Annotated in this window: 58 protein-coding genes and 1 tRNA gene (2 of these 59 cut by a window edge); 29 read left to right on the top strand and 30 right to left on the bottom strand. The window is 60.8% G+C overall.

Translation table 11 applies throughout. The annotated features are described in order from the left end of the window. On the top strand, positions 1 to 2,493 hold the 3' portion of the coding sequence (polA, locus tag G6K99_RS00565; protein WP_174195420.1) for a DNA polymerase I. 498 nt of this gene lie to the left of the window's left edge; 2,493 of the gene's 2,991 nt are visible here — the last part of the coding sequence; its start codon lies beyond the left edge, outside the window; the stop codon is at positions 2,491 to 2,493. Positions 2,494 to 2,503: 10 nt separating this feature from the next. Here the strand turns inward: polA and G6K99_RS00570 are convergent, their stop codons facing one another. From G6K99_RS00570 to phnG, 15 genes are all read right to left on the bottom strand, one after another. Continuing rightward, complete coding sequence (locus G6K99_RS00570) at positions 2,504 to 2,806, bottom strand: hypothetical protein (RefSeq protein ID WP_192078048.1); 303 nt, start codon at positions 2,804 to 2,806, stop codon at positions 2,504 to 2,506. An 80-nt stretch (positions 2,807 to 2,886) separates the two neighbouring features. Continuing rightward, on the bottom strand, positions 2,887 to 3,480 hold the full coding sequence (gene phnN / locus G6K99_RS00575; protein ID WP_174195421.1) for a phosphonate metabolism protein/1,5-bisphosphokinase (PRPP-forming) PhnN: 594 nt from the start codon (positions 3,478 to 3,480) through the stop codon (positions 2,887 to 2,889). After that, positions 3,480 to 4,619, bottom strand: coding sequence for an alpha-D-ribose 1-methylphosphonate 5-triphosphate diphosphatase (locus tag G6K99_RS00580; RefSeq protein WP_174195422.1), 1,140 nt, complete (start codon positions 4,617 to 4,619; stop codon positions 3,480 to 3,482). Before G6K99_RS00580 ends, phnN begins: the two co-directional genes overlap by 1 nt. Beyond that, the gene (locus tag G6K99_RS00585; RefSeq protein ID WP_174195423.1) at positions 4,616 to 5,329 is read right to left on the bottom strand and encodes a DUF1045 domain-containing protein; all 714 of its coding nucleotides are present in this window, start codon (positions 5,327 to 5,329) and stop codon (positions 4,616 to 4,618) included. The genes G6K99_RS00580 and G6K99_RS00585 overlap by 4 nt, the downstream gene beginning before the upstream one ends. A gap of 114 nt (positions 5,330 to 5,443) precedes the next feature. Then, the gene (gene phnE / locus G6K99_RS00590; protein ID WP_174195424.1) at positions 5,444 to 6,796 is read right to left on the bottom strand and encodes a phosphonate ABC transporter, permease protein PhnE; all 1,353 of its coding nucleotides are present in this window, start codon (positions 6,794 to 6,796) and stop codon (positions 5,444 to 5,446) included. Further along, positions 6,796 to 7,716 carry a phosphonate ABC transporter, permease protein PhnE gene (phnE, locus tag G6K99_RS00595; protein ID WP_174196013.1) on the bottom strand — a complete coding sequence of 307 codons (921 nt, stop codon included), beginning with the start codon at positions 7,714 to 7,716 and terminating at the stop codon, positions 6,796 to 6,798. The genes phnE (G6K99_RS00590) and phnE (G6K99_RS00595) overlap by 1 nt, the downstream gene beginning before the upstream one ends. A 150-nt stretch (positions 7,717 to 7,866) precedes the next feature. Next, positions 7,867 to 8,772 carry a phosphonate ABC transporter substrate-binding protein gene (gene phnD / locus G6K99_RS00600; protein WP_174195425.1) on the bottom strand — a complete coding sequence of 302 codons (906 nt, stop codon included), beginning with the start codon at positions 8,770 to 8,772 and terminating at the stop codon, positions 7,867 to 7,869. An 82-nt stretch (positions 8,773 to 8,854) separates the two neighbouring features. After that, positions 8,855 to 9,709, bottom strand: a complete 855-nt coding sequence (gene phnC, locus G6K99_RS00605) for a phosphonate ABC transporter ATP-binding protein (RefSeq protein WP_174195426.1) — start codon at positions 9,707 to 9,709, stop codon at positions 8,855 to 8,857. A gap of 113 nt (positions 9,710 to 9,822) precedes the next feature. Beyond that, positions 9,823 to 10,440: a DapH/DapD/GlmU-related protein gene (locus tag G6K99_RS00610; RefSeq protein ID WP_174195427.1), complete on the bottom strand. Its 618-nt coding sequence runs from the start codon at positions 10,438 to 10,440 to the stop codon at positions 9,823 to 9,825. Then, positions 10,437 to 11,147: a phosphonate C-P lyase system protein PhnL gene (gene phnL / locus G6K99_RS00615; RefSeq protein ID WP_174195428.1), complete on the bottom strand. Its 711-nt coding sequence runs from the start codon at positions 11,145 to 11,147 to the stop codon at positions 10,437 to 10,439. Before phnL ends, G6K99_RS00610 begins: the two co-directional genes overlap by 4 nt. Before the next feature lie 9 nt (positions 11,148 to 11,156). Continuing rightward, positions 11,157 to 11,933 carry a phosphonate C-P lyase system protein PhnK gene (gene phnK, locus G6K99_RS00620; RefSeq protein WP_062578633.1) on the bottom strand — a complete coding sequence of 259 codons (777 nt, stop codon included), beginning with the start codon at positions 11,931 to 11,933 and terminating at the stop codon, positions 11,157 to 11,159. After that, positions 11,930 to 12,814, bottom strand: coding sequence for an alpha-D-ribose 1-methylphosphonate 5-phosphate C-P-lyase PhnJ (locus G6K99_RS00625; RefSeq protein WP_174195429.1), 885 nt, complete (start codon positions 12,812 to 12,814; stop codon positions 11,930 to 11,932). The genes phnK and G6K99_RS00625 overlap by 4 nt, the downstream gene beginning before the upstream one ends. Then, entirely contained in the window at positions 12,811 to 13,917 is a 1,107-nt protein-coding gene (locus G6K99_RS00630; protein WP_174195430.1) for a carbon-phosphorus lyase complex subunit PhnI, read from the bottom strand. Before G6K99_RS00630 ends, G6K99_RS00625 begins: the two co-directional genes overlap by 4 nt. Before the next feature lie 19 nt (positions 13,918 to 13,936). Continuing rightward, positions 13,937 to 14,536 (bottom strand): phosphonate C-P lyase system protein PhnH, encoded by a 600-nt coding sequence (gene phnH / locus G6K99_RS00635; protein WP_174195431.1) that lies wholly within the window; start codon positions 14,534 to 14,536, stop codon positions 13,937 to 13,939. Continuing rightward, positions 14,536 to 15,009 carry a phosphonate C-P lyase system protein PhnG gene (gene phnG / locus G6K99_RS00640; protein WP_062454156.1) on the bottom strand — a complete coding sequence of 158 codons (474 nt, stop codon included), beginning with the start codon at positions 15,007 to 15,009 and terminating at the stop codon, positions 14,536 to 14,538. Before phnG ends, phnH begins: the two co-directional genes overlap by 1 nt. Positions 15,010 to 15,108: 99 nt before the next feature. Here phnG and phnF point away from each other — a divergent pair, with 99 nt between their 5' ends. Beyond that, on the top strand, positions 15,109 to 15,834 hold the full coding sequence (phnF, locus tag G6K99_RS00645; RefSeq protein WP_062578644.1) for a phosphonate metabolism transcriptional regulator PhnF: 726 nt from the start codon (positions 15,109 to 15,111) through the stop codon (positions 15,832 to 15,834). Positions 15,835 to 15,898: 64 nt separating this feature from the next. On the opposite strand, the gene G6K99_RS00650 is transcribed toward phnF, so the two are convergent. The 6 genes from G6K99_RS00650 to mepA all read right to left on the bottom strand — a co-directional run bounded on the left by G6K99_RS00650 (position 15,899) and on the right by mepA (position 21,906). Then, positions 15,899 to 16,534: a 2,3-bisphosphoglycerate-dependent phosphoglycerate mutase gene (locus G6K99_RS00650; RefSeq protein WP_062454154.1), complete on the bottom strand. Its 636-nt coding sequence runs from the start codon at positions 16,532 to 16,534 to the stop codon at positions 15,899 to 15,901. Between the two features lie 22 nt (positions 16,535 to 16,556). Beyond that, on the bottom strand, positions 16,557 to 17,375 hold the full coding sequence (dapB, locus tag G6K99_RS00655; RefSeq protein ID WP_113166891.1) for a 4-hydroxy-tetrahydrodipicolinate reductase: 819 nt from the start codon (positions 17,373 to 17,375) through the stop codon (positions 16,557 to 16,559). Between the two features lie 23 nt (positions 17,376 to 17,398). After that, a complete protein-coding gene (locus tag G6K99_RS00660; protein WP_113166892.1) occupies positions 17,399 to 19,186 on the bottom strand; it encodes an ABC transporter ATP-binding protein in 1,788 nt (595 codons plus the stop codon). Between the two features lie 134 nt (positions 19,187 to 19,320). Then, positions 19,321 to 20,340, bottom strand: a complete 1,020-nt coding sequence (locus G6K99_RS00665; protein WP_174195432.1) for a glucokinase — start codon at positions 20,338 to 20,340, stop codon at positions 19,321 to 19,323. 16 nt (positions 20,341 to 20,356) lie between these two features. After that, a complete protein-coding gene (locus G6K99_RS00670; RefSeq protein ID WP_062454150.1) occupies positions 20,357 to 20,731 on the bottom strand; it encodes a methylglyoxal synthase in 375 nt (124 codons plus the stop codon). A gap of 101 nt (positions 20,732 to 20,832) precedes the next feature. Further along, positions 20,833 to 21,906, bottom strand: a complete 1,074-nt coding sequence (mepA, locus tag G6K99_RS00675) for a penicillin-insensitive murein endopeptidase (RefSeq protein ID WP_174195433.1) — start codon at positions 21,904 to 21,906, stop codon at positions 20,833 to 20,835. Between the two features lie 177 nt (positions 21,907 to 22,083). Here mepA and G6K99_RS00680 point away from each other — a divergent pair, with 177 nt between their 5' ends. The 7 genes from G6K99_RS00680 (at position 22,084) to pncB (ending at position 30,875) form a co-directional block, all read left to right on the top strand. After that, positions 22,084 to 23,928: an extracellular solute-binding protein gene (locus G6K99_RS00680; protein ID WP_174195434.1), complete on the top strand. Its 1,845-nt coding sequence runs from the start codon at positions 22,084 to 22,086 to the stop codon at positions 23,926 to 23,928. Positions 23,929 to 24,126: 198 nt separating this feature from the next. Further along, on the top strand, positions 24,127 to 25,209 hold the full coding sequence (locus G6K99_RS00685; protein ID WP_113166896.1) for a microcin C ABC transporter permease YejB: 1,083 nt from the start codon (positions 24,127 to 24,129) through the stop codon (positions 25,207 to 25,209). Then, a complete protein-coding gene (locus tag G6K99_RS00690; protein WP_174195435.1) occupies positions 25,209 to 26,351 on the top strand; it encodes an ABC transporter permease in 1,143 nt (380 codons plus the stop codon). Before G6K99_RS00685 ends, G6K99_RS00690 begins: the two co-directional genes overlap by 1 nt. Before the next feature lie 4 nt (positions 26,352 to 26,355). Then, positions 26,356 to 27,984: an ABC transporter ATP-binding protein gene (locus tag G6K99_RS00695; protein ID WP_174195436.1), complete on the top strand. Its 1,629-nt coding sequence runs from the start codon at positions 26,356 to 26,358 to the stop codon at positions 27,982 to 27,984. A gap of 22 nt (positions 27,985 to 28,006) precedes the next feature. After that, the gene (locus G6K99_RS00700; protein ID WP_174195437.1) at positions 28,007 to 28,957 is read left to right on the top strand and encodes a glyoxylate/hydroxypyruvate reductase A; all 951 of its coding nucleotides are present in this window, start codon (positions 28,007 to 28,009) and stop codon (positions 28,955 to 28,957) included. Positions 28,958 to 29,066: 109 nt separating this feature from the next. Then, complete coding sequence (locus tag G6K99_RS00705) at positions 29,067 to 29,411, top strand: hypothetical protein (protein ID WP_139283899.1); 345 nt, start codon at positions 29,067 to 29,069, stop codon at positions 29,409 to 29,411. Between the two features lie 159 nt (positions 29,412 to 29,570). Continuing rightward, complete coding sequence (gene pncB, locus G6K99_RS00710) at positions 29,571 to 30,875, top strand: nicotinate phosphoribosyltransferase (RefSeq protein ID WP_113109321.1); 1,305 nt, start codon at positions 29,571 to 29,573, stop codon at positions 30,873 to 30,875. 73 nt (positions 30,876 to 30,948) lie between these two features. Here pncB and G6K99_RS00715 read toward each other — a convergent pair whose 3' ends face one another. Next, complete coding sequence (locus G6K99_RS00715) at positions 30,949 to 31,350, bottom strand: DUF1236 domain-containing protein (RefSeq protein ID WP_062454142.1); 402 nt, start codon at positions 31,348 to 31,350, stop codon at positions 30,949 to 30,951. Positions 31,351 to 31,541: 191 nt separating this feature from the next. On the opposite strand from G6K99_RS00715, the gene G6K99_RS00720 reads away from it, so the two are divergent. Further along, complete coding sequence (locus tag G6K99_RS00720; protein WP_062454141.1) at positions 31,542 to 31,937, top strand: response regulator; 396 nt, start codon at positions 31,542 to 31,544, stop codon at positions 31,935 to 31,937. Between the two features lie 63 nt (positions 31,938 to 32,000). Further along, positions 32,001 to 33,008 (top strand): NAD-dependent epimerase/dehydratase family protein, encoded by a 1,008-nt coding sequence (locus tag G6K99_RS00725; protein WP_113109322.1) that lies wholly within the window; start codon positions 32,001 to 32,003, stop codon positions 33,006 to 33,008. Between the two features lie 48 nt (positions 33,009 to 33,056). Here G6K99_RS00725 and G6K99_RS00730 read toward each other — a convergent pair. Beyond that, a tRNA-Ser gene (locus G6K99_RS00730) sits at positions 33,057 to 33,146 on the bottom strand. A 187-nt stretch (positions 33,147 to 33,333) separates the two neighbouring features. Here G6K99_RS00730 and G6K99_RS00735 point away from each other — a divergent pair. From G6K99_RS00735 to deoA, 10 genes are all read left to right on the top strand, one after another. Continuing rightward, positions 33,334 to 33,663, top strand: coding sequence for a hypothetical protein (locus G6K99_RS00735; protein ID WP_062578669.1), 330 nt, complete (start codon positions 33,334 to 33,336; stop codon positions 33,661 to 33,663). A 41-nt stretch (positions 33,664 to 33,704) separates the two neighbouring features. After that, positions 33,705 to 34,355, top strand: coding sequence for a peptide-methionine (S)-S-oxide reductase MsrA (gene msrA / locus G6K99_RS00740; protein ID WP_174195438.1), 651 nt, complete (start codon positions 33,705 to 33,707; stop codon positions 34,353 to 34,355). A gap of 253 nt (positions 34,356 to 34,608) precedes the next feature. Next, on the top strand, positions 34,609 to 35,601 hold the full coding sequence (locus G6K99_RS00745; RefSeq protein ID WP_062580101.1) for a BMP family protein: 993 nt from the start codon (positions 34,609 to 34,611) through the stop codon (positions 35,599 to 35,601). A gap of 78 nt (positions 35,602 to 35,679) precedes the next feature. Beyond that, on the top strand, positions 35,680 to 37,200 hold the full coding sequence (locus G6K99_RS00750; RefSeq protein WP_062454137.1) for an ABC transporter ATP-binding protein: 1,521 nt from the start codon (positions 35,680 to 35,682) through the stop codon (positions 37,198 to 37,200). Between the two features lie 76 nt (positions 37,201 to 37,276). Further along, entirely contained in the window at positions 37,277 to 38,395 is a 1,119-nt protein-coding gene (locus G6K99_RS00755; RefSeq protein ID WP_062578673.1) for an ABC transporter permease, read from the top strand. A 4-nt stretch (positions 38,396 to 38,399) separates the two neighbouring features. After that, entirely contained in the window at positions 38,400 to 39,371 is a 972-nt protein-coding gene (locus G6K99_RS00760) for an ABC transporter permease (protein WP_062454135.1), read from the top strand. Positions 39,372 to 39,376: 5 nt separating this feature from the next. Further along, positions 39,377 to 39,781: a cytidine deaminase gene (locus tag G6K99_RS00765; protein WP_174195439.1), complete on the top strand. Its 405-nt coding sequence runs from the start codon at positions 39,377 to 39,379 to the stop codon at positions 39,779 to 39,781. Further along, on the top strand, positions 39,778 to 40,566 hold the full coding sequence (locus tag G6K99_RS00770) for a purine-nucleoside phosphorylase (protein ID WP_113109324.1): 789 nt from the start codon (positions 39,778 to 39,780) through the stop codon (positions 40,564 to 40,566). Before G6K99_RS00765 ends, G6K99_RS00770 begins: the two co-directional genes overlap by 4 nt. Before the next feature lie 112 nt (positions 40,567 to 40,678). Beyond that, positions 40,679 to 41,449: a deoxyribose-phosphate aldolase gene (gene deoC / locus G6K99_RS00775; RefSeq protein ID WP_174195440.1), complete on the top strand. Its 771-nt coding sequence runs from the start codon at positions 40,679 to 40,681 to the stop codon at positions 41,447 to 41,449. A 5-nt stretch (positions 41,450 to 41,454) separates the two neighbouring features. Next, the gene (deoA, locus tag G6K99_RS00780; RefSeq protein WP_174195441.1) at positions 41,455 to 42,768 is read left to right on the top strand and encodes a thymidine phosphorylase; all 1,314 of its coding nucleotides are present in this window, start codon (positions 41,455 to 41,457) and stop codon (positions 42,766 to 42,768) included. Positions 42,769 to 42,771: 3 nt separating this feature from the next. On the opposite strand, the gene G6K99_RS00785 is transcribed toward deoA, so the two are convergent. The 7 genes from G6K99_RS00785 to G6K99_RS00815 form a co-directional block, all read right to left on the bottom strand. Further along, positions 42,772 to 43,296 carry a TIGR02281 family clan AA aspartic protease gene (locus G6K99_RS00785; RefSeq protein WP_174196014.1) on the bottom strand — a complete coding sequence of 175 codons (525 nt, stop codon included), beginning with the start codon at positions 43,294 to 43,296 and terminating at the stop codon, positions 42,772 to 42,774. Positions 43,297 to 43,409: 113 nt separating this feature from the next. Further along, positions 43,410 to 44,039 (bottom strand): uracil phosphoribosyltransferase, encoded by a 630-nt coding sequence (gene upp, locus G6K99_RS00790; RefSeq protein ID WP_062454129.1) that lies wholly within the window; start codon positions 44,037 to 44,039, stop codon positions 43,410 to 43,412. 59 nt (positions 44,040 to 44,098) lie between these two features. After that, positions 44,099 to 45,085, bottom strand: coding sequence for an adenosine deaminase (locus G6K99_RS00795; protein WP_174195442.1), 987 nt, complete (start codon positions 45,083 to 45,085; stop codon positions 44,099 to 44,101). Then, positions 45,082 to 46,302, bottom strand: coding sequence for a phosphopentomutase (locus G6K99_RS00800; RefSeq protein ID WP_174195443.1), 1,221 nt, complete (start codon positions 46,300 to 46,302; stop codon positions 45,082 to 45,084). The genes G6K99_RS00795 and G6K99_RS00800 overlap by 4 nt, the downstream gene beginning before the upstream one ends. A gap of 114 nt (positions 46,303 to 46,416) precedes the next feature. Further along, on the bottom strand, positions 46,417 to 47,007 hold the full coding sequence (locus tag G6K99_RS00805) for a TadE/TadG family type IV pilus assembly protein (protein ID WP_062454127.1): 591 nt from the start codon (positions 47,005 to 47,007) through the stop codon (positions 46,417 to 46,419). Further along, complete coding sequence (locus tag G6K99_RS00810; RefSeq protein WP_113109329.1) at positions 47,007 to 47,660, bottom strand: TadE/TadG family type IV pilus assembly protein; 654 nt, start codon at positions 47,658 to 47,660, stop codon at positions 47,007 to 47,009. Before G6K99_RS00810 ends, G6K99_RS00805 begins: the two co-directional genes overlap by 1 nt. 157 nt (positions 47,661 to 47,817) lie before the next feature. Further along, positions 47,818 to 48,216 carry a pilus assembly protein N-terminal domain-containing protein gene (locus G6K99_RS00815; protein WP_092664131.1) on the bottom strand — a complete coding sequence of 133 codons (399 nt, stop codon included), beginning with the start codon at positions 48,214 to 48,216 and terminating at the stop codon, positions 47,818 to 47,820. 415 nt (positions 48,217 to 48,631) lie between these two features. Here G6K99_RS00815 and G6K99_RS00820 point away from each other — a divergent pair, with 415 nt between their 5' ends. The 8 genes from G6K99_RS00820 to G6K99_RS00855 form a co-directional block, all read left to right on the top strand. Next, complete coding sequence (locus G6K99_RS00820; RefSeq protein ID WP_062454124.1) at positions 48,632 to 48,802, top strand: Flp family type IVb pilin; 171 nt, start codon at positions 48,632 to 48,634, stop codon at positions 48,800 to 48,802. A 102-nt stretch (positions 48,803 to 48,904) separates the two neighbouring features. Then, the gene (locus G6K99_RS00825) at positions 48,905 to 49,423 is read left to right on the top strand and encodes a prepilin peptidase (RefSeq protein ID WP_174195444.1); all 519 of its coding nucleotides are present in this window, start codon (positions 48,905 to 48,907) and stop codon (positions 49,421 to 49,423) included. 119 nt (positions 49,424 to 49,542) lie between these two features. Beyond that, positions 49,543 to 50,349, top strand: a complete 807-nt coding sequence (cpaB, locus tag G6K99_RS00830; RefSeq protein WP_062454122.1) for a Flp pilus assembly protein CpaB — start codon at positions 49,543 to 49,545, stop codon at positions 50,347 to 50,349. A gap of 13 nt (positions 50,350 to 50,362) precedes the next feature. Continuing rightward, complete coding sequence (locus tag G6K99_RS00835) at positions 50,363 to 51,925, top strand: type II and III secretion system protein family protein (protein WP_062454121.1); 1,563 nt, start codon at positions 50,363 to 50,365, stop codon at positions 51,923 to 51,925. 13 nt (positions 51,926 to 51,938) lie between these two features. After that, a complete protein-coding gene (locus G6K99_RS00840; RefSeq protein WP_062454120.1) occupies positions 51,939 to 52,655 on the top strand; it encodes a CpaD family pilus assembly protein in 717 nt (238 codons plus the stop codon). Between the two features lie 25 nt (positions 52,656 to 52,680). Beyond that, positions 52,681 to 53,970 carry a CpaE family protein gene (locus tag G6K99_RS00845; RefSeq protein ID WP_062454119.1) on the top strand — a complete coding sequence of 430 codons (1,290 nt, stop codon included), beginning with the start codon at positions 52,681 to 52,683 and terminating at the stop codon, positions 53,968 to 53,970. Positions 53,971 to 53,997: 27 nt separating this feature from the next. Continuing rightward, the gene (locus G6K99_RS00850) at positions 53,998 to 55,494 is read left to right on the top strand and encodes a CpaF family protein (RefSeq protein WP_062578692.1); all 1,497 of its coding nucleotides are present in this window, start codon (positions 53,998 to 54,000) and stop codon (positions 55,492 to 55,494) included. Between the two features lie 35 nt (positions 55,495 to 55,529). Next, on the top strand, positions 55,530 to 55,588 hold the start of the coding sequence (locus G6K99_RS00855) for a type II secretion system F family protein (protein ID WP_113166919.1). 955 nt of this gene lie beyond the right edge of the window; only the first 59 of its 1,014 coding nucleotides appear in the window; its start codon is at positions 55,530 to 55,532; its stop codon lies off the right edge, out of view.

Consider the following 55,588-nt stretch of genomic DNA (forward strand, 5'->3'; position numbering starts at 1 on the left):
AGCGTGCCCGACGTCGTCGAAAAGTGGGGCGTAGCGCCTGAAAAGATGATCGATCTCCAGGCTTTGGTCGGCGATTCGGTCGACAACGTGCCGGGTATTCCGGGCATCGGGCCGAAGACGGCAGCGCAGCTTTTGGAAGAGTTCGGCGATCTCGAAACGCTTCTTTCCCGCGCCGGAGAGATCAAGCAGGTCAAGCGCCGCGAAAGCATCATCGCCTTTGCCGAGCAGGCGCGCCTGTCGAGGCGACTGGTGGAGCTGCGCACCGATGTTCCCCTGGAGCTCGAACTCGATGCGCTGGTTCTCGAACCCCAGAACGGACCAAAGCTGATCGGCTTCCTCAAGGCCATGAACTTCGGAACGTTGACGCGAAGGGTTGCCACAGCCTGCGACTGCAACGCCGATGAAATAGAAGCGGCGGAGGTCGAGGTCGAATGGGGCGATGCCGCCCGCGGTCCAGACCTCGATGCGGGCGAGGCGGCGAAGGCCGACACGGGAGAGATTGCAGCCGCGGCGCCCGCCGAGCGAGCGGTTTCGACCCCTACAAAGGTAACCGGCGAAGCGACGCCAGTCTCCTTTGCCGAAGCTCGTATCGCTGCATTCGGGCAGGCGAAGCTCGATATGGAAAACTACGTGACGATCCGCGATGTGGAAGTGCTGGATGACTGGATCCGGGCGGCGCGCGAGACCGGTTTCGTCGCCTTCGACACGGAGACGAACTCGCTCGACCCGATGCAGGCCGAACTGGTCGGCTTCTCGCTGGCGATCGCCGACAATACCGACAGCCCGTCCGGTCTCGAAGTCCGCGCCGCCTATGTCCCGCTTACCCACAAGACCGGTGTCGGCGATCTCCTAGGCGGCGGTCTGGCCGAAAACCAGATGGCCAGCCGCGAAGCGCTGGATCGCCTGAAGCCGCTGCTGGAAGATCCGACCGTCCTCAAGGTCGCGCAGAACCTCAAGTTCGATTACCTCGTCATGAAGCGGCACGGCATAACCGTCCAGGCCCATGACGATACGATGCTGATGTCCTACGTGCTGGAGGCCGGAAAGGCCAACCACGGCATGGACGCATTGTCCGAACGCTGGCTCAATCATAAGCCGATCGCTTTCAAGGATGTTGCCGGTTCCGGCAAGAGCGGGGTGACGTTCGATTACGTCGATATCGAGAAGGCGACTGCCTATGCGGCCGAGGACGCGGATGTCACGCTGCGTCTCTGGATGGTGTTGAAGCCGCAGCTCGCCGCAGCGGGCCTGACGCGCGTCTACGAACGGCTCGAACGACCGCTGGTCTCTGTTCTCGCCGATATGGAAGAACGCGGCATCACGATCGATCGGCAAATCCTGTCGCGCCTTTCCGGCGAGCTTGCGCAGAAGGCGGCGGCCTTCGAAGACGAGATCTATGCGCTCGCCGGCGAGAAATTCACCATCGGCTCTCCCAAGCAGCTCGGCGATATCCTGTTCGGCAAGATGGGCCTGCCCGGCGGCGCCAAGACCAAGACCGGCCAGTGGTCAACCTCGGCAAGCGTGCTGGAGGATCTGGCGGCAACCGGTCATGATCTGCCCCGCAAGATCGTCGACTGGCGCCAGCTGACAAAGCTGAAATCCACCTACACGGATGCGCTTCCAGGCTACGTCCATCCGCAGACCAAGCGCGTTCACACGTCCTATTCGCTGGCATCGACCACGACCGGGCGTCTTTCCTCGTCGGAACCCAATCTTCAGAACATCCCGGTCCGCAATGCCGAAGGCCGCAAGATCCGCACCGCATTCATCGCGACCCCCGGCCACAAGCTTCTCTCCGCGGATTACAGCCAGATCGAGCTGCGCGTCCTCGCCCACGTCGCCGACATTCCGCAGCTGCGTCAGGCCTTCGCGGATGGCATCGACATTCACTCGATGACCGCATCGGAAATGTTCGGCGTTCCCGTCGAGGGCATGTCGAGTGAGGTCCGTCGCCGCGCAAAGGCGATCAACTTCGGCATCATCTACGGAATTTCCGCTTTTGGTCTTGCCAACCAGCTGTCTATCGATCGCTCGGAAGCAGGCGATTACATCAAGCGGTATTTCGAGCGCTTTCCCGGTATCAAGGACTACATGGAGCAGACGAAGGCCTTTGCCCGTGAGCATGGCTATGTGGAAACGATCTTCGGCCGTCGCTCCCATTATCCCGATATCAAGTCGTCCAACCCGTCGATGCGCGCCTTCAATGAACGCGCTGCCATCAACGCCCCGATCCAGGGGTCGGCCGCTGATGTCATCCGCCGTGCGATGATCGGGATGGAGCCTGCCCTGAAGAAGGCCGGTCTCGACGAAAAGGTCCGCATGCTGCTGCAGGTGCATGACGAACTGATCTTCGAAGTCGAGGATGCGGCGATCGAAGAAGCGATCCCGCTGATCGTATCGACTATGGAAGAGGCGACAATGCCGGCTGTCTCGATGCGGGTGCCGCTGAAGGTGGACGCGCGCGCCGCCGCGAACTGGGACGAGGCGCACTGATCTGGCTTGATCAGCCGTTGGGGTAAAGGGACAGAAGAGCTGTCGATAGCAGCTCGTCGGCGTATCGGTGCGCCGACTGGCTGCCTTCATCCGTCATGCCCAGTTCACGACAGCGGTGGTGGACGGTGTCGAGGATCAGGCTGGCAATGCCCTTGGCATGATCAACATTCGCGTTTTCGGAGGTATCCAACGCCATGGCGAGCGAGGTGATGGACACGATCTCGAGCACGGTCATCCGGGCTTCCAGATTGAGCCTTGCAGTTCCCGCAGCCTCCCCGTCGTCTAAGTCATCAAGCCTTCGCGTTTGGTCCATGCTGCGCCTCTTATGTTAGAAAGTCCACATAGAGGCAAAATCGAGACTGTAAAGTGCCCGTCGTGAAGATAGTCGCAAAATCACACGCGCCGGAAAAGACGTCGTTCCAGCGTGTCGATCAGTGTCTGGGCGGCTTCGCTCAGGGACCCGCTGTTGTCGATCGTTACGACCGAATAGTCGCCATCGACAGTGAGGGAGCCGCGCTCGAGACGCCGCAGGATGTCCTCGCGGCACTCCCGTCCCCGCGCTTCGAGCCGCGCGGCGAGCACGTCGCGCGAGGCAATGACGTTGATGACCAGCATGGCCGGATACGCTGAGTGGAAGTGTGCAAGCGCCGAACGGGAGCCATTGGCGATGACCAGACGGCCATCTTCGACAGCATCGAGCGTATCCTTGGGAATGCCATAGGATAGCCCATGCGCATTCCAGGACACGGCAAAGCGTCCGGCTTTTTCCATCGCAGCGAACTCGTCCTCCGAGACGCCGTCGTGGTCCTCGCCGCCGGAAGCCGGGTCCCGGGTGATTGTGCGGCGGGCAAACACCACGTCGTCACGATCCGCAAAATGCCGCGCAGCCTCCGCCATCAGCGTGTCCTTGCCTGCACCGCTCGGTCCAACCACGACGACGATCACGCCGCTTTTGCCACTGTCGCTATCTGTCGGGCAGCCGTCCATCAGGCGACCCGCCGACCTTCGCGCCAAACGGCGCGCGCCACCGGCACACCCTCCGGACGATGGACCCGGACCAGATCGGCGCGCAGGCCGGTGGCGATCCGGCCGCGATCGTCGAGCCCGACGGTGCGGGCAGGCGTCGCACTCACCATGGCAATGGCCTTCGGAAGCGAAATGCTGTCGACGTCATCGGCCAGAATGAACGGCGCATAGAGCAGGCTGAGCGGCACGTAATCGGAGGAAAGCACGTCCAGCACGTCTTTCTCAGCCAGATCGCGGGCGGCAATATTGCCGGAATGCGACTTGCCGCGCACGATATTGGGGGCGCCCATCAAAACGCTCATACCGGCCTGATGCGAGGCCTTGGCGGCATCGAGACTGGTCGGGAATTCGGCGAGCTTCACACCGTTGCCGATCGCCTCGTCCACATGCGCAAGCGTCGCATCGTCATGGCTGGCAACCGTAATGCCGTTATCGGCGCAGACCTTCGCGATAGCGATGCGATGCGGCGTCGAATTGCGCTCGGACTCCTCGACGCGCTTGTCGATGAAGATCTTGAAGGCTTCGTCGGAAAGCCCGCGCTTCTTCTGGTAGTAGAAGATGTACTGGTCCATCGTCTGGAACTGGCGCTGGCCAGGGGCGTGATCCATCAGCGAAACGAGCCTGACAAAAGGGTCGTTGGCAAAATCGGCGAAGTGATCCAGCACATTGTCGGCCGAAACTTCGCAGCGAAGGTGGATAAGATGCTCGGACCGCAGGCGGCCCTGGCGCTCTGCCGCCTGGATGGCGTCTGCCATCGCCCGCATCTCGCCCTGCTCAAAGCCGCCGTCTTCGTCGGATCCCATCCGCAGGCAATCGAACACGGTGGTGATGCCGGAAGAAGCGATCTGAGCGTCATGCGCCTGGATCGCTGCCGTCGCATTCCAGCGCACGCCCGGACGGGGCGAATAGTGCTGTTCCAGATGGTCGGTATGCAGTTCGACAAGCCCGGGGATCAGATAATCGCCCTCGAAGTCCTCGCCGGTCTGTGCCGAACCCTCGGAAATGTCTGCAATCTTGCCGTCCCGGATCTGGATGGAGCCGGTCACGATGCTGTCCTCCAACACGATGCGGGCATTTGTGAATACGGTCTCGACGGTCATGGGGTCGTCTTTCTGATATCGGAGGCCGGCGCCAGGGGCAGCCAGCGGTGAACTGTAAAATCTGCGCCCCGCTCAGGCTCTATGAAGAGCGCAATTCCGTTGATGGAGAGCGGTGCATTGGTAAAATCTGTAAATCTGGTTTCAAGCGCCTTGCGCATGGACGGCGCCTGTTCGGGCGGAACCTGTCCGGTCAGCGTCATGTGAAAGCGGAACTCGTCCATGACGTATGGGTAGCCCCAGGCCAACAGGTTATCGCGGTGTTCGGGTGACAGGGTCTCCGGCTTGCGCCGGGCAATATCGGCATCGGAAAGCGGCGCCCGGAATGGCTCGAACTCTTCGACCACGCGGGCGGCAAAGGCCTGGAGTTCCGGATAGACCTGGTCCGGCACCAGCGCAAAGAAACGGCCGAGCTGGCCGATGATGGCATTCGGAATGTCGAAAGCCGGTGTCACCGCCGCAAACGCCTCGAACGCCTCGATCAGTTCGGCCTCGCTGCGTCCTTCGGCAAGCTCGAACGGTGCCTTCAGCGTCGCATGAAAGGCGTAGCGCCGCGGATCGGCCGTCAGCGCGTGCACATCCTCTTCGGAAATGCCCTCGACGACCGCTGTCTCGAAGCGCTCATCGTTGAAGGCATCGCGGCCGAGCCAACGGGAGGCGGTCTTCGTCAGCGGATGATCCGCTGCGGGCGAAAAGTAGAGAGCATATCGCAAGGCATGGTTCCGGAATCAGAAAGGAAGCGACGTCCCGAGACTAACCATCTGTGGCGCCTCGAGACAGCCTTCGGCTAAAAGATTTCCATGACAGAATGATGATGCGGCAACCTTTTAATGTGTCGGGCCACCGATCAAACGTGAGCGGATCGCGTTGGACACATTGTCGAACAGGAACACCACCATCAGGATCAAGAGAACCATGTAGGCAACCTTGTCCCAGTCGGCATTGGTGCCCATCGCTTCGAGCAGCTTGAGGCCGATGCCGCCCGCACCGACGGCGCCGATAACAGTCGCCGAACGGGTGTTCGATTCCCAGAAATACAGCGACTGCGAGATGAACACCGGCAGCACCTGCGGCACGACGCCGAAGCGGTTGACGATGACGGAGGGCGCGCCGACCGATTTAACACCCTCGCGCTGCTTGTCGTCGACATTCTCGACGGCCTCCGAATAGACCTTGCCGAGCGCACCCGCATCCGTGAAGAAGATCGCCGCGATACCGGGGATCGGTCCGGGGCCGAAGGAGCGGGTGAAGAACAACGCCCAGATCAGCATGTCGACGGAGCGCAGGAAGTCGAACAACCGCTTCATACCCCAGTTGGCGGCCCGGTTGCGGGTAATGTTGCGCGCCGCGATGAAGGCGAGCGGGAAGGCGAACAGCGTTCCAAGCAGCGTTCCGACAAAGGCCATGACCAGCGTCTGCAGCAGCTTCGACAGAATGTCCGCATGCTGCCAGACATTGTTGCCGAGGAAGTCGTCGCGCATGTAGCCGATGTTCGAGCGGGCCGGATCCAGCCGCTCTCCGATCGTTGCAAAGTGTGCAAGCTCGCCCCAGCTCTTGCCCCAGAATGCTGACTTGGTGTCGAACAGGAAGTTCGCCCATCCAAGGAAGCGACGCTGCACATAGACCTGCGCCGGACGGATTTCCGTCTGGCCCTCAAAGCCGTAATCGACCAGCACCTTGGCTCCATCTTGGCGGAGTGCCGCAGGCGCATCGGCTGGCGCCGTCGCTGCATTGCTGTCGATCATGACCGGATAGACCGTGCCGTTCAGATAGACATCAACCCGGCCTGGCGTCACATCGAGACGATCTGCATCACTGCCATAGGTCACCCGGTAGCCGCCGCCTTCGGTTGGCTTCAGCCAGGAAATGTCAGAACCTTCGGCATACTGTCCACGGCTCGACCACTGCGGCTTGACGGTGCCGTCGTCCTGGAACCGCAGGCGCGGCTGGGCACGCCATGAATACCAGTCCTGGAGATAGAGCGAGGCTCGGTCCCACTGGCCGTTCCTGAAGGCGGGACCCACATTGAAGGCGAAAAAGCAGGCAACCAGATAGGCGAGGATCAGTCCGGAGCCGATCACCAGACCGTAGCGCTGCAGGAACGACCGTTGAAACACCTGCGGATAGGTTTCGCGCAGGCGCTCTCTGTCAGATGCGTTGATGGCAGGTACCGATGGCATCAGGCTGCTCCCCTGCCAAGTTCGAAGGACTGCTGACCGATCAGCCGGCGGCGAAGCCAGGAGGAAAACTGGTCGATCGCAATGACGCTGACGAGCAGCAGGATGATGATCGCATAGGTCTTGGCCGCATGATCGCGACCGATCGCAAGCCGGAACACCTCGCCGATACCGCCGCCACCGACCGCACCGATAATGGTCGAGGCGCGCACGTTTACCTCGGCGCGTAGCAGCGTGTAGGATACGAAATTCGGAAGCACCTGAGGAACGATCGCGAAACGCACCCGCTCGACCCAGGATGCACCGGCGGCCCGCAAACCTTCATCCGGTTTCATGTCCGAATTCTCGACCACCTCGAAGAACAGCTTTCCGAGCGCGCCGATCGTGTGGACGGTGATCGCGATGATCGCCGCGATCGGCCCGATCGACAGGATCGCCGTCAGAAGTCCGGCAATGACGATTTCCGGAAAGGCACGCAGGATTTCCATGATGCGGCGAACGACGAAACGCACAGGCCCGGCGCCGACAAGATTGGTGGAGGCGAAGAAGCAAAGCACAAAGGCGATGGCGGAACCGATGATCGTCGAAACCAGCGCGATGTTGATGGTAATGATCAGCTGGTAGAAGAAATTCGGGATGTAGAACGTGTCGGTAATATAGTGGCGATCGGCCGTGTAGTCGTATTTCAGCGAGCCGTCGGCGTAAGGGGAGGGAAGGTCGAACATCGCCCGGATGATTTCCATCGGGCTATCAGGCACGAAGCTGCGAATGAAATCGAACATATAGGGCAGGCGTTCGAAGAACTTGCCCGCATTGGCGTCATTGGCGAATTTTAGCGAGGCGAACAGCACGACCAGAAACACGCCAATCGTAACAGCGGTATAGACGCGGCGGGTTCGCAGCTGCTGCCGGTAATGCTGCATCATCAGGGATGCCGCCGGCCCCAGTCTGCTAGCGGGGTCCCCGCCGAGATTTCCGGTCGTCTGTTTGCTGATCGTCGCCATGCCGTGTCTCTCGTTGCAGAACGGCGGCACCTTCTGCAGATGCCGCCGCCAGGTCTTTTTCAGGGATGATCAGCCGCCGATAACGGACTTACGGGCGTCGACGATCGTCTGGTAGAAGGCCGGATTGACTTCGATGTAGTCCTTGTTCTTGCCCTGGGTGAAGGACTGGAAGCAGGCGAGGTTCTTCTTCGGCAGTTCCATGAAGAAGGCCTTGACCTTGGCCTTCATGTCGGCCGGAACCTTGTTGGAGACCATCAGCGGACCGTTCGGGATCAGTGGCGACTTCCAGACCTGGACGATATCGTCCATGTCGAGGTTACCCTTGGCGACCATCTGGTGCAGGTTGCCGCCGCTATAACCTTCTTCCCACTTGCCAACGCCCGAACCGAACGTCGTGCCGGCATCGAACTTCTTGTCGAGGACGGCGAGAACCAGATTCTCGTGGCCGCCGCCGAAGCCGGTTTCGGAGAAATACTGCTTGACCGGCATGCCGATTTCCTTCGGCAGCGCGACGTTCGGGACGAGATAGCCCGAGGTCGAATCCGGATCGGCGAAGCCGATCTTCTTGCCCTTGAGGTCAGCCAGCGTCTTGATGCCGCTGTCCTTGCGGGCAATCATGATCGAGTAGTAACCGCTGGAGCCGTCCGAACCCGTGTAGGTCAGGATCGGGTCGACAGCCTTGTCGTCCTTGAGCGCGATGGCTGCATAGGAAGCCGCACCCATCGAAGCAATGTCGATCGTGCCGCCGAGCAGGCCCTGGATAACGCCGTTATAGTTCGGCGACGGGAACAGCTTCACTTCGGATACGCCGGTCGCAGCCTTCAGGCCATCGGCAACGCACTGGGTGTTGCGGATCTGGTCGGCTTCGTTTTCCGAGCCGTCGAGACCGATGCGCAGAACCTTGACGTCCTGGGCAAGGGCGGAACCGGCGAGCAGGCTGAGCGTCGCGGCAGCAAGCATAGTTTTTCTGAACATGGTGATCTCCTGTTTCCGGATCATCCGGAGTTGGGTCGTGAAGCAACGCGCCCTTAACGTGGGCAGACGATCTGGATGCGGCTCAGGCCCTGGCGCTTGCCAGGCTGCCTATTCCGGCCGATTGCTTGCCCGCAGCCGCAGGGGCCACGGGATTGTTGATGCTGGTCGAGGTCATCGTCTCGTCGATGCCGGCACCGTCGCGGTCCGATCCGTAGATCTCGCTGACGGCCTGCGCGTTCAGCTGCGACGGCGTGCCGTCGAAGACGACGCGGCCGCCTGCCATCCCGATGATCCGCTCGCAATAGGCGCGCGCCGTATCGAGCGTGTGCAGGTTGGTGATGACGGTAATGCCCTCGCGCTCGTTGATGTCGCGCAGCGCGTCCATCACGATCTTGGCGTTGAGCGGGTCGAGAGAGGCGATCGGCTCATCGGCCAGAAGCATTTTCGGCGCCTGCATGAGGGCGCGGGCGATGGCGACGCGCTGCTGCTGACCGCCAGAAAGCGTGCCGGCGCGCTGCATGGCGGTCTGCTCGATACCGAGACGCTCGAGCGCGGCGATCGCAGCCATGCGCTCGTCGTCGGAGAAGATGTTGAGAAGGCTCATGATCGTGGATCGGTGGTTCAACCGGCCGAGCATCACGTTGGTCATGACGTCGAGGCGTGGCACGAGATTGAACTGCTGGAAGATCATCGCGCAATCGCGCTGCCAGTTGCGCAACCCGGCGCCCTTGAGAGCGGAAACCTCGAGATCGCCAAACCGAATGGAACCGGAGCTCGGCTCCTGCAAGCGGTTGATCATGCGCAGGAGGGTCGATTTGCCGGCGCCGGAGCGACCGATGACGCCGACCATCTGACCTTGAGGTATTTCCACGCTGACGGCGTTGACCGCGATATGATCGCCGAAACGTCGGGTGACATTCCTCAATTCAAACTTCATGTTTTTCAATCCGTCCCATTCCCTGGTGAGGATCGGATTAGACTTGGTTGATGAACCCTGAATGTCGGTTTTATGTAGGTTTTGTTACATGTTTGCCCGGCTTGAACGCCCTGCTATGCCGCATATTTCGCAAGGAAGGCCTCGGCAGAGAGGGCACGGAAATCGTCGAGTGCCGTGCGCAGCGTCTGGTGATCCCAGTCCCACCACGCGAGCCGGTCCATGCCGTCACCGACCTCCCTCGTGAACCGCTCCCGGATCAGCTTGGCCGGCACGCCGCCGACGATCGTGTAGGGGGCGACATCCTTCGACACCACGGCTCCGGCGCCGATAACCGCGCCGTTGCCCACGGTGACGCCCGGCAGCACGGTGGCACCATGGCCGATCCACACGTCATGGCCGATCGTCACCCGGTTGTCGCGGCGCCACTCGAAGAAGTCGGTGTCGTCTTCCGCGTCATCCCAATAGTTGGCGGCACGATAGGTGAAATGATGCAGCGTGGCGCGCCATGTGGGGTGGTTCGTGGCATTGATACGGACGGAAGCGGCGATGTTGACGAATTTGCCGATCGTCGCGCACCAGATGGAGCCATCCTGCATGATATACGAGTAGTCGCCGATCTCGGCTTCGTCGATGCGGCAGCGCTCGGAGATCTCAGTGTAGCGGCCGATCGTCGAGTTGCTGACGCTCGCCGTTTCATGAATGACGGGGTTGATACCGACCTTGGCACTCATGCGGCAACTGCCTTTCGGGGAGAAAACGCGCTGACATCGAGAATGCGGTCGGCAACGGCCTCGCGCACTTCCTCGTCGTGGAAGATGCCGAGCATCGCAACGCCCTCGGCTTTCTTGGCAGCGATCATCTCGATCACCACCCGCCGGTTGGTGGCGTCGAGCGATGCGGTCGGCTCGTCGAGAAGCAGGATACGGTGGCTGGTGATGAACCCGCGGGCAATGTTGACGCGCTGCTGCTCGCCGCCGGAAAAGGTGGCAGGCGGAAGCGACCAGAGTTCGTGCGGAAGGTTGAGCCTGGCGAGGAGTTCGACCGCTCTGTCCTTGGCTTCCGCCGCATCGATACCGCGGGCAACGAGCGGCTCTGCGACCACGTCGACGGCAGCCACACGCGGCACGGTGCGTAGGAACTGGCTGACGTAACCCATCGTATGCCGGCGAACCTCGATGATCGTGCGCGGATCCGCTGCCGCGATATCGACGATCTTCTCCTGGTGGTTCACCAGGATCTGGCCTGCATCGACGGCATAGTTGCCGTAGAGCATTTTCAGGATGGAGCTCTTGCCGATCCCCGAGGGTCCGCCGAGCACGACGCATTCGCCGCCGGCCACGGAGAAGTTTACGTCGTTGACGACCGGCAGCTTGATGCCGTCGCGCAGGTGCATGATGAAGCTTTTGGAGACTTCCGAGACGACGAGTGGAGTGGCCATCGGTCTGTCCTATACCTGGAGAATCGAGGAGACGAGCAACTGCGTGTAGGGCTCGCGGGGGTCGTCGAGGACACGGTCGGTGAGCCCCTGTTCGATCACATGACCGTCCTTCATCACCATCATCCGGTGCGAGAGAAGGCGGGCGACCGCGAGATCGTGAGTGACGACAATGGCCGAGAGACCGAGATCGTTGACAAGCCCGCGCACGAGGTCGAGCAGTCTTGCCTGCACCGAGACGTCGAGGCCGCCGGTCGGTTCATCCATGAACACGAGACGTGGGCCAGTCACGAGATTGCGGGCGATCTGCAGACGTTGTCGCATGCCGCCGGAAAAGGCGCGCGGTTGGTCGTCGATGCGGTCGGCGGAAATTTCCACGCGTCCCAGCCAGTCGGTCGCCGTTTCGCGGATCTTGCCGTAATGCCGATCACCGACCGCCATCAGCCGTTCGCCGACGTTCGCGCCCGCCGATACCGTCATGCGCAAACCGTCGGCCGGGTTCTGGTGAACGAAACCCCAGTCGGTGCGCATCAGGAAGCGCCGTTCGGCCTCGCTCATGTGATAGAGATCGCGAAAGTTGCCGTCGCGCATCCGGTATTCGACGCTGCCGGCGCTCGGCATCAACCGGGTCGACAGGCAATTGAGCAGCGTCGTCTTGCCGGAGCCTGATTCGCCGACGATGGCGAGCACTTCGCCCGGCCACAGATCGAAACTGACATCCTGGCAACCGATCCGGCTGCCATAGAATTTCGAAACGCCGCTGACTTTGAGAAGAGGATTGTCGCTCATTCCGCAGCCTCCTTGTTGGGGGCGAGCATCTCGCCGACATGGCCATGTTCGCGGCGGTCTTCGCAATGGTCCGTGTCCGAGCAGACGAACATCCGTCCGCCCTGGTCGTCGAGCACCACTTCGTCGAGATAAACGCCGTGTGCGCCGCAGAGTGCGCAATCCTGCTCGAATGTCTGGATCTCGAACGGGTGGTCCTCGAAATCCAGGCTGACCACTTCGGTATGCGGCGGAACCGCGTAGATCCGCTTTTCACGTCCGGCGCCGAACAGCTGCAGCGCATCGGACATGTGCATTTTCGGATTGTCGAATTTTGGGGTCGGCGAGGGGTCCATCACATAGCGACCGTCGACCTTGACCGGATAGGCATAGGTCTTGGAGATCCGGCCGTTATGCGCAATGTCCTCGTAAAGCTTCACATGCATCAGCCCGTATTCTTCGAGCGCGTGCATTTTCCGGGTCTCGGTCTCGCGCGGCTCGAGGAAACGCAGCGGTTCCGGGATCGGCACCTGATAGACCAGCACCTGGCCCTCGGTCAGCTTCTGCTCGGGAATGCGATGGCGCGTCTGGATGATCGTCGCGTCCTTCGTGTGGGTGGTTACCGCGACATTGGCGACCTTCTGGAAGAAGGCACGGATGGAGACCGCATTGGTCGTGTCATCGGCACCCTGGTCGATGACCTTCAGCACATCGTCCGGACCGATGATCGCGGCCGTCACCTGCACGCCGCCGGTACCCCAGCCATAGGGCATCGGCATTTCGCGCGAAGCAAACGGTACCTGATAGCCGGGTATAGCGATCGCTTTCAGGATCGCCCGGCGGATCATCCGTTTCGTGTGTTCGTCCAGATAGGCGAAATTGTAGGTGGCGAGATCGGCACTCATTCGGCAGCATCCTTCATCTCGGTATCGCCGTGGCGAGCGGCCTCAATCTCGGCGCGCATCTTGCGCACCATGGCAAGCTCCGCCTGGAAGTCGACGTAATGGGGCAATTTCAGGTGTTCGACGAAGCCGGTCGCCTGCACATTGTCGGAGTGCGAAATGACGAATTCTTCGTCCTGCGCCGGCGCCGTGATGTCTTCCCCGAGTTCTTCGGCGCGAAGCGCGCGATCCACCAGCGACATCGACATCGCCTTGCGCTCGCTCTGTCCGAACACGAGACCGTAGCCGCGGGTAAACTGCGGCGGTGCTATGGAGGAGCCCTTGAACTGGTTGATCATCTGGCACTCGGTCAGCTGGATGCGACCGAGCGAGACCGGGAAGCCGAGTTCCGGCATGTCCATTTCCACCTCCACCTCGCCGATCCGGATTTCGCCGACGAACGGGTGGTTGCGGCCATAGCCGCGCTGGGTCGAGTAGCCGAGCGCCAGCAGAAAGCCCTCGTCGCCGCGGGCGAGCGCCTGCAGCCTGAGGTCACGACCCATCGGAAATTCCAGCGGCTCGCGTGTCAGGTCTCCTGCCGCATGGTCATCGGGCAGGCCGCCGTCCGGCTCGATCAGTCCTTCGTGTGCGAGAATGTCGGAAACGCGCATGATCTCCTCGCCGGACGCCTCTTTGCGTGCAGGATCGGCGATCACTTCATCCGTCAGCAGCGAGGGATCGAGAAGCCGATGGGTGTAATCGAAGGTGGGACCAAGCAGCTGGCCGCCCGGCAGATCCTTGTAAGTTGCCGAGACGCGCCGCTCGACCTTCATGGCCGCGGTATCCACCGGAACGGAAGAGCCGAAGCGGGGCAGCGTAGTGCGGTAGGCGCGAAGCAGAAAGATCGCCTCGATCAGATCGCCACGCGACTGGCGCACGGCAAGCGCTGCCAGCGACCGATCATAGAGCGAGGCTTCCGCCATCACCCGATCGACGGCAAGGCCAAGCTGTTCGGCGATCTGCTCGATCGTGAGTGCGGGAAGCGCCCGGTCGCCGCGACGGCGGTCGGCAAGCAATGCGTGAGCGTTGGTAATGGCGGCCTCGCCACCCTTGACTGCAACATACATGGGTTTGATCTCCTTCGGCTTAGCCGGCAATCCGGGTGGTGCGCGGCAGGCACAGGAACTGCGCTCCGGCGGTGAGGATGACGTCGACTCCGCGGGGAAAGAGCGCCCTGTTGTCGTCCCAGAGCCTCTGAAACATATCCGGCAGTCCCGAGACTGCGACCGTCCTGGTGCCGAGGATCCCTGGTCCGGTCAGGCTCAGTTTTTCACCCTCGCCAAGAGCGGCGACTTCGAGGATCAGCGTCGTGGACCTGTCAGGGTATTCCTGGGTACCGGCGGCAAACAGGCCGAAGGAAGAGGGCGCTGTCCCGGCTTCGATAAAGGCAAAGCTGCTCTGCGCCTTCTCGCAGGTTATCGGTGCACCCGTATGGAAACCGATCCATTCCGGCATCGCAGACTTTGCAAGACCGTTGCTCAGCCAGACCGGGGTATCGTGATCGCAGAGCGTGAGCGCAATCGCGCCGGCAGCATTGCCGAGCGGTTCCGGCTGCCCGGCCTGAAGTTCGGTGCTGCTGATCGTTCCGGGCCGCGCCATTCCGTCCATCAGCGTTTTGAAAATGGTCTGGGACTGGAAGACCGGATCGGTGAACCCACCGGCGAGTGCTTGTGCATGAACGGCCATCAATCGTCTCCCCGAACCATTGTGAAGAAGTCGACGCGGGTTGCCGCGGTCTCTTCGGCGTTCTGTCTGTCCTCAGCGGCGATGCGGCTTTCCGTGGGTGAAAGAAGCGCCGTTTCGACGAAATTGCGCGTCTCTGCTTCCTGCCACAGGGCATCGAATATCGCAGACAGCCACGCCTTTTCCTTGTCGGTGCCGAGCGCCTGGGCATGGCCCGCCGTGCCGGAGGCAAGAAGGATCGTTGCGCGGGTGACTGTTGCTTCACCCAGATTGAAGGGCGAACCGCCGCCACCGATCCGGCCGCGAACCATCACCAGACCGGTTTCCGGTCCACGCACCGGCTTGACGGTTGGCTTTTCGGATAGCCCGTTCCACGCGGCCTTCAGTTCGTCGCACGAAGTCTGCGCCAGAAGTTCGATGCAGCGGCGCCGCTGTTCCGGTTCCGCCAGCGCCTTGTGATTTCCCGCAAGATCCATCGGTCATCTCCTAAATGTCTATTTATATAGACAACCATACAAATTACATGTACCAATAAAGGCGGCGTATAACAAGCGTGTGACAGGGGTACTGATCGGGTGATTGTTCAGAGGCAGAGCGGCGTCGCGTTGTGGCGGCAGATAGCCGACCGTATCCGCACGGCGATCGCAAACGGCGATTACGATGCGACCGGCAAGGTGCCGCCGGAGATCTCGCTGGCGGCGGAGTTCGGCGTGAACCGCCATACGGTGAGAAGCGCGCTGGCAGCGCTGGCGCAGGAGGGCATTGTGCGGGCCGTTCAGGGACGGGGAACGCTGATCGAGCGCAAGGAGCGGCTGAACTTCCCGATTTCCAGGCGAACCCGGTTCAGCGAGGGCATCGGTGATCAGGCGAAAGAAAAGGAAGGTCTGCTGCTGGCGGCGTCCGAGGAATCGGCGACACCGGACCTGGCGTCGCGCCTGCAGCTTGCGGTCGGCGCTGCCGTGATCCGGCTTGAAACCCTGCGCAAAGCGGATCGCCGTCCGGTATCACGGGCAACCGCCTGGTTCCCGGCCGATCGCTTTTCAGGGATCGCAGAGGCCTATCGCGAGAGCGGCTCCATAACCGCAGCCTTCGCGGCAATCGGCCTGACCGACTATCTCCGCGTCTCGACCGAGGTTACGGCGGTCCACGCCGAAAGCGGCGACCTTGCGGATCTGGAATTGTCGCCGGGGGCGATCATGCTGGTAACGCGTGCACTGAACGCAGATCCCGATGGCGTTCCCGTGCAATATGCGATCAGCCGCTTTCCGGCCGACATGGTGCAGTTCACAATCGAGAACTGACAAACGAAAACGCCGGCCCGCATTGTCCATGCGAGCCGGCGCGATCTTGAAGACTTGGCGCTTCTTAGTGGGCGGCCGACATGTCGCCCAGAACCTTCTTGGAAGCGACGGTCGAATCCGCGTTCAGCACGTAGACCATCGGCACACCGGTCGCGAGGTTGAGCTTGAGGATCTCTTCCTTGCTCAGACGATCAAGAACCATCACGAGCGAGCGCAGCGAATTGCCGTGGGCGGCAACGAGAACCTTTTCGCCGCGAAGCACGCGCGGCAGGATCTCGGTCATGTAATAGGGCCATACCCGGGCACCGGTGTCGCGCAGGCTCTCGCCGCCTGGCGGCGGGATGTCGTAGGAACGGCGCCAGATATGCACCTGTTCCTCGCCCCACTTGGCGCGCGCATCGTCCTTGTTGAGGCCGGAGAGATCGCCGTAGTCGCGCTCGTTCAGGGCCTGGTCGCGGATGGTTTCAAGGTCGGTCTGGCCGAGCTTGTCGAGCACGATCTTCAGCGTATCCTGGGCTCGCTTGAGGTCGGAGGTGAAGGCGATATCGAACTTGATGCCGGTATCGGCAAGCGCCTGGCCGCCGGTCTCGGCTTCCTGAATGCCGAGCGGAGTAAGCTCGGGATCCTTCCAGCCGGTGAAAAGGTTCTTCAGGTTCCAGTCGCTCTGGCCGTGGCGAACGAGGACGAGTGTACCGCTCATGAATTGAATTCCTCCGATAGTGTCAAGAAAGCCCGAGAACGTCGAGCATGGAATAGAAACCCGGCTTTTCGTCGCGCGCCCAGACGGCCGCAGTCACCGCGCCGCGCGCGAAGATCGAACGGTCGCGGGCACTGTGCGACAGCGTCACCAGCTCACCTTCGCCGGCAAGAATGACCGAATGATCGCCGACAACGGAGCCGCCGCGAAGCGTCGCAAAGCCGATCGTGCCGGCGGGGCGGGGGCCGGTATGGCCGTCGCGCACCCGAACCGATTGCGTGGCAAGATCGATGCCACGCCCGGCAGCCGCTGCCTCGCCAAGCAGCAGCGCGGTGCCGGATGGCGCATCCACCTTGTGCTTGTGGTGCATCTCGACGATTTCGATATCCCAGCCAATAGCAGGAAGCGCTTTCGCCGCATCGCGCGTCAGCACGCCGAGCAGATTGACGCCAAGGCTCATGTTGCCGGACTTCACGACCCGTGCATGCCGGGCGGCAGCCTCGAATTTTTCCTCGTGCTCCGGTCCGCAGCCGGTCGTGCCGATCACATGCACGATGCGCGCCTGTGCGGCGAGCCCGGCAAACGTCACGCTTGCTGCGGGTGCCGTGAAATCCAGAACGCCATCGGCGTCGAGAAACGCCTTCAGGGGATCGGTGGTGACGATGACGCCAAGCGGCCCGGTTCCGGCAAGATCACCGGCATCCTTGCCGACGAAAGCTGAGCCTTCCCGTTCGATTGCGGCATGAAGCGTGACGCCGTCGGTCTCGTGGATGATCCGGATCAGGGCCTGGCCCATACGGCCTGCCGCGCCAACCACTACAAGCTTCATGTCGTTTGCTGCCATGGGCGACGGGTTTCCTAGAGAGTTTACGAAAAATCTTTGACGGGCAGTTGCAGGTTGTTGAGGCGAGCGTAGAGCCCGTCCTTGCGCTGCGCAAGAACCTCATGCGTGCCTTCTTCCATCACCCGGCCTTCGTGCATCACGATGATCTTGTCAGCCTTGACGACGGTGGAAAGACGATGCGCGATGACGATGACGGTGCGTCCGCGCATGGCGGTATCAAGCGCCTTCTGAACGGCGGCCTCGGACTCGTTGTCGAGCGCAGACGTCGCTTCGTCGAGCAGCAGGATCGGCGCATTCCGCACCAGTGCGCGGGCAATCGAAAGCCGCTGCCGCTGGCCGCCGGAGAGGCTCATGCCGTTTTCGCCGACAGGCGTTTCATACCCGAGCGGCTGCGCCAGGATGAACTCGTGGGCATAGGCAAGTCTTGCCGCCTCTTCCACTTCGGCATCCGTCGCTTCCGGCCGGCCGTAGCGGATGTTGTCGCGGATGGTGCCTTCAAACAGGTAGGGCTGCTGCGAGACATAGGCGAGCTGATGGCGCAGCGACGACTTGGTGACCTCGGCAATGTTTTGCCCGTCGATCAGGATTGCGCCTTCCGCCGGGTCGTAGAAACGGGGAATGAGGCTGATGATCGTCGATTTTCCGGCGCCGGATGGACCGACAAGCGCCGTCGTCTGGCCACCTTCGGCCACAAGATCGACACCGCGCAGGATCGGGCTGCCACTGCCGTAGGAGAACACGACGTTCTTCAGTTCGACGCGCGCCTTGTCGACGACGAGGTCCTTGGCACCGGCCATTTCCCGCTGTGCCGGCTGCATATCGAGAAGGGCATAAATCATCTGCGCGTTGACGACGGCACGGTCGAGCTGCACCTGCAGCTTGGCCAGCCGTCGTGCCGGGTCATAGGCCATCAGCAGCGCGGTGACGAAGGCAAAGAAAGCGCCTGGAGGTACGTTGTCATAGATCGAGCGGAACGCCGCATAGGCCAGCACGCTGGAGATCGCAAAGCCGGCAAAGGTTTCCGTCAGCGGCGACGTGCGCTCCGACAGACGGGCGATACGGTTGGCGCGGCCTTCTGCCGCTTTGATGATGCGGCTCACCTTGCTGTCGAGTTCGCCTTCCATCGTGAAAGCTTTGACCACGGCGATGCCCTGGATGGTTTCCTGCATGGCGCCAAGCACGCGGCTGTTCTGTTCAACAGCCTCTCTTGTGGCGGCGCGAAGGCGTTTGGAAACGTAGCGTAGCGCATAGAGAAGCGGCGGTGCGACGGCAAAGACGATGAGCGACAGGACCCAGTCCTTCGTCACCATCACCCCGATCAGCGCGACCAGCGTCAGGAGATCGCGCGCCGTGGAGGTGACCGTCAGGTTGAGGACGTCACGAACGCCGTTGATGTTCTGGCTGATCTGGGCTGCAAGATGGGCGGATCGGGCTTCGGCAAAGAAGCCGACCGACAGCGACATCAGGTGCGAGTAGATCCGGCGCTGATAGCGGGCGACGATATTGTTGCCGATCTTCGACAGCGTCACGGCCTGGCCGTAGGTGGCAAAGCCGCGCAGCACGAAGGCGGCGAGGATCGATCCGCAGATCAGCCAGACGATATCCGCCCGCTTGTTGGCGAACGCCTCGTTGACGACCTTTTCCATGATCCACGCCGTGAAGGCTGTCGAAAGGGCGACCATCACCAGGCAGGATATTGCAAACGCGTAGGATCGCACGTGATCCCGGCCATTCTCGGCGATCACCCGCTTGAGCACGCTCACGATGGTGACGGAATCCACGTGGCGCTTCTTGTCTTTTGCGGCGTTCAATAGGGCGTTCCCGTTTCGGCGTCATGCCGGAGTATATTTCCGAAGGCGCTATTAAACGCTTGGGCAGGCTTTTGCCAGCCAATCGCGGGTGATTCCATCGCGCTGTTGCATTCGGGCACGTCGGCCCGGCGCAACTACCGCTGCCAGCAACGGCCTTCCAGCGCAATTCCGTAGGTCGCAGGCGAGCGCGCAAAGCTGGCGAGACCGGCAAGGGCCGCCTGCGGATGCGTGACGACAAAGGTCGGAATGGTCTTCATCAGCTCGTTGTGCGGCGCCTTGTCTTCGAACTCTTCACGAAACGCGGGCTTCGTCAATGCATCAAGGATCCGCGGCGAGATGCCGCCACCGAGGAAGACGCCGCCGCGTGCCATGAAGATGAGCGCGAGGTCACCGGCAAGGCGACCAAGATAGCGGACGAAAAGCTCGATCGTTTCGGCAGCCTGCGGGTTTTCGCCGGAAAGTCCCTGTTCGGTTACTTCGGGCGGAGCGTCCAGGCTCGGGGCGATGCCATCGGCAGTGCAGACGGCGTTGTAGATGTTGAGAAGACCGCGTCCGGAAATGATTTCCTCAGCGGACACCCGGCCGTCGATGCGACGCAGATGCGGGAAGATCTCGAAATCCCGCTTCGAACGCGGACCGATATCCACATGCCCACCTTCGCCGGGAACCGGGAACCAGGTGTTACGGGCATGGACAAGCCCTGCAACGCCGAGACCTGTCCCGGGACCCAAGACAACGCGCGAAGCCTCGGTCGCTTCAGTGATCGGACCGATCGGCTGGCGGTCGGCTGCAGTGAGCGAAGCGACGGCCAGTGCCTGGGCCTCGAAATCGTTGAGCACGAGAACCGTATCGAAGCCAAGTTCGCCGATCATCTTTTTCGGACGCACGATCCAGTCGCAATTGGTGAGGTCGATCTCGTCCCCGTCGATCGGGCCGGCGACCGCAAGGATCGCGCTGCGTGGCTTGTGCACGGAGTTCTTCAGAACGACATCGGCGATCGCATCGTCGATCGTTTCATAGTCTGCCGTCTGCACATGCGGGAACTGATCCGGCGCACTCGTTGCATCGACGAGAATGGAGAAGCGGGCATTGGTGCCGCCGATATCGCCGATCAGGATCGGGAAGGCGAATGTGTGCGGTTGCACTTCAGCCATGGCGAATTCTCTCCTCCTACTGGAAATCAACAAGCTTTTCGGCCGTGGCGCGGTTGAGCGCCATCGGGATATCGTAGACGGTCGCAAGCCGCGTCAGCGCCTTGACGTCGACGTCATGGGGAAGCGCGCTCAAAGGATCGATGAAGAAGATCAGCATGCCCACCTCGCCGGTTGCGATCATCGCGCCGATCTGCTGGTCACCGCCAAGCGGACCGCTTTTCAAACGGGTGACATCGAGATTGGGAGCGGCTTCAAGAACGCGGCCGCCGGTCGTGCCGGTCGCGACGATGCGAAACTTGGACAGCGCCGCCTGATGCCGGCGCGCGAATTCCGCCATCTCGTCCTTCTTCAGATCGTGGGCAATAAGCGCGATGCAGGGAAGCGTCGACATGGAATTCCTCTGCAAAGCCGTAGATCGGATTGCTGGCGATTGATGCTGGCCTTCTAGCCTGCCTCCGGCGGGAAGAAAAGATGGTCCCGACGGAATCCCGGTCAGCGCGAAGGACGCGGGCTTGGCAGCGGGACGTTGGAGCCCGGGCCGGGCATCTCGCCGCCCGTCATCGTATCCAGCCCGGTTGCCTCGGCAGGAAGCGGTACCGATGGCGAGTAGGCCATCCCACTGCCCTGGCCACCGCCTTGGAAAGTCGCGTCCTGCTCGGAGCGGGAGGGGGCGCTAAGAACCGCAGCGCAGGCCTTGGGAAGGTTGGACAGCATCACCTGGCGCGGCTTTACCGGCTTCTTGTTCGGATCCGCAGGCTTCGGCGGCGCCCATGGCTCCTTGGTAAACCACCAGGCGAGCGACTTGCTGTTGCAGTCGTCGGTGGAAGGCGTCGATGCCTGGCGTTCACAGCCTGCGGCACCCGGCGGACAGTTCATGCGGATATGGAAGTGTTCGTCATGGCCGTAAACCGGCCGCACCTTGCCAAGCAGGCTCCGGTCGCCGGTCCAGGTCTCGCACAGCTTCTTCTTGATTGCCGGATTGACGAAAACGCGCTGCACCTGCGGATAGCTGGCAGCCTGCATTACAAGACGGGCATGGGTCGGGCTCCAGCGGCGGCTGTCGACGGTCAGGAACTTGCTCTTGTCCAGCATCGAAGTGAACGGAATGTCTTCGCGCTGCGCCGGCGAAAGTGGCCGCTGCGGCTTCGGCGTGAACCAGATGTCGGCATCGAGCCCGATCTGGTGCGAGGCATGGCCGCTTGGCATCGGGCCGCCGCGCGGCATCGAGATGTCGCCCACCAGAATGCCCGTACCCCAGCCGAGACCGGCCGCATCGCGTGAGAACTGTTCCAGCAGGGAGATCATCGCCGGATTGCCCCAGCGGCGATTGCGCGAAAGGCGCATCGCCTGCCAGGTCGGCCCGTCCGTCGGCAAGGCCACGGCGCCGGACTGGCAGCCCTTGGCATAAAAGCCGAGCGGTTCGGCATCGCCTCGGTTGGGCAGTTTAACGGAACCGAACAGCTGTTTGGCGGTCCTTTCCTCCTGGGCGAACGTCGGTTCGGAAATCGCGCCGCAAAACAAAGCGGCAGCAGCCAGGCCCAGAATGGTCTTAGAAATCGGTCTCATGCACATCCGCCGCAAATCAAATCAGTCCTTCTTCTACCGTGAAATGCGATTTTGTTGAAATGGAGATCGCAACCGGTGCCGGATTTCGCGGATAAATCGCTTGTGACAGCGGCTGCCTGTCTTTTGCTGTTATTTGCCCTATGCTTCACTGCAACACGAATGACAAAGGGATGTTGCATGGGCTTGGCTTGGTGGAAGATGGGTTTTGTAACCGTGGCAGCCGTCGCGGTCATTGGCACATCCGTTGCGGCACAGGATGCAGGCACCAGGTGGCGGCATGGTGTCGCGCTGATGGGCGAACCGAAACTGCCTGCGGACTTTCCCAATTTCCCATACGTCAATCCGCAAGCACCCAAGGCCGGCACGCTCAATCTGTCGAGCGACGGCACCTACGACAGTTTCAACCCCGTTCTTGGCCTGCGCGGCCAGCCTGCGACCGGCCTGCCGATGGTGTTCGATACGCTGATGAAGCCAAGCGAAGACGAGGTTTCCACCTCTTACGGGTTGCTGGCCAAAAGCGTCAGCTATCCGGAGGACGTGGCATCGGCAACCTTCCGGCTTCGGGCCGAGGCAAAATGGTCGGACGGACAGCCGGTCACCCCCGAAGACGTCGTCTTTACGTTCGAGAGGATCAAGGAACTCAATCCGGTCCAGGCGGGCTATTACAACCACGTGACTGCTGCGGAAAAGACCGGGGACCGCGAGGTCACCTTCCGCTTCGACGAAAAGAACAACCGCGAACTGCCGTCGATTGTCGGTCAGCTGATGATCGTGCCGAAACATTGGTGGGAAGGTGCGAATGCCCAGGGGGTAAAGCGCGACATTGCCAAGACGACGTTGGAGCCGGTCGTCGGGTCCGGGCCCTACAAGCTCGCCAGCTACCAGGCGGGCTCAACCATCCGCTACGAATTGCGTGACGATTATTGGGGCAAGGCGCTGCCGGTCAATGTTGGTACCAACAATTTCCGTACGGTGAACTACACCTATTTCGCGGACCGCGACGTCGAATTCGAGGCCTTCCGTGGCGGCACCGTCGATTTCTGGCAGGAGAATCAGGCGACGCGCTGGGCGACGCGCTACGACTTCCCGGCCTTCAAGGAAGGCCGCGTCAAACGCGAGGAGCTGCCCAACCCGTTCCGCGCGACCGGCATCATGCAGGCATTGGTGCCCAACATGCGTCGCGACATGTTCAAGGACGAGCGTGTTCGCGAAGCGCTGAACCTTGCCTTCGACTTCGAGGAAATCAACCGCACCGTGATGTACGGTCAGTATGTCCGTCTAAACAGCTTCTTCTTCGGAACGGAACTCGCCTCCTCCGGCCTCCCGCAGGGCCGCGAGCTGGAAATCCTCAACGAGATGAAGGGCAAGGTCCCCGCAGACGTCTTCACCGCTCCATATGAGAACCCCGTAGCCGGCGATGCCCAGAAGGCGCGCGACAATCTGCGCAAGGCCGTCGGACTGCTCAAGGACGCAGGATGGGAACTGAAGGGCAACAGGTTGGTCAATGCCAAGACCGGGGCGCCGTTCTCGTTCGAGATCCTGCTCAGCAGCCCGCAGCTGGAACGCATCGTTCTGCCCTATACCCAGACCCTCAAGCGCATTGGCATCGATGCCCGAGTCCGCACGGTCGATCCTGCGCAATATACCAACCGGGCGCGCAGCTTCGATTACGACATGACCTGGAGCATCTGGGCGCAGACACTTAATCCCGGCAACGAGCAACTGTTCTACTGGGGCTCGAAATCCGCCGCGATGGAAGGAAGCCGCAACTATGCGGGTATCGCCGATCCGGCCATCGACAGCCTGATCAACAAGATCATCTTCGCCAAGGACAGGCCTGAACTGATCGCGACCACCCACGCTCTCGACCGCGTGCTTCTGGCGCACCACTATGTCGTGCCACTTTATTACATGATGGCGATGCGCATTGCTTACTGGGACAAGTTCGACAGGCCGCAGAACCTGCCGGAATACGGCATCGGCTTTCCGGATATCTGGTGGTCGAAAACCGCATCCAAGTGATGCGCGTCGGAAGGCTTGCGCCGTGCGACGCCACCTGTTCCAAATGACCCGATTGATTCGCACCTACGATGAGGATTGCCGTTTGACCCCTGCGCCGGATTTCGGTGATGCGAGAGCAGTCCCAGCAGACGTGCGAAGCGGACGTGCGTCCGGAGTTTTGTCCGGCATCGCGCCGCAGCCGAAAAGCAGGGTGCTCTGATGGGCGCCTATATTCTTCGTCGCCTGCTGCTGATGATCCCGACGCTGGTCGGTATCATGGCAATCTCCTTCCTTGTCGTGCAGTTCGCGCCCGGCGGGCCTGTCGAGCAGATCATTGCGCAGGTTCAGGGACAGGATAGCGGCGACCGCCTGTCCGGTGGTGGCGATATGATGGGCCAGGGCGGCGGTGGCGATGAATCGCGCTATCGCGGCGCCCAGGGGCTCGATCCGGAATTCATCAAGAAGCTCGAGCAGCAGTTCGGTTTCGACAAACCGCCACTGACCCGCTTTCTCGACATGATGTGGAACTACGCGCGCTTTGATTTCGGCGAAAGCTTCTTTCGCAACACGTCCGTGATCGACCTGATCATCGACAAGCTTCCGGTATCGATCTCGCTCGGGTTCTGGATCCTGATCGTGTCCTATCTGATCTCGATCCCGCTCGGCATTCGCAAGGCGGTCAAGGACGGCTCGACCTTTGATGTCTGGACGTCGGGCATCGTCATCGTCGGTTATGCGGTTCCGGGCTTCCTGTTCGGCATCCTGTTGATCGTGATGTTCGCGGGCGGTTCCTTCCTCGACTGGTTTCCCTTGCGCGGTCTCGTCTCTGATAATTTCGATCAGCTCACCTGGTGGCAGAAGATCATCGACTATTTCTGGCATCTGACCCTGCCGCTGATCGCGCTGTCGCTATCGGCCTTTGCCACGACGACGCTTCTGACCAAGAATTCCTTTATCGACGAGATTAAGAAACAGTATGTCACGACCGCGCGCGCAAAGGGTCTCAACGAGCGGCAGGTTCTCTATGGCCACGTCTTCCGCAACGCCATGCTGATCGTCATCGCCGGTTTCCCGAGCGCCTTTATCTCGGCCTTCTTTACCGGCTCACTGCTGATTGAGAACATCTTCTCGCTGGATGGGCTCGGCCGCCTCGGCTACCTCTCCATCATCAACCGCGATTATCCGATCGTGTTCGGCACGCTCTACATCTTCTCGCTGATGGGCCTTGTCGTCAGCCTGATCTCCGACCTCGTCTATACCTGGATCGATCCACGCATCGATTTCGAGCGGAGGGACGTGTGATGCAGACACCTGCCGTGACACCGTCCGAGGCAATCCCCGTCAAGCGCCCGCTGATGTCGCCGACCAATCGGCGACGGCTGGCCAATTTCCGTGCCAACAAGCGCGGCTTCTGGTCCTTCTGGATCTTCATGGTGTTGTTCGTTCTGGCGCTGTCCGCCGAGTTCATCGCCAACGACCGACCGATCATCGCGTCCTACAAGGGCGAGATACTCTATCCTGTGATGATCGATTATCCGGAAGAGAAATTCGGCGGCTTTCTCGCCACCACGGATTACCGCTCCGACTTCATCCAGCAGGAAATCGAGGCCAACGGCTGGATGATCTGGCCGCCGATCCGCTATTCCTATCAGACGGTGAATTCGCAGATCCCGCACTCGGCCCCCACGAAACCCTTCTGGTTGATGTCGGCAGATGAACGCTGCAAGGCGTATCCGCAGGGCACACAGGATCCCAATTGCAGCCTTGCCAACCTCAACTGGCTCGGCACGGATGACCAGGCGCGCGACGTGATGGCGCGGATGATCTACGGTTTCCGGCTCTCCGTCCTGTTCGGCCTGGCGCTCACCATCTGTTCGGCCGTCATCGGCGTGACGTCAGGTGCCATCCAGGGCTATTTCGGCGGCTGGGTCGATCTTCTGATGCAGCGCTTCATCGAAATCTGGTCGTCGATGCCGGTCCTCTATATCCTGCTGATCATCGCCGCCATTCTGCCGCCGGGCTTCTTCGTGCTGCTCGGCATCATGCTTTTATTCTCCTGGGTGGGCTTTGTCGGCGTCGTGCGGGCAGAATTCCTGCGCGCCCGCAATTTCGAATATGTCCGGGCTGCCCGCGCCTTGGGGGTCGGCAATGCCACGATCATGTATAGGCACCTTCTACCGAATGCGATGGTCGCGACCCTGACCTTCCTGCCCTTCATCCTGTCAGGCTCCATCGCAACACTGACCTCGCTCGACTTTCTGGGCTTGGGCATGCCTGCCGGATCGCCGTCGCTGGGTGAAATGATTGCCCAGGGCAAGAACAACCTCCAGGCGCCATGGCTCGGCCTCACGGCCTTCTTCACGATGTCGATCATGATGTCGCTGCTGATCTTCATTGGCGAGGCGGTGCGCGATGCCTTCGATCCGAGAAAGACGTTTGGGTGAAACCATGACCGAACCGCTTCTCTCCGTGCGTGATCTCTCCGTCGCCTTCCATCAGGGCGGCGCAACGACGCTTGCCGTCGACAAGGTGTCGTTCGACATCAAGCCGGGCGAGGTTCTGGCGCTTGTTGGCGAATCCGGTTCCGGCAAGTCGGTAACCGCCAATTCCATCCTCAAGCTTCTGTCCTATCCGGCGGCAAGCCATCCCTCCGGCGAGATCCTGTTTGATGGCCGCGATCTCCTGAAGGCATCGGAACCCGACCTGCGCCGCGTGCGCGGCAACGACATCACGATGATCTTTCAAGAGCCGATGACCTCGCTCAATCCGCTCCACACGATCGAGAAGCAGATCGGCGAGATCCTCGATCTGCATCAGGGCGTCTCCGGCCAGACGGCGCGGGGTCGCACGCTGGAACTGTTGAACCAGGTCGGCATCCGCGAGCCGGAAAAGCGCCTTCAGGCCTATCCGCATGAGCTTTCGGGCGGCCAGCGCCAGCGTGTCATGATCGCCATGGCGCTTGCCAACCGGCCGAAACTCTTGATCGCCGACGAACCGACCACGGCGCTCGACGTCACGGTACAGGCACAGATCCTCGATCTGTTGCGCGCGCTGAAGGGCGAGCATGGCATGTCGATGCTGTTCATCACCCACGATCTCGGCATCGTGCGGAAATTCGCCGATCGCGTCTGCGTCATGACCAAGGGCAAGATCGTCGAGGCAGGCAGCGTCGAGGACGTCTTTACCAAGCCGCAGCATCCTTATACCCAGCACCTCCTGGCGTCCGAACCGCGCGGCGAACCGCCGGTCGTCGATCCCAAGAGCCCTGTCGTGATGGAAGGCAAGGACATCCGTGTCTGGTTCCCGGTCAAGGCCGGTTTCATGCGCAAGGTGGTCGATCACGTCAAGGCGGTCGATGGTGTCGACCTGACGCTGCGCGCCGGCGAAACGCTGGGCGTCGTCGGCGAATCCGGGTCCGGCAAGACGACGCTGGGCCTGGCACTCGCAAGGCTGATTTCGTCTGAAGGCCGCATCGTCTTCATCGGCAACGATATCGGAAAATACAGCTTCAAACAGATGCGACCGTTCCGCGACCGGTTGCAGGTCGTGTTTCAGGATCCGTTCGGTTCACTCAGCCCGCGCATGCCGGTCGGCGACATCATCGCCGAGGGTCTCAAGGTCCACGAGAGCCAGCTTTCGGCCGACGAGCGGGATGCTCGCGTCGTCTGGGCGCTCGGTGAAGTCGGGCTCGATCCGGCCACGCGCTGGCGTTACCCGCATGAATTCTCCGGCGGCCAGCGGCAGCGTATCGCGATTGCCCGCGCCATGGTGCTGAAGCCGCGCTTCGTCATGCTGGACGAACCGACGTCCGCGCTCGACATGACCGTGCAGGCGCAGGTCGTCGATCTCCTGCGCGACCTGCAGAAGAAGCATAACCTCGCCTACCTCTTCATCAGCCATGACCTGAAGGTGGTAAAGGCGCTCGCCAACCACGTCATCGTCATGCGGCTCGGCAAGGTGGTCGAAGAGGGCCCGGCCGATCAGATCTTCCGGGCACCCCGCGAGGATTATACCCGCGCCCTGATGGCCGCCGCCTTCAACCTGGAAGCCGTCGAAGCCGGCGCCATCAATCAGTAATCTCAAAATCCGGGAACAGGACATGTCCGAAAAAGGCGCGGTCGTCATCGATCTCAAATTCGAGCAGCGTGAAATGCACGCGGCCCTTGAGGGAGCGTTTCCCGGGCGAACCATCCTGCATGCCGCAGACAAGTCGGCGGATCTGTCCCAGGCGCGCTATGCGGTCATGTGGAAGCCGGATGTCGATCTCTTCCAGCGCGCGCCGAACCTCGACGTGCTCTTTTCCGGCGGCGCCGGCGTCGATTCAATCCTGGCCACACCCGGACTGCCGGATCGCCCGATCGTCCGCTTCGTCGACCAGAGCCTGACGACACGCATGAGCGAATGGGTCGTGCTGCAGGCGCTGAGTCATCTGCGACAGATGCCGACCTACCTTGCCCAGCAGCGTCGCAGCGAGTGGCGCGAGCTCGCCCAGCCGGAGGCGAAGGACCTGACGGTCGGCGTCATGGGTCTCGGCAAGCTCGGTCTCGATTCCGTCGCCAAGCTGAAGATAATGGGCTTCAACGTCGTCGGCTGGTCACGCAGCCTCAAAGTGATCGAAGGCGTCGAGACGTTCGATGCCGATGGGCTGAATGCATTTCTCGGCCGCACCGATATCCTTGTCGGCCTCCTGCCGCTGACGCCGGAGACCCGCGGCCTGTTCGATTCCTCGCTGTTTGCAAAACTTCGCCAGGGCGGCGCTCTTGGCAAACCGGTCTTCATCAACGCCGGCCGCGGCGGCAGCCAGGTCGAGGCCGATCTCGTGTCGGCGCTCGAGACTGGCATGCTGGGTGGAGCGTCACTGGATGTCTTCGAACAGGAGCCATTGTCGAAGGAGAGCCCTTTCTGGTCCATGGACAACGTCATCGTGACGCCGCATGCAGCCTCCGCATCGGATATCCGCGCACTGTTTCGCAATGCCGAGGTGCAGATGCAGCGGTTCGAAGCCGGTGAGGCACTGCAGCACGTCGTGGACCGCACAGCCGGCTATTAGGCCATGTTCCCGATCCCGAAGGGCCGAAACGGAACCATTCGCACCAACCCGCGGTTTAGCTGGCATGGACCGGCGTGACGACGATGATGCCGGCAATGGAGGAGTGATCATGAACACCCGTTTCGATGCCGACAAACCCACACCGAACGTCTCGCGCGGCACAAGTTCCAACCCGAACGGCGCACCGGTTCAGGAAACTGCGACCGAAGCGCGGCAGGGTTCCTACGGCAAGCCGATGCTGATCGTGCTGGTTTGCGGTCTCGTTCTTGCGGTCGTCGCCTGGAGCGGCGCCGAGTGGTGGGGCGAGTCGACAGATGCTCCGACGGAGCAAACCGCCACGCCGCCGGCTGGTAGCACGACACCTGGCAACTCCACCGGCGCAGCACCCAGCAACGCACCGGTCACCCAGCCGCAGGCCCCGACAACCAATGATCGTCCCTCCGGAAATCCATGATTGGCCCGTCTCGTTCGGCCGCGATCTCGCGGCCGAATTGCGTTCTGGACTTGCCAAGTCATTTGCCGATAAGACTTTGCCCGGGATTGGCGCAGGGTTTCGAAATCTCGCGAGACGCCGATGTGGTGGAGCCGGCCGTCTGGCCGGGCAGGGGCAGGCATGACGAAGACTGATATTGCGACCAGGGTTTATAACCACACCTGGAAGCTGGACCCGATCATACGCAGTCTGATCGACACCGATTTCTACAAGCTGCTGATGTTGCAGATGATCTGGAAACTTTATCCGGACGTCAACGCGACTTTTTCGGTCATCAACCGGACGACGAGCGTCAGACTCGCCGAGGAAATCGACGAGGCTGCCTTGCGCGAGCAGCTCGACCATGCCCGCACTGTCGGTCTTTCCAAGAAGGAAATGATCTGGCTCACCGGTAACACCTTCTACGGCAAGAAGCAGATTTTCGAGCCGGAATTCCTGACCTGGCTGTCGACCTTTAAACTCCCGGAATACGAACTTTCCAAGCATAACGGCCAGTACGAGCTGACCTTCCACGGCAAGTGGATGGAGACGACGATGTGGGAAATCCCGGCATTGGCGATCATCAACGAGATGCGATCCCGCTCGGCCATGCGGACGCTCGGCTATTTTACGCTCGATGTGCTCTATGCGCGCGCCAAGGCGAAGATGTGGGAAAAGGTCGAGCGTCTGCGCACGCTTCCCGGTCTTCGTATCTCCGATTTTGGCACGCGGCGCCGCCACAGCTTCATGTGGCAGCGCTGGTGTGTCGAAGCCCTGAAGGAAGGGATCGGCGGCGCCTTTACCGGGACGAGCAACGTGCTCCTGGCAATGGATTCCGATCTCGAAGCCGTCGGCACCAACGCGCACGAACTTCCCATGGTGGCCGCAGCCTTGGCGGAGACAGATGAGGACCTGCGCCAGGCACCCTATCAGGTGCTAAAAGACTGGAACCGGCTTTATCACGGCAACCTCTTGATCGTGCTTCCCGATGCGTTCGGCACGGCCGCCTTCCTGCGCGACGCTCCGGACTGGGTTGCCGACTGGACCGGCTTCCGGCCGGACAGCGCACCGCCCATTGAAGGCGGCGAAAAGATCATCGCCTGGTGGAACAAGATGGGGCGTGATCCGCGAGAGAAGCTTCTGATCTTTTCGGACGGTCTGGATGTCGAAGCAATCGTCGATACCTACCGCCATTTCGAGGGACGGGCACGCATGAGCTTCGGCTGGGGGACAAACCTGACCAATGATTTTGCCGATTGTGCGCCACAGGAAATCGCCGGTCTCAAGCCGATCTCGGTCGTCTGCAAGGTGACCGAAGCGAATGGCCGCCCCGCCGTCAAGCTTTCCGACAATCCCCGCAAGGCAACCGGCGAACCGTCGGAAGTCGAGCGGTATCTCAAATTCTTCGGTCAGGAAGACCGCGTCGACCAAAAGGTCGTCGTCTAGTCATTTCCGCAATCAAAAAGGCCCGGCGAGGAAGCTCGCCGGGCCTTGTCTGTTTGGTGATGTCAGATCGAACTTACTGCTCGATCACCTGAACCACGGTGTTGGTTTCCGGATCAACGATGACGCGCTGGTTGTTGACGACCGTGTACGCGTATTTCGGATTGCTCGGCACAGGTGTCACGACGACGGTCTGCGGGATCCGCTTGCCGACGGCGATCGGCTGCTCGACCCTGTAGGCGGTGGTAGGCAGCGGCTGTTCCTGGACGTAGGTCACGACTTCGCGCGGTGGCGGGTCGATTGCTGTCCCGGCAACGGCGCCGATAACGCCACCAACTGCAGCGCCAACCGGGCCGCCAACGATCGCGCCGGTGACCGCGCCGCCTGCGGCGCCTGTAACAGTACCCTGCTGTGCAAAGGCTTGGCCGGTAAAGGCTGTCGCGAGGATGATGCAGGAAGCAAATGTCAGCTTCTTCATGGTGGTTCTCCTTTTTCTATACGCTCGGGCCTAACAACGGTAGAACTTGCAAACTCGTTCCGGAGCGGTTGTCACCTTTCGTAACCGGATGTAACGTTGTGCGGCGCTCTTGGCATCGGCGGATGTGGAGCAGGGCTTGCCTCTGCCGCGCTTCCGCCTATGTTTTCCTTCAACGCGCAGAGGAATTTGATGTGGAATACCGATTTCTGATTGTCGAAGACAGCTTGCTTGTCGCCATGGACATCGAGGATGCCGTCCATCGCAGCGGGCACGATGTCGTGGGCATTGCACCCGACATGACCGTTGCCTTGAACTACACCCGCGAGACCGACATCGCTTTCGTGGATGTCAGGCTGGCGGATGGGGAGACGGGTCCTGAAATCGCCAAGACGCTTGCCGAATTCGGCATCATCGTCATTATGATCACGGGCAATCCGGGTCTTGTCGCATCCGGAGTTTCAGGCGTTGTGGGCGTTATGGCGAAGCCCCTGACCGATCAGGCCTCCATGGATCTCATCCAGTTTGCGGTGGATCGCAAGAATGGCCGTCAGGGAACGCCGCCGGCAAGGCTGCGGCTGTTCCACTAATTGGTCTGTCCATAGCCGCATCAAGCGGTTATGACGTTACGCAAAGCAATTGCGGGACGATCGATGCGGTATTTCATCACTGGCACGGCGGGATTTATTGGCTTTCATCTGGCGCGGCGTCTGCTCCAGGATGGTCACGAGGTTCTCGGCTTCGATGGAATGACGCCCTATTACAGCCTCAAGCTCAAGGAAGCGCGCGTCGCCGGCCTCGTGCAGTTTCCCTCCTTCCGCCCCGTCGAGGCGATGCTGGAAGACCGGGAAACGCTGCAGGCGGCAACCCGCGAATTCAAACCTGACGTGATCGTCCATCTCGCCGCCCAGGCGGGCGTCCGCTATAGTCTCGAAAACCCCAAGGCCTATCTCGATAGCAATCTGATCGGCTCGTGGAACGTGCTCGAAGCGGCCCGCGAAGCCAATGTCGGCCACCTTCTGCTGGCTTCGACCTCCTCGGTCTACGGTGCTAATCCGGATATTCCGTTCCGCGAAACCGACAAGGCCGACGAGCCACTCACCTTCTATGCGGCCAGCAAGAAGGCAATGGAGGCGATGGCCCATAGCTACGCCCATCTCTACAAGATCCCGACCACGGCCTTCCGCTTCTTCACCGTCTACGGCCCCTGGGGCCGGCCGGACATGGCGCTGTTCAAATTCGTCAAGGCAATGATCGAGGATCAGGAGATCGAGATCTACGGCGAAGGCAAGATGAGCCGCGATTTCACCTATATCGACGACCTCGTCGATTCGATCGTGGATCTCGCGTCGATCATCCCATCTGAGGAAAACCGCGTCGCCGGTATCGACACGCTGTCGCATCAGGGTCCGTTCCGCATCGTCAATATCGGCGGTGGTCAGCCTGCCGGTCTGATGGATTTCGTCGAAACGATCGAGAAGATCATGGGCAAACCGGCGAAACGGAAAATGCTGCCGATGCAGCAGGGCGACGTCCCCCGCACCTTCGCAAGCCCCGACCTGCTGCTCGCACTGACCGGCCGCAAACCCGAGATCGGCCTTAACGAAGGCGTTCGCGCTTTCGTCGAATGGTATCTGGAACACCGCAGCCAGATCGACTAGCGCTCGGGATGTTCAACGGGGAAGTCTGAAGATTGGGTTGGGAAGTGATGGCGGACAGAGCGGGATTCGAACCCGCGATACGCTCTCACGTATACACACTTTCCAGGCGTGCGCCTTCAACCACTCGGCCACCTGTCCTTAAAACCGACGCAAGCCTTGGGCGAAGCAGCGGTCGGCGCGATATATACCAATGAATTTCCAAGGATCAACCGGAATCTGGACGATTTGCGCCAGTTGCACAAATCTTATGTCATGCGTTGTCACGGATCAGGCTTGCCACTATTTTGCTTCCTGCAGCGATTGAGTGCCATCAGGGGAGCCTGCGATGAGGACAGTAAGGTTTCTGATGCGGGCTTTGAGCCTCGCGGCGCTCATCGCAGCCGTCGTCGCCGGCACGATGGACTCGGTCAATTCGGTTTCCTCCTCCTCGGTCGTCATGACGAGCCTCGGCAATGCCTGGCTGAATTTCGATCCCGAAGGCCTGACGATGGCGGAGATTTCCGCCAATTCCTATGTCGGCTCGGATATCTGGCGTCCCTACGTGGCCCCGGTTCTGGCGCAGCCGGCCTTTGCGATCTTTCTCGGGCTGGCACTGTTTTTCTGGATGGTCGGATACAGGAAACCCGCGCCGTTCGGGCGTTTTTCTGCTAGATAGGGCAAGAGGCAGGCGAGGCGCGCCTCACTCGGGAGGTTGAAATGTTCTTGATCGATATGTTCAGCAAGAAAACTGTCATGCCATCGGTTGAAAAGGCCCTGCCCGGCAGAGAGACACCGGTCGCAACGTCGGACCATCATTTCGTCAACGGCCGCGCGCTGAAGGAACCCTATCCGGAAGGTCTGGATGTGGCGTATTTCGGCATGGGTTGCTTCTGGGGCGCCGAGCGGCTGTTCTGGCAAGTCCCGGGCGTTCATGTCACCTCAGTCGGCTTTGCTGGCGGCTTGACCCCGAACCCGACCTATCACGAGACAACAACAGGGCTGACCGGGCACGCGGAAATCGTGAAAGTCGTGTTCGATCCGGAGATTGTCTCCTACCGTCAGCTTCTGAAGCTGTTTTTCGAGGAGCACGATCCGACGCAAGGGATGCGGCAGGGCAATGATATCGGCACGACCTATCGGTCCGCGCTCTATACCACGTCGGAAGAGCAGGTGGCTGCGGCCGGCAAGGCGCTTGCCGCGTTTCAGGCTGCATTGACTGCTGCGGGGCGTGACGTCTCGATCACGACCGAGATCGCGCCGATTGGCAATTACTACTACGCCGAGGAGTGCCATCAGCAGTATCTGGCGAAGAACCCCGGCGGCTATTGCGGCTTGCGCGGAACAGGTGTGAGCTGTCCCGTCGCCTAGCCGGGCTGGCTGCCTAAAATCATCCCAGGCCGCTATGGATTTGAGCGACGTCGGCGCGAATTTGGTGAAGCCTTGAGCAGGGTTGCGACCTGCCTGTGGTTTTTTACCAAACGAAAAAAATCTCGTGAAATTTTCCAACACCCATGCAAGAGTATTCGACAGCCAAGCCTTCGAAGAGGGGGGCAGGTGACCGTGAGCGATACCTCTGTGAGGCGCTGCGGGAGGACCTAACTTAAAAAAACAGGGCTGAATGATGAAAAAAACACTTTTGAGCCTCGTCGCCGTGGCCGCGCTGTCGTCGACAGCGATCGCCGCTGAAGTCAAGCCGGCGCTCGTCTATGGCACCGGCGGCAAGTTCGACAAATCGTTCAACGAAGCAGCCTATGCCGGCGCCGAGCAGTTCAAAAAGGAAACCGGCACCGACTATCGCGACTTCGAGCCGAAGGACGATACGCAGGGCGAGCAGGCTATCCGCAACTTCGCAAGCCGCGGATATAACCCGGTCGTCGCCGTTTCCTTTGCCTGGACTTCGGCGATGGAGAAGGTTGCCGCGGAATTCCCGGACACCAAGTTCGTCATCGTCGATTCCGTCGTTGACCTGAAGAACGTGCGTTCCGTTCTCTACAAGGAAGAGGAAGGCTCGTATCTCGTCGGCGTTCTCGCAGGCCTCGCCTCGAAGACCGGCAAGGTCGGCTTCATCGGCGGCATGGATATTCCGCTGATCCGCAAGTTCGGTTGCGGCTATGCCCAGGGCGTCAAGGCAGCAAAGCCTGATGCGCAGGTGTTCCAGAACATGACCGGCACGACCGGCGCGGCCTGGAACGACCCGGTTCGCGGTGGCGAGCTCACCAAGAACCAGATCGATCAGGGTGCCGACGTCGTTTACGCGGCAGCAGGTGCGACCGGTCTTGGCGTGCTTCAGACGGCGGCCGACAACAAGAAGTTCTCGATCGGCGTCGACAGCAACCAGAACCACCTTCATCCGGGTTCGGTCCTGACCTCGATGGTCAAGCGCGTCGATCTGGCTGTCTACAATGCCTACAAGGATCTGAAGGACGACAAGTTCACGGCCGGCATCCAGTCGCTCGGCGTCAAGGAAGACGGCGTTTCGGCTGCGATCGACGACAGCAACAAGTCGCTGATCACCCCTGAAATGCAGGCAGCCGTCGATAAGGCTAAGGCTGACATCATTGCCGGCACCGTCAAGGTTCACGACTACATGTCGGACAACGCCTGCCCGATGTAAGCAGGTAACCATCAAAGGGCGTATGGCGATCGATGTCGTCATGCGCCCTTTTTGTATATCCAGTGGAAGGGCGGATCATTGAGCTTCGAACCTGCGAAAGAGCCGGCGATCGAACTTGTCGGGATCGACAAGAAGTTTGGCGCGGTGCACGCGAACAAGAATATCAACCTCACGGTTGCCAAAGGCTCGATCCATGGCATTATCGGCGAAAACGGCGCCGGTAAGTCGACGCTGATGTCGATCCTCTACGGATTCTATCAGGCCGATGAGGGCGAGATTCGCATCTCCGGCAAGCCCGTGACGATCCGCGACAGCCAGGCTGCGATCTCCTCGGGCATCGGCATGGTGCACCAGCACTTCATGCTGGTCGAGAATTTCACGGTTCTGGAAAACGTCATGCTGGGTGCCGAAGGCGGCCAGTTGCTGCGCCGGGGCGTGGCCAGCGCCCGCAAGGAGCTGAAGCGTCTGGAGGCCGATTACGGCCTCGACGTCGATCCCGATGCGGTCATCGAGGAATTGCCGGTCGGTCGCCAGCAGCGTGTCGAGATCCTGAAGGCCCTCTATCGCGGCGCCGAAATCCTCATTCTCGACGAGCCGACCGGCGTGTTGACACCGCCCGAGGCGGACCACCTGTTCAAGGTCCTGCGCGTGCTGCGCGACCAGGGCAAGACGATCATTCTCATCACCCACAAGCTGCGCGAGATCATGGCGATCACCGATACGGTCTCCGTCATGCGCCGCGGTGAAATCGTGGCCACCCGCAAGACTGCCGACACGACCGTCGAGGAACTTGCCGAACTGATGGTCGGTCGCCGTGTTTTGCTGCGTGTCGAAAAGGGCGAGGCCGATCCGGGCAAGGTTCTGCTGTCGGTCAAGAACCTCACCGTCAAGGATAGCCGCGGCGTGACGATGGTCGACGACGTGTCGTTCGAAGTCCGCGCCGGCGAGATCGTCGGCATTGCCGGTGTCGCTGGAAACGGCCAGTCGGAACTGCTGGAGGCCATCGCCGGCATCCGCAAGCCGTCCTCCGGCGAGATCATCGTCAACGGCCAGTCGATTGCCGGTTCAGATCCCGCCATGTTGCGCGCGCTCGGCCTCGCGCACATTCCGGAAGACCGCCATCATATGGGCCTCGTCCTCAAATTCGAGGAATATGAGAACTCCATCTTGGGCTATCATCGCGATCGCCGCTATGGCGGTGCGATGCTGGATCTCGACGCGATCCGCAAGCAGGCCGAGGAACAGATCGTCAAATACGACATCCGCCCCCCGAATGCGCGGTTGAAGACCGCCAATTTCTCCGGTGGCAACCAGCAGAAGATCGTCGTCGCCCGCGAGATCGAGCGCGATCCGGATGTGCTGATCATTGGCCAGCCCACCCGCGGCGTCGATATCGGCGCGATCGAGTTCATCCACAAGCGCATCATCGATACGCGCGATGCCGGCAAGGCCGTGCTTCTGGTCTCCGTCGAACTCGACGAGATCCGCTCCCTGTCGGACCGCATCCTTGTCATGTTTGCCGGCAAGGTCGTCGGCGAAAAGTCGGGCGAGGCAGGTGAGCAGACGCTGGGCCTGATGATGGCCGGGATCGCAGCATGATCCGGCCGGGAATGATATTTTTGGAGTTTACGATGCCTGGGCTTCTCCCTGCAAACGACTGGAAGGGAGAGGGCGCATGAGCACCGCATCCGTTCCCCTGCCTGGCTGGATCAATTACGGCGTCATCCCGCTGATCAACCTCGCGCTCGCCTTCTTCTTTTCCGGCATCGTGGTGTGGGCGATCGGCGAAAACCCGTTCGAAGCGCTGCAGCTGCTTCTGGTCGGTGCGCTTGGCCGCGGCGAAGGCATCGGCTTCACCCTGTTTTACACCACGAGCTTCATCTTCACCGGCCTGTCGGTCGCAGTCGCCATCCATTCGGGCCTGTTCAACATCGGCTCGGAAGGCCAGGCCTATCTCGGTGGTCTCGGTGCTGCGCTGGTGGCGCTCTCGCTCGATGCCTATGTTCCCTGGTACGTGACGATGCCGTTTGCGGTGATCGGGGCAGCACTCTTCGGTGCCGCCTGCGCCGCCATCCCTGCCTGGCTTCAGGCAAAGCGCGGCAGCCACATCGTCATCACCACCATCATGTTCAATTTCATCGTGTCGTCGCTGATGAACTACGTGCTGGTGCACATGCTGATCGTGCCCGGCAAGATGGCGCCGGAAAGCCGCACCTTTCTGCCGGGCGGCCAGTTGCCGAAGCTCGATTGGCTGATCGCGATGTTCGGCGGCAAGCTCGGTGCGGCTCCGCTTAACTTCTCGTTCCTCATCGCACTCATCATGTGCTTCCTGGTCTGGGTCCTGATCTGGCGCACCAAGCTCGGCTATGAAATGCGCACGCTCGGCATCAGCCCATCCGCCGCAAGCTATGCCGGTATCGGGTATTCGAAGATCGTCATGATCACGATGCTGATCTCCGGAGGCCTTGCCGGCATGATGGCGCTCAATCCGGTCATGGGCGCATCCGCCCGTCTGCAGATCGAATTCGTCGGTGGCGCCGGCTTCGTCGGAATTGCGGTGTCGCTGATGGGACGCAACCACCCGGCCGGCATCGTCCTTTCGGCGCTGCTGTTCGGCATCCTCTATCAGGGCGGTGCCGAGCTTTCGTTCGACATGCCGGCGATCACGCGCGACATGATCGTCGTCATCCAGGGCATGGTCATCCTGTTTGCCGGAGCGCTCGAATATATGCTTCGACCGGCAATCGTGCGTGCCTACCAGCAGTTTGCCCGATCACCGGCAGGGGGGAGATAGGCGCATGGATTATTTCGAAGTTTTCATAAGCATTCTCGGTTCTGCGATCCGCCTGTCGATCCCGCTGCTGTTTACCGCACTCGCTGGCCTGTTTTCCGAGCGCGCCGGTATTTTCGACATCGGGCTTGAAGGCAAGATGCTGGTATCGGCATTCGCCTCGGCCTGCGTCGCCTATTACACCGGCAATGCCTGGGCAGGACTTGGTGCTGGCATCGTCACCGCCATCCTGTTCTCCATGCTGCACGGCTTTGCCTCGATCACCAACCGCGGCAACCAGATCGTCTCCGGCGTCGCGCTGAACTTCATCGCGGCGGGCCTCACCATCGTGCTTGGCCAGGCCTGGTTCAGCCAGGGCGGACGCACGGGACAGGTTCCCGCATCCGGCCGCTTCTCCAGCATCACGCTTCCCGGCGCAGACATGATGCGTGAGGTGCCGATCATCGGTCCGCTCTATGCGAACGTGATCTCGGGCCACAATATCCTCACCTACATCGCCTTCCTGATGGTGCCGCTGTCCTGGTGGATCCTGTACCGCACGCGCTTCGGCCTTCGTCTTCGCGCGGTCGGCGAAAATCCCGGTGCGGTCGATACGGCCGGCATCTCGGTCAGCTGGCTGCGCTACAGAGCGTTGATCGTCACGGGCTTCCTCGCAGGCTTTGCCGGCACTTATCTGGCGATCGCGCAGTCGGCAGCCTTCATCAACAACATGTCGGCCGGCAAGGGTTACATCGCGCTTGCGGCGCTCATCTTCGCCAAGTGGAAACCGGTGCCGGTCATGTTCGCCTGCCTGCTGTTCGGCTTCCTCGATGCCTTCGCGAATTTCATGCAGGGCAAGTCGCTTCCGCTGATCGGCGAAGTGCCGGTGCAGATTTTCCAGGCGCTGCCCTATATCCTTACCTGCGTGCTACTCGCCGGCTTTATCGGCATTGCCCGCCCGCCCAAGGCCGGCGGTGTCCCCTATACCAAGGAGCGCTAATCGCGATGTCCGAATTTTCGCCACACGACCTGTTCGAAGCTGCCCGCGATGCCATGTCGAAAGCGCATGCGCCCTATTCGAAATTCCCGGTCGGTGCCGCCATCCTTGCCGATGACGGCAAGGTCTATCTCGGCGCCAATATCGAGAACCTGTCCTTCCCTCAAGGCTGGTGCGCCGAACCGACAGCAATCGGCGCCATGATCATGGGCGGCGGCAAGAAGGTGAAGTCGCTTGCGGTGATTGCCGAAAAGCTTCCGCTCTGCACGCCCTGCGGCGGCTGCCGCCAGAAGATCTCCGAATTCGCCTCGGCCGATACGCTCATCTATCTCTGCGACGAGGCCGGCGTGCAGAAGACCGTGACCATGGCAGAACTTCTGCCCTACGCCTTTGAGACGGATAAGATCGGATGAGAGACGTCATCGATCTGCTCGTCGACCGGCTGGACGGCCTCATTCCGCGCCACGCGGTCGTGCTGGGGTCGGGCCTTGGAACGCTGGTGGAAGAAGTGCGCGATCAGGTCCGCATCCCCTATACGATGCTGGAGGGCTTTCCCGTCAGCGGCGTCACGGGTCATGCCGGCGAACTGGTTGCCGGTTACCTCGGCGAAGAGCCTGTGATCATGCTGTCCGGCCGGGCGCATTACTACGAGCATGGCGATGCCAAGGCGATGCGCTTCCCGATCGAGGTGATGCGCGGTCTCGGTGTCCAGACCATGATCCTCACGAATTCCGCAGGCTCGCTCCGGGAAGACATGCCGCCGGGTTCGGTCATGCAGATCTCGGATCACATCAACTATTCCGGCATGAACCCGCTGATCGGCGAACGCGGCGACCAGCGCTTCGTCGGCATGACCTCGGCCTATGATGCGGGCCTGACGCTCGATATGCGCAATGCCGCAATACGAGCCGGCATTCCGCTGTTTTCCGGCGTCTACATGTGGTTCTCAGGCCCAAGCTTCGAAACGCCCGCGGAAATTCGCATGGCGCGAACGCTCGGCGCCGATGCCGTCGGCATGTCCACTGTGCCGGAAGTCATCCTCGCCCGCTATTTCGGTATGAAGGTCGCAGCCGCGTCCGTGATCACGAATTTCGGTGCGGGCATGACGGGCGCCGAACTCAGCCACGATGAAACCAAGGATATGGCCCCGGTCGGCGGCCAGCGGCTGGCTGCCGTCCTCAAGGAAATGCTGGCCTGATTCCCGTTTCAATTCAGCTGGATAGCTGTCCGTCGGTGGCCGTACTCGTCCCGACGGCTTGCATATAATCCTTTCAACGATAAATATGTCCGCTCTTTAAGGGAGGCAGATCATGGAACTGCATAGTCCACGCGAAGTAGCATCCTTTGCGCTCTCGCTTCTTGACCTTACGAACCTGCGCGACGACTGCGACGATGCCGCGATCGAGACTTTGTGCGCGAGGGCGCAGACACCCTATGGGGCAGCGGCCGCAATTTGCATCTGGCCGCGCTTTGTCGCCTATGCGCGCGGGATCCTGGGGCACGGGCACAAGGTTCGCATTGCCACGGTGGTGAATTTTCCAGGTGGTGACCTGCCGGTCGCCGCCGTGGTCGAAGAGACCCGGAAGGCGGTGGAAGATGGCGCCGACGAGATCGATCTGGTCATTCCCTATCGCAAGCTGATGGCGGGCGATGAGCAGGCGGTGACCGACATGGTCGAGGCCGTTCGCGCAGCCTGCCCGCAGTCCTGCCTCAAGGTCATTCTCGAGACCGGGGAACTGAAGGACGCATCGCTCGTGGGACGCGGCTCGGAACTGGCAATCGCTGCCGGTGCCGATTTCATCAAGACCTCCACCGGCAAGGTTTCCGTCAACGCGACGCTGGAAGCGGCAGACAGCATGCTGCGTGCCATCCGCGCGTCCAAGAAGCGCATCGGCTTCAAGCCGGCCGGTGGCATCAGCACGGTGGCGGATGCGGATCTCTATCTCCGGCTTGCCGAATCGACCATGGGCCCGAACTGGCTCATGCCGTCGACATTCCGCTTCGGCGCGTCCAGCCTTCTCGACGATATCCTGGGCGTGTTGAGCGGCGCACCCGCATCCCGCGCTTCCACCGGCTACTAGGCGTCATGATCCCGCAGGAGATCATCCGTCGCAAACGCGATGGCGAGGTTCTGTCATCGAATGACATCGCCGCATTCATCGCGGCGATGACGGATGAGACGATCTCCGAGGGACAGGTTGCAGCCTTCGCCATGGCCGTGTTTTTCCAGGGCATGTCGCGCGACGAAACGATCGCGCTGACGCTGGCGATGCGCGATTCCGGTCGTGTGATGCAGTGGCGGGATGCGGCGCGGCCAGTGGCCGACAAGCATTCGACCGGCGGCGTCGGCGACAACGTCTCGCTGATGCTTGCCCCGCTTGCGGCTGCCTGCGGGCTTGCCGTTCCGATGATCTCCGGCCGCGGCCTTGGCCATACCGGCGGCACGCTCGACAAGCTCGAGGCAATACCCGGTTACGACGTGATGCCGGATGAAACACGCTTGCGTGCCATCGTCCGGGATATCGGTTGCGCCATCGTCGGCCAGACACAGGAACTGGCACCCGCCGACCGCAGGCTCTACGCGATCCGCGATGTCACCGCGACGGTCGAAGCCATTTCTCTCATCACCGCCTCGATCCTCTCGAAAAAGCTTGCAGCCGGTCTCGAAACTCTGGTCCTCGACGTGAAAGTCGGCAGCGGTGCCTTCATGCGCTCAAAGGACGAGGCTGAGCTTCTGGCCCGCTCGCTGGTCGAAGTCGCCAATGGCGCAGGCCTGAAGACCGTGGCTCTGCTGACGGATATGAACCAGCCGCTTGCCGATGCAGCCGGTAACGCGCTGGAGATCAGAAACTGTCTCTCGGTTCTCAAGGGAGAGAAAGCAGGGACGCGACTAGAAAGCGTCGTGATTGCCGAAGCAGCGGAAATGCTGGTTCTGAGCAATCTCGTTGCGACGATCAAAGAGGCTGAAGAGGTTGCGCGACGGGCACTGGCATCCGGTGCAGCCCTGGAACGCTTTGCTCGCATGACCCATGCGCTGGGCGGTCCGGCAGATTTCTGCGATAGGCCGGCGGATGTCTATCTTGCAGAGGCACCGGTCATTCGCCCGGTCCTCGCCCCCGCCGATGGCTTCCTCGCCAGCTGCGAAACACGAGCACTCGGCATGGCGGTGGTGGAGCTCGGCGGTGGCCGGCGCCGTGCCGGAGACGCGATCGACCACCGTGTCGGTATCGATGCCATTCTCCCGCTTGGCACGAAGGTTTCCAAGGGGCAGCCGATTGCCATGGTCCATGCGGCGAGCGAAGACGATGCAGCACGCGCAGCTGCCGATGTCACCGCCTGCTATTCAGTGTCTGATGAAGCGCCTGTCCTGCCGCCTTTCATCCTCGGCCGGGTCGAGTAATCGCTAAGGGATCAGCGTCAGGCTGCCATCTTCGACCTGGAAGGATTTCAGTTTTTTCAGGAAGGTCATGCCGATCAGCGTGCTGGAAAGCGCTTCGTCGCGCAGCACGAAGGCATCGATCTGTCTGACGCGGATATTGCCGATCTCGATGCGATCGAGGATGATGCGGGCGCCGTCTGTCTTCCCGTTCGCCGTATTCATCTGATACCGGAAATCGAGACTGTTGACCCCGAAGCCCAGCTTGCGGGCCGTGCTTTCGTTGATGGTGACTGCCGATGCGCCGGTGTCGACCAGCCCTTCCACCGTCTTGCCGTTGATCCGGAACTGGCCGGTGAAATGGCCTCTGCCATCGGCCGACAGCCTCACCCGGCCGGGGGACACGGAAGCGGGTTGGGCCTTCGCAGAGCTCGGCGTTTCCGCAGTGCCGCTCGCAGGCTCCGGCACGCGATCAACAAGCGTCATCACCGCCGGGATCTGCGTTGCAAGCAGAGCTGCGAGGCCAGCGAAAACAAGGGTGCGCAGAAGCATGGTCATCCTTTGCGAGTTCGCCTTGAAGGTAGCAAAGGACAATGAAGAAATGGCCCGCGAAAAGCTTCGCAGGCCATTGCCATGAAATCTAGGTAAGCAAAGTCTGAACTGCGTTACTTCGTGCCGTACATCCGGTCACCAGCGTCGCCGAGGCCGGGCATGATATAGCCCTTTTCATTGAGGTGGCTGTCGATCGAAGCCGTATAGATCTTCACGTCGGGATGCGCGTCCTGGAAATTCTTGAGGCCTTCCGGTGCTGCAAGAAGGCAGAGGAAGCGGATGTTTTTCGCGCCACGCTCCTTCAGCTTTTCGATCGCGGCGATCGCGGAATTGCCCGTCGCGAGCATCGGATCAACGACAATCAGCAATCGCTCATCGAGATTTTCGGGCGCCTTGAAATAGTATTCGACCGGCTGCAACGTGTCATGGTCCCGGTAGAGGCCGATATGCGAGACACGGGCCGATGGCACCAGCTCGAGCATTCCTTCCAGAAGGCCGTTGCCGGCGCGAAGGATGGAAACGAACACGAGCTTCTTGCCTTCGACGACAGGCGCCTGCATCTGCGTCAGCGGCGTCTCGATCGTCTCCATGGTGAGGTCGAGATCGCGCGTCACTTCATAGCAGAGAAGCATGGAAATCTCGCGCAACAGCCGCCGAAAGCCGGCCGTCGAGGTTTCCTTCTTGCGCATGATGGTCAGCTTGTGCTGCACCAGCGGATGATCGATGACAGTCACGCCGTCCATGGTTTTACCTCTCTGTTATCAGTGTCTTCATCCGGGAAAATGACCGCGCGCGCAAGTCGTCATTGTGCCGCGGTAGCGTCAAACCGGGCAAGCAGTGCGCCGCGGGTCGCCTCGTCCACAAAAGCCGCCTCGATCGCGACACGGGTCATGGCATCAATTTCGGCATCGCTAAAACCCATGACCTCCGCCGCAATGTCGTATTCCCGGGCAAGCGAAGTCTTGAAGAACGGCGGGTCATCGGAATTGATGCAGACCCGCACACCAGCAGCCTTCAGGGCTTTCAGGGGATGGCTCTCGAAATCCGGAAAGACCTGCAGCGCGATATTCGAACCGGGGCAGACTTCCAGCACGGTTCCGAGCTCGACCAGCCGCTCGACCAGAGCGGGATCTTCGATGGCGCGAACGCCGTGGCCTATCCGCGATGGACGCACGAGATCGAGCGCGTCGGACACGCTGAATGCCCCGCAGACTTCGCCGGCATGGATCGTCAGACCAAGGCCCGCGTCGCGAGCAATATCGAATGCACGCGCATAATCGGCAACGCGGCCCATACGCTCCTCGCCGGCCATGTTGAAACCCGTGATCAGCGGGTTCCGGCATCGGGCGGCGTATTCCGCGGCGGCAATCACGCTGTCAGGGCCGAAATGCCGCTCGCCGGTCACGATGATGCGTGTCTCGATCCCGGTCTTTTCCTTCGCGGCGTGAATACCGTCGCAGAGACCGGCGAGATAGGCGTCGGCACCGAGCCCGATGCGGTCGCCATGATCAGGCGATACGATGATCTCGCTGTAAATCGTGTTGCAGGCGGCAAGCTCGCAGAGATAGGTCTCCGTCAGCAGCGCATAGTCGGCTTCTGTTCGGAACAACGAGGCGATGGCGTCGTAGCTCAGGATGAACTCGGAAAAATCCTTCCAGGTATAGGTGTCACCGGAGAGGAGAGGGGCGATGTCCACGCCGTATTTCTGGGCTTGCGCCCGTGCCAGATGCGGCGGCGTGGCACCTTCGATGTGGCAGTGGATCTCGGCCTTTACAAAGTTCTTCGTCACAGAAAACTCCATCCGTGTCTTCCGGCAGGAATGCCGAGATGGGCAGCGACTGTCTCACCGATGTCGGCGAAAGTCGGCCGAAGCCCGATCGAGCGGGAGCGAATGCCGGGACCGAACGCCATGATCGGCACCCGCTCGCGTGTGTGGTCGGTGCCGCGCCAGGTCGGATCGCAGCCGTGGTCGGCGGTGATGATCACCATATCGCCCGGTTGAAGCCGGCGATGCACTTCCGGCAGCGACCGGTCGAACTCTTCGAGAGCGGCCGCATAGCCCGCGACGTCGCGACGGTGTCCGTAGAGCATGTCGAAATCGACGAAGTTGGTGAAGACGAGATCACCTTGCTCGGCTTGCGCCATCGTGTCGAGCGTCGCATCCATCAGGGCGTGGTTGCCGTTTGCCTTGCTCACGCGGCTGATGCCCTGGTGCGCAAAGATATCGGCGATCTTGCCGACGGCGTGGACGGTTCGGCCCGCCGAAACCAGCCGGTCGAGCAATGTCGGCTCCGGCGGCAGCACTGAATAGTCGCGCCGGTTGCCGGTTCGCTCGAACGTCTCCGGCGTCTCGCCAGTGAATGGTCGGGCAATCACCCTTCCGATATTCAAGGGATCGAGCAGCGTCCGCACGGTCTCGCACAGCTTCAACAACCGCTCCAACCCGAAATGGGTCTCGTGCGCGGCGATCTGGAAGACGCTGTCACTCGATGTATAGCAGATCGGCTTGCCCGTCCGGACATGCTCTTCTCCGAGTTTTGCGATAATGTCTGTGCCCGAAGCGTGGCAGTTGCCGAGAATGCCCGGGATATCGGCTTCGCGGCAGATCGCCTCGACGAGTTCGGGCGAAAACGCATCGCCTTCGGTCGGGAAATAACCCCAGTCGAAGGTGACCGGCGTGCCGGCAATTTCCCAATGTCCCGACGGCGTGTCCTTGCCAAGCGACAGTTCGTTTGCCGCGCCGTGAAGGCCGAAGACGCGTTCGGGCCGCTGCATGCCGATCGGGTAGTCGCCGCTGGCAAGCTTTGCGATTTCGAGCAGGCCGAGCGAGGACATGTTCGGAAGGCTGAGCGGTCCCTGCCTCAAGCCGGCTCGGTCCGCGGCACCGGCGGCACAGAATTCGGCAATATGGCCGAACGTGTTGGAGCCAAGGTCATTATACGCCTGCGCATCCTGGCCGCCGCCGACGCCGAAGGAATCGAGAACGAAGAGGAAGGCCCGTGCCATCTGTCACCCGGAAATTGAAATCGCCTGTGCGGACAAGTGACACAAATCACCTGCCCGGATGGCGATACATATAGTCGCGCGATCATGTTGGCAAAGGGGAAGCAGAGGACCGCGTCAGCAGCCGTTACAGTCGATACTGGTTCCGACGCGTTGACGGTAGTAGTACTGGCGGCTGAGCGTGATCGTCTGGAGCTGAGGCGGAAGCAGTCCTGGCATGATCATCAGCAACTTGTGCGTAACCGATAGCTCTGTACGCACCAGAAACGTGCTGGCTGTGCGCATGTCGCTCGGAACGTTGACGGTGCTGCCCACCGCGTACGGCTTGCCGTTAGACTGATCCCACGACCAGGCAACGGTCGGATTGCTGTTTGCGTCCAGCTGCACGCCGGTGATCTTCAGGCTCAGGTTCTGCGGCGCGTAGGGCGCAAAGATGCTGCCCGTCACATCCTTCATTGTGGCAAGCCACGTCGGGGTCACGCTCGCCTGCTGGGTCGTAATGTCGGCAATCGTGCTTGCGGAACTCGCGGTTCGCTTGGAGACACTGAGCGCAATCGTCAGCTCGAATGCCGTGATGTAGAGAAAGATCAGAAGCGGCACGATCAACGCGAATTCGACGGCGCCCGCGCCCTTCGTGTCAACGATCAATGCCCTGAAGCGGCATAGCCATCCGGTCTGTGCAGCCCGCCTGGTTGTTGGGGTCGCCATCACGGATAGTCCTCGTTCTGGAATGCAGCCGTTTCGACGATCAGGAAGTAGTTGGGCCGTGTCCCGTTGGTTGGCCGGACATTGGTTATGTAGGGCCGCACCAGATCGGTGATGACCTCCCATTTGTAATAGGCCCTCAGCATATTGACGGTCTTTGGCCCGCCCGGCGAATAATAGTTGATGGAGGCCGTATCCAGTTCGCCGAAAGCGGTGTTTGCGGGCGTCCGGGGCACTGTCTTCGGGATCGCCGAAAAGCTCGTAAAGCTGCGAACGTCGAGCCAGAGTTTGTTCGGGGTGGCGATTTCCGATGCATCGCATTTGATGAGGATCGAGATCTCGTTGCAGAACGCGGTCCGGAATTTCGTCCGGTCATGGTAGGTTGTCCGGGTCGTATCAGTGGTGGTGATGTTGCCTGTTCTGATCTTGCGGGCCATCGTGTCGACGGCATTGGCAACCAGTTGCTCGCCGGCGAAGGCAACAAAGGTTTCGATGATGGCAAAGACGATCACGAAATAGGGGATGGCCAGGAGCGCAAATTCGATCGCCGCGGCACCATCCGTGGACCGGCTGAACCGGCGCCACGGACGCCGAGAGTGCGTCGCCGGCACGCGCGACGCGCCAGCGCCGTCAGTGTGCCTATCGTTCTGATGCATTGCCGCCCCCGGTCCATTCGAGCCGCAATACTAGGAGGGGAATATTGATATTCCGTTGCCGAATGGGATTAGAGTTTAGGCACCTGTGTCCACGTAGAGCAGGTCGGGCGACGCAGCTGGGCAATTTTCTGTCTGGCGTCGTGTCAGATCAAGGCCGTCAGGGCGTTGCACCAGCCGTATTCTTGAATTCCACATGCTGCTCGCAGTTGGGCGTGCAGGAGAGAACGGAGCGCTCGGTCTGACGGTACACGCGAACCGTATTGCCTTCGTCAATGGAGACGAGAATACGTTCGTCGGCAATTGCATTGCCGTCCTCATCGAGCAGGACGAGATTGGTCGTCCCAAACGCACGGCCCGTCAGGACGATGGTTGTCGGGTCGGCCACGGTCGCGTCGGCGACTTCCGCGTTGCCAACAATCACCTTGGCCACTGGCCTATCCAGTTTCAGTACCCGCGCGTGATTCATGAACACGCGCACAAGGCCGTCTTCCTGCGCCAATGCCGGGCCGCTGAGGCTTGTGGCAATGCCGCAAAGGCATGCGAAGGCAACGAGCATTTTGCGCACAACCATCGTGGTGGCCTTTGAATCGATGAACAGTCGTGTCTCAAAGATGGCGTGGAATGGTGAATGAAGCCTTAAGTAAACATCTCGAGGCTGAGCTTTCCGAAACGTTAACCAATGATGACAGGAGCAAGAGCGGCATTTTCGTGCCCGAACGCGGCTGCAAATATCCCATATCCGCATGTTTATGATATTTTATTAGGTAAATATAATGTTCGGGGACGCAGTTTTCGATTTGAATGATGCTGTTGGTGCGTTGTTTACCCAATGTGCCGTATCAGGGGAGTTAACACTTTGGAAAGGTTCTTCGTTAAGTCGATAGCAATCGTCTGGGGTTAGTTTGGGTTATCCGAACAGCGGAAAACAGTTGTCGGTAAGTGCTGAACCGTAGGTGGGAATAGGAGATTCCATGTCCAAGATTTTTGCTCGTTTTATGAAGGATGAGTCTGGTGCGACCGCCATCGAGTATGGCCTCATCGCAGCTCTCATTTCCGTGGCCCTGATCGCCGGTGCGACCACGCTCGGGGGCGCTCTGAACAACCAGTTCAAGAACCTCGCTACCAAGCTGAACCAGCAGTAAGTTCTTAAGAACCGTGATGTCTATGTGTAGACCGCCCCACCAGGGGCGGTTTTACAGCTTTAGGCCTTGATACATAAGATCGAGGGACGCGGCGCAAAAAGGATGCTTGAAATGGTTGTCATTGTAACCTTGATCGTTCCATTCTGTCTTGCGCTCGCTGCCATCAGCGATCTTTTCACCATGAAGATCCCGAACAAGCTGTCTGCCGCTATCCTCGTTTCGTTTCTCGTCTTCGCACCGCTGGTCGGTCTTGGATGGGCGGACTATGGGATGAGTATTACCGCAGCTTCCGCCGTGTTTGCTGTGTGCTTCATGCTGTTTGCGATGAACGTGATGGGCGGCGGCGATGCCAAGCTTCTGACGGCAACGGCAATCTGGTTCGGGTTTACGCCCGCCCTGATTTCGTTTCTGGTCACCGTCGCCTTCGTCGGCGGATTTATTACACTCATCTTCCTGCTGTTGAGAGCTAACGCCAATACAGCAATGGCAATGGGGATCCGCCTGCCGGCTTCGCTGGTGACAGAAAGCAAGATTCCCTATGGTATCGCGATCGCGATCGGCGGCTACTTGACCTTCCAGCAGTCGCCTGTCGTCAATCTTGTGCTTCTGGCCGCAAGCTAATCGACGCGCACGGCAGGGTAACATTGCGTTAACCCAAATCGTAAGCTTCCTATTAACCATAATTACACCATTCCGGCGCATGCTCTCGAGGATTGATTTGTATTCCTCCGAGGAAGCTCATGAAGCCCGCTCGTCTTATGATTCTCGCAGTCGCAGTTGTAGCGGCAGGTCTTGCCGGCCTGCTGGCGATGCGCCTTACTGGTCAGAAGGGCCCGGACCTCGTCGAGACGGTCATCCAGCGGGAGCCGACGACGAAAGTTCTCGTTTCGGCTGAGAACATTCCCGTCGGCAGCCGGCTCAATGACAAGTCGGTCCAGTGGGTAGAGTGGCCGAACGGCAGCGTCGTCGAAGGCTTTATCACGAGCGACGCCCGGCCGGATGCCATCGCCGATGTCGCCGGCTCCGTCGTGCGCCTGCCGATCTTCAAGGGCGAGCCAATCCGCGCCGAGAAGATTGCAGACTCCTCCAGCCGCATCATGTCCTCGCTGCTTCCGTCCGGAAAGCGCGCTGTCGCGACCGAGATTTCCGTCGCCACCGGTGCCGGCGGCTTCGTGCTCCCCAATGACCGCGTCGACGTGATCATGGTGCGCGAGAACAAGGACAGCGGCAATTTCATCACCGAAAACGTCCTCAACAACGTCCGGGTGCTCGCGATCGACCAGCAGATCCAGGAGGCGCCGGATGGCAGCAAGTCGGTGGTCGGAACGACCGCCACGCTGGAACTGACCCCCGATCAGGCAAAGATCATCACGGTGGCGCAGCAGATGGCAGAGCGCCTGACGCTTGCTCTCCGTTCGGTCGCGGATGCCCAGGAAGCCGATACGGTTGCAGCAGATTATCTGCTGCATGGCGGCGGCAAGGCAGAGGTCCAGGTCATCAAATCAGGGGCGATCGTCAAAAGTTCTGCCTCGCAGCAGACGAAGTGAACGGGGCGGGCACATGAGCAAGCTAAGAGCCAGAATTCGTAGGTCCTCGGTCGCCGGGATAGCCCTCTGCCTGTCGGTATCGGGTTTTCCAGGCGGATACGCGCCGGTCGGTCTGTCGGTCCGCGATGCAGTGGCCGCTTCCGATGCCAACCTTATCCGCATCACCGAAGGCGGCCCTGGCGTGAAACGCCGAGTCCAACTCGGTTTGAACAAGGCGCTGGTTGTCGATCTCCCGGCCGATGCGCACGACATCCTGGTCGCAGATCCTTCGCTTGCCGATGCGGTCACGCGAACCTCGCGCCGCATCTACCTGTTCGGGAAGACTGTCGGCCAGACCAATATCTTTGTGTTCGGCCCGAACGGCGAGGAGATCGTCAGTCTCGACGTCGAGATCGAACGCGACATCTCCGGTCTGCAGCAGAACCTTCGCCGGTTCCTGCCGGAATCCGACATCAAGGTCGAGATCATCTCCGACAACATCGTGCTGTCGGGCACGGTGCGCACGCCGCAGGATTCGTCGCAGGCGGAAAAGCTCGCGCGCGCCTTCCTCAAGGGCGGTGAAGCAACCACCCGCAACATCACCGCACAGGGCAATAACGGCGATGCGGATATCTTCGCCGAAAACCGCCAGCAGTCGCAGATCGTCAACCTTTTGACTATCGAGGGCGAAGATCAGGTCACGCTCAAGGTCACGGTTGCGGAAGTCAGCCGCCAGGTCCTGAAACAGCTTGGTTTCAACGGCTCGATCAGCGGCAACAAGGGTAGCTTTTCCTTCTTCAATCCTGCGAATCTGGGGAATGCTGTCAGCCTGGGAAGCCAGGGGGCATTGTCTGGCTCCGTTGGTGCAGCCACTCTCGCCACAACCATGAATGCCATGGAACAGGCCGGCGTCATGCGCACGCTTGCCGAACCAAGCCTGACGGCGATTTCGGGTCAGCAGGCTAAATTCTATGTTGGCGGCGAGTATCGACTGCCAGCGGAGCAGGAAGTCAACGTTGACGACGAAACCCGCAAGACGACGGTCAACCGATCCATCACCACCGTGGACTATGGCATCGAGCTGAATTTCAAGCCGATCGTTCTGTCGCCTGGCCGTATCAGTTTGAATATCGAAACCAATGTTTCGGAGCCGACCTATGAGGGTTCCGTAACGACGGGCAACGGCACAAGCCTGAGCGTTCCGGGCAACACCTACATGTCGATCCGCAAGCGCGAAGCCTCAACCACGGTCGAGCTTCCCTCCGGCGGTTCGATCGTTATCGCCGGCCTCGTGCAGGACAATGTCCGCCAGGCGATGTCTGGACTGCCGGGCATCTCTAAGGTTCCTGTCTTCGGTACGCTGTTCCGCAGCAAGGACTTCATCCGCAACGAGACCGAACTCGTCATCATCGCGACGCCCTATCTCGTAAGGCCTGTGGCCCGCAACGAGATCGCCCGCCCGGATGACAACTTCAATCCTGAGAACGACGCGGCTTCCTTCTTCCTGAACCGCGTCAACAAGATCTACGGCCGCAATGAGCCGGCCAAAAGCGGTGGCAGCCAGTATCATGGCTCCGTCGGCTTCATCTACAAGTAAGCGGGGATCGATCATGACCATCACATCGACATCGGCCTCCGCTGCAAAGCGTCGCCAAATCCGGTCTGCCCTGGGCATTGCGGCACTTGCCGCGCTTTTGTCCTCCTGCGGCAACAACATGACGACCGGCTCGGTTCCAGACGACTACCGCACCCGCCATCCGATCGTTCTGGCGGAGGGTGAATCGTCGCTGGATATTCCGATTGGATCGGGCGACGTTCGCCTGACGATCGGACTGCGCGACACGGTGAAGGGTTTCGCACAGCGGTTCGTATCCTCGCCTGCCGGCATCATCCAGGTCCAGGTTCCGCAGGGCTCATACAATGCCGGTGCTGCATCGCATCTGGCTGGCGACGTTCGCCGCACCCTGATCGCCAACGGCATCAAGCCGCAGCGCATCCTGATGACGAGCTATGGAGCCTCGCCGACCGGCGATGCGGCCCCGATCCGGCTTTCCTTCGTCACGACAAAGGCGATGACCGGCCAGTGCGGCAAATGGCCGGCAGACCTGTCGAACGATACCTACAACAACAGCAACTGGTACAATTTCGGCTGCGCCTCGCAAAACAATCTGGCCGCCCAGATCGCCAACCCGTCGGACCTGATTGCTCCACGCGGAATGACGCCGATCGATGCCACGCAGCGCGCCGGTGTGATCCGCAGTTACCGCGGCGAGACGACAAGCAGCGACAGTGGCAGCGGCACGACGATCAACATCAACGGCAACTGACGGCGGCCTTGAACCGGAGAGAACCATGAGCGCGATCAACTACGAAATTCGCGGTTCCGGCCAGGAGGAGATCTCGGGCGCCGAGCCGGAGCGGAATGGCGACATGGAGGCCCTGCGGCCTCTTCCACGCATTTCCATCCACGCCTTTTGCGAAAGCGACACCATGCAGCGGATGATGGACCGCATGGGCCGCGACCGGCGCATGGCAAAGGTCAATCTGCGTGTCACAAGCGGCAGCGTTGCTGCAGCCGCCAACATGTTTGCGTCGTCACCAACCCCGAATCTGGTCATTCTCGAGACCGATGCGGAGCCAAGAAACCTGCTGCACGAGCTGACACCGCTTGCGGAAGTCTGCGACCCGTCGACCCGCGTGATCGTCATCGGGCGCTATAACGATATCCCGCTTTATCGCGAACTGATCCGCAACGGCATATCGGAATATCTTGTCGGTCCTGTCGAGATGGCGGACATGCTGGCATCGATTTCGGCCATTTTCGTCGATCCGGAAGCCGAACCTCTGGGCCGTTCGATCGCCTTTGTCGGCGCCAAGGGTGGCGTCGGTGCATCGACCATTGCGCATAACTGCGCATTCGGCATTTCCAGCCTGTTCTCCACCGAAACCATTCTTGCCGATCTCGACCTGCCGTTCGGGACCGCCAATATCGATTTCGATCAGGATCCGGCCCAGGGTATTGCCGAAGCGGTGTTTGCACCCGAGCGCCTCGACGAAGTTTTTCTCGATCGCCTGCTGACCAAATGCTCCGAACACCTCTCGCTTCTGGCCGCCCCCTCGCTGCTCGACCGGGCCTATGATTTCGACAGCATGGCTTTCCAGCCGATCATCGAGGTCCTGCAGCGCTCGGCGCCCGTGGCTGTTCTCGATATCCCGCATGGCTGGTCGGAATGGACCCGTTCGGTTCTCGCGTCGGTGGACGAGGTGGTCATCTGCGCCGCTCCCGACCTTGCCAACCTGCGCAACACCAAGAACATGATCGATGCGCTGAAGAAGCTGCGTCCCAACGACCGCGCTCCGCATCTCATCCTCAACCAGGTCGGCATGCCGAAGCGCCCGGAGATTGCGCCTGCCGATTTCGTCGAGCCGCTTGAAATCGAACCGATCGCCATCCTGCCTTTCGATGCGCAGTTGTTCGGCAATGCCGCAAACAGCGGTCGGATGATCTCGGAGATCGACGCAAAATCTCCGATGGCCGAAACCTTCTCGCAGATCGCTCACATCGTCACCGGTCGGGTGGCCATGAAGAAGGCGAAAAAGGGCGGTCTCGGCAAGGTCATGCAGATTCTCGGCCGCAAATAGTCAGACGTTTAGGGACTGGATCAAATCATGTTTGGAAAGCGCGGAAACGAAGGTTCTGGGAAGAGCGTAGGCTTGATGCCGCCCGTCTCTGCGCCGCCTGCCATGACGCCGCAATCGGCCATGAAATCCACAGCACCGGAGATTCTGGCCGAGCCCGTGCGCGATACAGGCGGAGTACGCCAAGCCGTCGCACCGCCACCGCTTGCGCCACCGGCCGCCGGCCGTCGTCGCCAGGCCCGCACCGAACAGTATTACGATACCAAGAGCCAGGTTTTCTCAGCACTTATCGATACGATCGATCTGTCGCAACTTGCCAAGCTCGATGCCGAGAGCGCGCGCGAGGAAATCCGCGACATCGTCAACGACATCATCACGATCAAGAATTTCGCGATGTCGATTTCCGAGCAGGAGGAACTGCTCGAGGACATCTGCAACGACGTGCTGGGCTATGGTCCGCTGGAGCCGCTTCTGGCGCGCGACGACATCGCCGATATCATGGTCAACGGCGCCGGCCAGACCTTTATCGAAGTCGGCGGCAAGACGATCGAGTCGGAGATCCGCTTCCGCGACAACGCGCAGCTCCTGTCGATCTGCCAGCGCATCGTCAGCCAGGTCGGCCGCCGCGTCGACGAAAGCTCGCCGATCTGCGACGCCCGTCTGCCGGACGGTTCGCGCGTCAACGTCATCGCGCCGCCACTGGCGCTCGACGGGCCTGCCCTCACCATCCGCAAGTTCAAGAAGGACAAGCTGACGCTCGATCAGCTGGTCAAGTTCGGAGCGATTACGCCTGAAGGTGCAACTGTTCTGCAGATCATCGGCCGCGTCCGCTGCAACGTCGTCATTTCCGGTGGTACCGGTTCGGGCAAGACCACGCTTTTGAACTGCCTGACGAGCTATATCGACAAGGACGAGCGCGTCATCACCTGCGAGGATACGGCCGAACTGCAATTGCAGCAGCCGCATGTCGTGCGTCTTGAAACCCGGCCGCCGAACATCGAAGGTGAGGGCGAGATCACCATGCGCGACCTCGTCAAGAACTGCCTGCGTATGCGCCCGGAACGCATCATCGTCGGCGAAGTGCGCGGACCTGAAGTCTTCGACCTGTTGCAGGCAATGAACACCGGTCACGACGGCTCGATGGGAACGATCCACTCCAACACGCCACGCGAATGCCTGAGCCGTATGGAATCGATGATCGCCATGGGCGGCTTCACCCTGCCGGCTAAGACCGTTCGCGAGATCATCACCGGATCGGTCGACATCATCATCCAGGCGGCACGTCTGCGCGACGGTTCCCGCCGCATCACCCAGATTACCGAGGTGATCGGCATGGAAGGCGACGTGATCGTCACCCAGGACCTGATGCGCTACGAAATCGAAGGCGAGGATGCCAATGGTCGCCTGATCGGCCGCCACGCATCGACCGGTATTGCCAAGCCGCATTTCTGGGATCGCGCACGCTACTTCGGCGAGGAGCGCCGTCTGGCGGCAGCTCTCGACGCGATGGAAATGGTAAAATCTTGAGAGCGGATCAGAGATAGGTCTCGGGGGAGCGACGGATGTTCGGACTGGATATGACCGTTGTGTTGATCATCGCTCTGGCGGCCGTAGCCGCCGG

Source organism: Neorhizobium sp. AL 9.2.2 (assembly GCF_013317225.1).
Taxonomy (GTDB): Bacteria; Pseudomonadota; Alphaproteobacteria; order Rhizobiales; family Rhizobiaceae; genus Neorhizobium; species Neorhizobium soli.

What these genes read in the sequence shown, in the direction of transcription:
- G6K99_RS00570 (WP_192078048.1), bottom strand. Translation starts at nt 2,806, where the DNA reads ATGGACCAAACGCGAAGGCTTGATGACTTAGACGACGGGGAGGCTGCG.
- phnN (WP_174195421.1), bottom strand. Translation starts at nt 3,480, where the DNA reads ATGGACGGCTGCCCGACAGATAGCGACAGTGGCAAAAGCGGCGTGATC.
- G6K99_RS00580 (WP_174195422.1), bottom strand. Translation starts at nt 4,619, where the DNA reads ATGACCGTCGAGACCGTATTCACAAATGCCCGCATCGTGTTGGAGGAC.
- phnE (WP_174195424.1), bottom strand. Translation starts at nt 6,796, where the DNA reads ATGCCATCGGTACCTGCCATCAACGCATCTGACAGAGAGCGCCTGCGC.
- phnE (WP_174196013.1), bottom strand. Translation starts at nt 7,716, where the DNA reads ATGCAGCATTACCGGCAGCAGCTGCGAACCCGCCGCGTCTATACCGCT.
- phnD (WP_174195425.1), bottom strand. Translation starts at nt 8,772, where the DNA reads ATGTTCAGAAAAACTATGCTTGCTGCCGCGACGCTCAGCCTGCTCGCC.
- phnC (WP_174195426.1), bottom strand. Translation starts at nt 9,709, where the DNA reads ATGAAGTTTGAATTGAGGAATGTCACCCGACGTTTCGGCGATCATATC.
- G6K99_RS00610 (WP_174195427.1), bottom strand. Translation starts at nt 10,440, where the DNA reads ATGAGTGCCAAGGTCGGTATCAACCCCGTCATTCATGAAACGGCGAGC.
- phnL (WP_174195428.1), bottom strand. Translation starts at nt 11,147, where the DNA reads ATGGCCACTCCACTCGTCGTCTCGGAAGTCTCCAAAAGCTTCATCATG.
- phnK (WP_062578633.1), bottom strand. Translation starts at nt 11,933, where the DNA reads ATGAGCGACAATCCTCTTCTCAAAGTCAGCGGCGTTTCGAAATTCTAT.
- G6K99_RS00625 (WP_174195429.1), bottom strand. Translation starts at nt 12,814, where the DNA reads ATGAGTGCCGATCTCGCCACCTACAATTTCGCCTATCTGGACGAACAC.
- G6K99_RS00630 (WP_174195430.1), bottom strand. Translation starts at nt 13,917, where the DNA reads ATGTATGTTGCAGTCAAGGGTGGCGAGGCCGCCATTACCAACGCTCAC.
- phnH (WP_174195431.1), bottom strand. Translation starts at nt 14,536, where the DNA reads ATGGCCGTTCATGCACAAGCACTCGCCGGTGGGTTCACCGATCCGGTC.
- phnG (WP_062454156.1), bottom strand. Translation starts at nt 15,009, where the DNA reads ATGGATCTTGCGGGAAATCACAAGGCGCTGGCGGAACCGGAACAGCGG.
- G6K99_RS00650 (WP_062454154.1), bottom strand. Translation starts at nt 16,534, where the DNA reads ATGAGCGGTACACTCGTCCTCGTTCGCCACGGCCAGAGCGACTGGAAC.
- dapB (WP_113166891.1), bottom strand. Translation starts at nt 17,375, where the DNA reads ATGGCAGCAAACGACATGAAGCTTGTAGTGGTTGGCGCGGCAGGCCGT.
- G6K99_RS00665 (WP_174195432.1), bottom strand. Translation starts at nt 20,340, where the DNA reads ATGGCTGAAGTGCAACCGCACACATTCGCCTTCCCGATCCTGATCGGC.
- G6K99_RS00670 (WP_062454150.1), bottom strand. Translation starts at nt 20,731, where the DNA reads ATGTCGACGCTTCCCTGCATCGCGCTTATTGCCCACGATCTGAAGAAG.
- mepA (WP_174195433.1), bottom strand. Translation starts at nt 21,906, where the DNA reads ATGAGACCGATTTCTAAGACCATTCTGGGCCTGGCTGCTGCCGCTTTG.
- G6K99_RS00680 (WP_174195434.1), top strand. Translation starts at nt 22,084, where the DNA reads ATGGGCTTGGCTTGGTGGAAGATGGGTTTTGTAACCGTGGCAGCCGTC.
- G6K99_RS00685 (WP_113166896.1), top strand. Translation starts at nt 24,127, where the DNA reads ATGGGCGCCTATATTCTTCGTCGCCTGCTGCTGATGATCCCGACGCTG.
- G6K99_RS00690 (WP_174195435.1), top strand. Translation starts at nt 25,209, where the DNA reads ATGCAGACACCTGCCGTGACACCGTCCGAGGCAATCCCCGTCAAGCGC.
- G6K99_RS00695 (WP_174195436.1), top strand. Translation starts at nt 26,356, where the DNA reads ATGACCGAACCGCTTCTCTCCGTGCGTGATCTCTCCGTCGCCTTCCAT.
- G6K99_RS00700 (WP_174195437.1), top strand. Translation starts at nt 28,007, where the DNA reads ATGTCCGAAAAAGGCGCGGTCGTCATCGATCTCAAATTCGAGCAGCGT.
- G6K99_RS00705 (WP_139283899.1), top strand. Translation starts at nt 29,067, where the DNA reads ATGAACACCCGTTTCGATGCCGACAAACCCACACCGAACGTCTCGCGC.
- pncB (WP_113109321.1), top strand. Translation starts at nt 29,571, where the DNA reads ATGACGAAGACTGATATTGCGACCAGGGTTTATAACCACACCTGGAAG.
- G6K99_RS00715 (WP_062454142.1), bottom strand. Translation starts at nt 31,350, where the DNA reads ATGAAGAAGCTGACATTTGCTTCCTGCATCATCCTCGCGACAGCCTTT.
- G6K99_RS00725 (WP_113109322.1), top strand. Translation starts at nt 32,001, where the DNA reads ATGCGGTATTTCATCACTGGCACGGCGGGATTTATTGGCTTTCATCTG.
- G6K99_RS00735 (WP_062578669.1), top strand. Translation starts at nt 33,334, where the DNA reads ATGAGGACAGTAAGGTTTCTGATGCGGGCTTTGAGCCTCGCGGCGCTC.
- msrA (WP_174195438.1), top strand. Translation starts at nt 33,705, where the DNA reads ATGTTCTTGATCGATATGTTCAGCAAGAAAACTGTCATGCCATCGGTT.
- G6K99_RS00745 (WP_062580101.1), top strand. Translation starts at nt 34,609, where the DNA reads ATGAAAAAAACACTTTTGAGCCTCGTCGCCGTGGCCGCGCTGTCGTCG.
- G6K99_RS00755 (WP_062578673.1), top strand. Translation starts at nt 37,277, where the DNA reads ATGAGCACCGCATCCGTTCCCCTGCCTGGCTGGATCAATTACGGCGTC.
- G6K99_RS00760 (WP_062454135.1), top strand. Translation starts at nt 38,400, where the DNA reads ATGGATTATTTCGAAGTTTTCATAAGCATTCTCGGTTCTGCGATCCGC.
- G6K99_RS00765 (WP_174195439.1), top strand. Translation starts at nt 39,377, where the DNA reads ATGTCCGAATTTTCGCCACACGACCTGTTCGAAGCTGCCCGCGATGCC.
- G6K99_RS00770 (WP_113109324.1), top strand. Translation starts at nt 39,778, where the DNA reads ATGAGAGACGTCATCGATCTGCTCGTCGACCGGCTGGACGGCCTCATT.
- deoC (WP_174195440.1), top strand. Translation starts at nt 40,679, where the DNA reads ATGGAACTGCATAGTCCACGCGAAGTAGCATCCTTTGCGCTCTCGCTT.
- deoA (WP_174195441.1), top strand. Translation starts at nt 41,455, where the DNA reads ATGATCCCGCAGGAGATCATCCGTCGCAAACGCGATGGCGAGGTTCTG.
- G6K99_RS00785 (WP_174196014.1), bottom strand. Translation starts at nt 43,296, where the DNA reads ATGCTTCTGCGCACCCTTGTTTTCGCTGGCCTCGCAGCTCTGCTTGCA.
- upp (WP_062454129.1), bottom strand. Translation starts at nt 44,039, where the DNA reads ATGGACGGCGTGACTGTCATCGATCATCCGCTGGTGCAGCACAAGCTG.
- G6K99_RS00800 (WP_174195443.1), bottom strand. Translation starts at nt 46,302, where the DNA reads ATGGCACGGGCCTTCCTCTTCGTTCTCGATTCCTTCGGCGTCGGCGGC.
- G6K99_RS00805 (WP_062454127.1), bottom strand. Translation starts at nt 47,007, where the DNA reads ATGGCGACCCCAACAACCAGGCGGGCTGCACAGACCGGATGGCTATGC.
- G6K99_RS00810 (WP_113109329.1), bottom strand. Translation starts at nt 47,660, where the DNA reads ATGCATCAGAACGATAGGCACACTGACGGCGCTGGCGCGTCGCGCGTG.
- G6K99_RS00815 (WP_092664131.1), bottom strand. Translation starts at nt 48,216, where the DNA reads ATGCTCGTTGCCTTCGCATGCCTTTGCGGCATTGCCACAAGCCTCAGC.
- G6K99_RS00820 (WP_062454124.1), top strand. Translation starts at nt 48,632, where the DNA reads ATGTCCAAGATTTTTGCTCGTTTTATGAAGGATGAGTCTGGTGCGACC.
- G6K99_RS00825 (WP_174195444.1), top strand. Translation starts at nt 48,905, where the DNA reads ATGCTTGAAATGGTTGTCATTGTAACCTTGATCGTTCCATTCTGTCTT.
- cpaB (WP_062454122.1), top strand. Translation starts at nt 49,543, where the DNA reads ATGAAGCCCGCTCGTCTTATGATTCTCGCAGTCGCAGTTGTAGCGGCA.
- G6K99_RS00835 (WP_062454121.1), top strand. Translation starts at nt 50,363, where the DNA reads ATGAGCAAGCTAAGAGCCAGAATTCGTAGGTCCTCGGTCGCCGGGATA.
- G6K99_RS00840 (WP_062454120.1), top strand. Translation starts at nt 51,939, where the DNA reads ATGACCATCACATCGACATCGGCCTCCGCTGCAAAGCGTCGCCAAATC.
- G6K99_RS00845 (WP_062454119.1), top strand. Translation starts at nt 52,681, where the DNA reads ATGAGCGCGATCAACTACGAAATTCGCGGTTCCGGCCAGGAGGAGATC.
- G6K99_RS00850 (WP_062578692.1), top strand. Translation starts at nt 53,998, where the DNA reads ATGTTTGGAAAGCGCGGAAACGAAGGTTCTGGGAAGAGCGTAGGCTTG.